38 protein-coding genes and 2 pseudogenes are annotated in these 41,849 nt (G+C 50.6%); 21 read left to right on the top strand and 19 right to left on the bottom strand.

What is annotated here, in order from left to right:
• Positions 1-488, bottom strand: a pseudogene (locus JSQ97_RS08785) (hypothetical protein); the annotation flags it as partial.
• 104 nt (positions 489-592) lie between these two features.
• Here JSQ97_RS08785 and JSQ97_RS08780 point away from each other — a divergent pair.
• Entirely contained in the window at positions 593-832 is a 240-nt protein-coding gene (locus JSQ97_RS08780; RefSeq protein ID WP_205075707.1) for a hypothetical protein, read from the top strand.
• Between the two features lie 226 nt (positions 833-1,058).
• On the opposite strand, the gene JSQ97_RS08775 is transcribed toward JSQ97_RS08780, so the two are convergent.
• Together JSQ97_RS08775 and JSQ97_RS08770 are read right to left on the bottom strand one after the other, a co-directional pair.
• Positions 1,059-1,601 carry a hypothetical protein gene (locus JSQ97_RS08775; RefSeq protein ID WP_205075706.1) on the bottom strand — a complete coding sequence of 181 codons (543 nt, stop codon included), beginning with the start codon at positions 1,599-1,601 and terminating at the stop codon, positions 1,059-1,061.
• Positions 1,602-1,646: 45 nt separating this feature from the next.
• Positions 1,647-1,880 (bottom strand): hypothetical protein, encoded by a 234-nt coding sequence (locus JSQ97_RS08770; RefSeq protein WP_205075705.1) that lies wholly within the window; start codon positions 1,878-1,880, stop codon positions 1,647-1,649.
• A gap of 172 nt (positions 1,881-2,052) precedes the next feature.
• Here JSQ97_RS08770 and queD point away from each other — a divergent pair, with 172 nt between their 5' ends.
• Positions 2,053-2,454 carry a 6-carboxytetrahydropterin synthase QueD gene (gene queD, locus JSQ97_RS08765; protein ID WP_205075704.1) on the top strand — a complete coding sequence of 134 codons (402 nt, stop codon included), beginning with the start codon at positions 2,053-2,055 and terminating at the stop codon, positions 2,452-2,454.
• 129 nt (positions 2,455-2,583) lie between these two features.
• Here queD and JSQ97_RS08760 read toward each other — a convergent pair whose 3' ends face one another.
• Genes JSQ97_RS08760 through hisH form a run of 3 tightly spaced genes read right to left on the bottom strand, consistent with a single transcriptional unit; the run spans position 2,584 to position 4,732 of the window.
• Positions 2,584-3,333: an acyl-[acyl-carrier-protein] thioesterase gene (locus JSQ97_RS08760; RefSeq protein ID WP_205075703.1), complete on the bottom strand. Its 750-nt coding sequence runs from the start codon at positions 3,331-3,333 to the stop codon at positions 2,584-2,586.
• Positions 3,333-4,097, bottom strand: coding sequence for an imidazole glycerol phosphate synthase subunit HisF (gene hisF, locus JSQ97_RS08755; RefSeq protein WP_205075702.1), 765 nt, complete (start codon positions 4,095-4,097; stop codon positions 3,333-3,335). The genes JSQ97_RS08760 and hisF overlap by 1 nt, the downstream gene beginning before the upstream one ends.
• Entirely contained in the window at positions 4,091-4,732 is a 642-nt protein-coding gene (hisH, locus tag JSQ97_RS08750) for an imidazole glycerol phosphate synthase subunit HisH (protein ID WP_205075701.1), read from the bottom strand. The genes hisF and hisH overlap by 7 nt, the downstream gene beginning before the upstream one ends.
• Before the next feature lie 140 nt (positions 4,733-4,872).
• Between hisH and JSQ97_RS08745 the strand changes: the two genes are divergently transcribed.
• Positions 4,873-5,475, top strand: a complete 603-nt coding sequence (locus JSQ97_RS08745) for a class I SAM-dependent methyltransferase (RefSeq protein WP_205075700.1) — start codon at positions 4,873-4,875, stop codon at positions 5,473-5,475.
• A gap of 93 nt (positions 5,476-5,568) precedes the next feature.
• On the opposite strand, the gene JSQ97_RS08740 is transcribed toward JSQ97_RS08745, so the two are convergent.
• Positions 5,569-6,465: a glycoside hydrolase family 113 protein gene (locus JSQ97_RS08740; protein ID WP_205075699.1), complete on the bottom strand. Its 897-nt coding sequence runs from the start codon at positions 6,463-6,465 to the stop codon at positions 5,569-5,571.
• 129 nt (positions 6,466-6,594) lie between these two features.
• On the opposite strand from JSQ97_RS08740, the gene JSQ97_RS08735 reads away from it, so the two are divergent.
• The 8 genes from JSQ97_RS08735 to JSQ97_RS08700 all read left to right on the top strand — a co-directional run bounded on the left by JSQ97_RS08735 (position 6,595) and on the right by JSQ97_RS08700 (position 14,348).
• A complete protein-coding gene (locus JSQ97_RS08735) occupies positions 6,595-7,377 on the top strand; it encodes a nucleotide-binding protein (protein ID WP_187385259.1) in 783 nt (260 codons plus the stop codon).
• Positions 7,377-8,663: a nitrogenase component 1 gene (locus tag JSQ97_RS08730; RefSeq protein ID WP_205075698.1), complete on the top strand. Its 1,287-nt coding sequence runs from the start codon at positions 7,377-7,379 to the stop codon at positions 8,661-8,663. Before JSQ97_RS08735 ends, JSQ97_RS08730 begins: the two co-directional genes overlap by 1 nt.
• Positions 8,660-9,850: a nitrogenase component 1 gene (locus tag JSQ97_RS08725; RefSeq protein ID WP_205075697.1), complete on the top strand. Its 1,191-nt coding sequence runs from the start codon at positions 8,660-8,662 to the stop codon at positions 9,848-9,850. Before JSQ97_RS08730 ends, JSQ97_RS08725 begins: the two co-directional genes overlap by 4 nt.
• Before the next feature lie 105 nt (positions 9,851-9,955).
• Positions 9,956-11,038 carry an ABC transporter substrate-binding protein gene (locus JSQ97_RS08720; RefSeq protein ID WP_205075696.1) on the top strand — a complete coding sequence of 361 codons (1,083 nt, stop codon included), beginning with the start codon at positions 9,956-9,958 and terminating at the stop codon, positions 11,036-11,038.
• A gap of 20 nt (positions 11,039-11,058) precedes the next feature.
• A complete protein-coding gene (locus tag JSQ97_RS08715; protein WP_205075695.1) occupies positions 11,059-12,072 on the top strand; it encodes a FecCD family ABC transporter permease in 1,014 nt (337 codons plus the stop codon).
• A complete protein-coding gene (locus JSQ97_RS08710; protein WP_205075694.1) occupies positions 12,069-12,854 on the top strand; it encodes an ABC transporter ATP-binding protein in 786 nt (261 codons plus the stop codon). Before JSQ97_RS08715 ends, JSQ97_RS08710 begins: the two co-directional genes overlap by 4 nt.
• An 87-nt stretch (positions 12,855-12,941) precedes the next feature.
• Positions 12,942-14,072: an ABC transporter substrate-binding protein gene (locus tag JSQ97_RS08705; protein ID WP_205075693.1), complete on the top strand. Its 1,131-nt coding sequence runs from the start codon at positions 12,942-12,944 to the stop codon at positions 14,070-14,072.
• Positions 14,073-14,114: 42 nt separating this feature from the next.
• Positions 14,115-14,348 (top strand): hypothetical protein, encoded by a 234-nt coding sequence (locus JSQ97_RS08700; RefSeq protein ID WP_187385266.1) that lies wholly within the window; start codon positions 14,115-14,117, stop codon positions 14,346-14,348.
• A 168-nt stretch (positions 14,349-14,516) separates the two neighbouring features.
• On the opposite strand, the gene JSQ97_RS08695 is transcribed toward JSQ97_RS08700, so the two are convergent.
• From JSQ97_RS08695 to JSQ97_RS08680, 4 genes are all read right to left on the bottom strand, one after another.
• Positions 14,517-14,717: a YbjQ family protein gene (locus JSQ97_RS08695; protein ID WP_205075692.1), complete on the bottom strand. Its 201-nt coding sequence runs from the start codon at positions 14,715-14,717 to the stop codon at positions 14,517-14,519.
• Positions 14,714-15,967, bottom strand: coding sequence for an aminopeptidase (locus tag JSQ97_RS08690; protein ID WP_205075691.1), 1,254 nt, complete (start codon positions 15,965-15,967; stop codon positions 14,714-14,716). The genes JSQ97_RS08695 and JSQ97_RS08690 overlap by 4 nt, the downstream gene beginning before the upstream one ends.
• A gap of 32 nt (positions 15,968-15,999) precedes the next feature.
• Positions 16,000-17,928 (bottom strand): AMP-dependent synthetase/ligase, encoded by a 1,929-nt coding sequence (locus JSQ97_RS08685; protein ID WP_205075690.1) that lies wholly within the window; start codon positions 17,926-17,928, stop codon positions 16,000-16,002.
• Between the two features lie 146 nt (positions 17,929-18,074).
• The gene (locus tag JSQ97_RS08680; RefSeq protein ID WP_205075689.1) at positions 18,075-18,920 is read right to left on the bottom strand and encodes a PHP domain-containing protein; all 846 of its coding nucleotides are present in this window, start codon (positions 18,918-18,920) and stop codon (positions 18,075-18,077) included.
• A 65-nt stretch (positions 18,921-18,985) separates the two neighbouring features.
• On the opposite strand from JSQ97_RS08680, the gene JSQ97_RS08675 reads away from it, so the two are divergent.
• Positions 18,986-20,233: a Crp/Fnr family transcriptional regulator gene (locus tag JSQ97_RS08675; protein ID WP_205075688.1), complete on the top strand. Its 1,248-nt coding sequence runs from the start codon at positions 18,986-18,988 to the stop codon at positions 20,231-20,233.
• A gap of 110 nt (positions 20,234-20,343) precedes the next feature.
• Here JSQ97_RS08675 and JSQ97_RS08670 read toward each other — a convergent pair whose 3' ends face one another.
• The 4 genes from JSQ97_RS08670 to JSQ97_RS08655 form a co-directional block, all read right to left on the bottom strand.
• Positions 20,344-22,314, bottom strand: a complete 1,971-nt coding sequence (locus JSQ97_RS08670) for an FAD-dependent oxidoreductase (protein ID WP_205075687.1) — start codon at positions 22,312-22,314, stop codon at positions 20,344-20,346.
• 355 nt (positions 22,315-22,669) lie between these two features.
• Entirely contained in the window at positions 22,670-23,947 is a 1,278-nt protein-coding gene (locus JSQ97_RS08665) for an O-acetylhomoserine aminocarboxypropyltransferase/cysteine synthase family protein (protein ID WP_205075686.1), read from the bottom strand.
• A gap of 89 nt (positions 23,948-24,036) precedes the next feature.
• On the bottom strand, positions 24,037-25,953 hold the full coding sequence (locus tag JSQ97_RS08660; RefSeq protein WP_205075685.1) for a hypothetical protein: 1,917 nt from the start codon (positions 25,951-25,953) through the stop codon (positions 24,037-24,039).
• 17 nt (positions 25,954-25,970) lie between these two features.
• Positions 25,971-26,918 carry an alpha-hydroxy-acid oxidizing protein gene (locus tag JSQ97_RS08655; RefSeq protein ID WP_205075684.1) on the bottom strand — a complete coding sequence of 316 codons (948 nt, stop codon included), beginning with the start codon at positions 26,916-26,918 and terminating at the stop codon, positions 25,971-25,973.
• A 166-nt stretch (positions 26,919-27,084) separates the two neighbouring features.
• Between JSQ97_RS08655 and JSQ97_RS08650 the strand changes: the two genes are divergently transcribed.
• On the top strand, positions 27,085-30,087 hold the full coding sequence (locus JSQ97_RS08650) for a DNA translocase FtsK (RefSeq protein ID WP_205075683.1): 3,003 nt from the start codon (positions 27,085-27,087) through the stop codon (positions 30,085-30,087).
• Between the two features lie 23 nt (positions 30,088-30,110).
• Here the strand turns inward: JSQ97_RS08650 and JSQ97_RS08645 are convergent, their stop codons facing one another.
• The gene (locus JSQ97_RS08645) at positions 30,111-30,425 is read right to left on the bottom strand and encodes an isoamylase early set domain-containing protein (RefSeq protein WP_205075682.1); all 315 of its coding nucleotides are present in this window, start codon (positions 30,423-30,425) and stop codon (positions 30,111-30,113) included.
• 118 nt (positions 30,426-30,543) lie between these two features.
• Between JSQ97_RS08645 and metK the strand changes: the two genes are divergently transcribed.
• From metK to JSQ97_RS08630, 3 genes are read left to right on the top strand one after another with little or no spacing between them, the layout of a single operon-like run.
• The gene (metK, locus tag JSQ97_RS08640; protein WP_205075681.1) at positions 30,544-31,713 is read left to right on the top strand and encodes a methionine adenosyltransferase; all 1,170 of its coding nucleotides are present in this window, start codon (positions 30,544-30,546) and stop codon (positions 31,711-31,713) included.
• 4 nt (positions 31,714-31,717) lie between these two features.
• Complete coding sequence (nth, locus tag JSQ97_RS08635) at positions 31,718-32,362, top strand: endonuclease III (protein WP_205075680.1); 645 nt, start codon at positions 31,718-31,720, stop codon at positions 32,360-32,362.
• Positions 32,363-32,382: 20 nt separating this feature from the next.
• On the top strand, positions 32,383-33,303 hold the full coding sequence (locus JSQ97_RS08630; protein WP_205075679.1) for a mechanosensitive ion channel family protein: 921 nt from the start codon (positions 32,383-32,385) through the stop codon (positions 33,301-33,303).
• A gap of 6 nt (positions 33,304-33,309) precedes the next feature.
• Here JSQ97_RS08630 and JSQ97_RS08625 read toward each other — a convergent pair whose 3' ends face one another.
• The gene (locus tag JSQ97_RS08625; RefSeq protein ID WP_205075678.1) at positions 33,310-34,818 is read right to left on the bottom strand and encodes a phosphohexomutase domain-containing protein; all 1,509 of its coding nucleotides are present in this window, start codon (positions 34,816-34,818) and stop codon (positions 33,310-33,312) included.
• Between the two features lie 174 nt (positions 34,819-34,992).
• On the opposite strand from JSQ97_RS08625, the gene JSQ97_RS08620 reads away from it, so the two are divergent.
• A complete protein-coding gene (locus tag JSQ97_RS08620) occupies positions 34,993-35,838 on the top strand; it encodes a pyridoxamine kinase (protein WP_205075677.1) in 846 nt (281 codons plus the stop codon).
• Between the two features lie 3 nt (positions 35,839-35,841).
• On the top strand, positions 35,842-36,612 hold the full coding sequence (locus tag JSQ97_RS08615) for a histidine phosphatase family protein (protein ID WP_205075676.1): 771 nt from the start codon (positions 35,842-35,844) through the stop codon (positions 36,610-36,612).
• A 47-nt stretch (positions 36,613-36,659) separates the two neighbouring features.
• On the opposite strand, the gene JSQ97_RS08610 is transcribed toward JSQ97_RS08615, so the two are convergent.
• Both JSQ97_RS08610 and JSQ97_RS08605 read right to left on the bottom strand, forming a co-directional pair.
• Complete coding sequence (locus JSQ97_RS08610; protein WP_205075675.1) at positions 36,660-37,262, bottom strand: IMPACT family protein; 603 nt, start codon at positions 37,260-37,262, stop codon at positions 36,660-36,662.
• A 15-nt stretch (positions 37,263-37,277) separates the two neighbouring features.
• Positions 37,278-39,200 carry a DNA topoisomerase IV subunit A gene (locus JSQ97_RS08605; RefSeq protein WP_205075674.1) on the bottom strand — a complete coding sequence of 641 codons (1,923 nt, stop codon included), beginning with the start codon at positions 39,198-39,200 and terminating at the stop codon, positions 37,278-37,280.
• Between the two features lie 240 nt (positions 39,201-39,440).
• Here JSQ97_RS08605 and JSQ97_RS08600 point away from each other — a divergent pair, with 240 nt between their 5' ends.
• The 3 genes and pseudogenes from JSQ97_RS08600 to JSQ97_RS08590 all read left to right on the top strand — a co-directional run.
• Positions 39,441-39,833: a transposase gene (locus JSQ97_RS08600; RefSeq protein ID WP_205075673.1), complete on the top strand. Its 393-nt coding sequence runs from the start codon at positions 39,441-39,443 to the stop codon at positions 39,831-39,833.
• A 339-nt stretch (positions 39,834-40,172) separates the two neighbouring features.
• Positions 40,173-40,901 (top strand): annotated as a pseudogene (locus JSQ97_RS08595) (transposase); the annotation flags it as partial.
• Positions 40,902-41,329: 428 nt separating this feature from the next.
• A partial coding sequence (locus JSQ97_RS08590) for a leucine-rich repeat domain-containing protein (RefSeq protein WP_205075709.1) occupies positions 41,330-41,849 on the top strand: 520 nt, incomplete at its 3' end.

The following is a 41,849-nucleotide window of genomic DNA, read 5'->3' as shown; positions in this document are numbered from 1 at the left end:
ATATCATATAACTCAATTGTTCCTAGTACCTTAGATACTTTAGAATTATTTCCCGTGTAGTACTTACTCGCGATATTACCGTTTGAATAAATTCTGATTTCCTCGTACGAATAACTATCAGGAAGAGATTCTACCGGCAGATAGTATATTTTATTATTACAGCGAATAGCCAATCTGGAATCTGTATTAATTATAAGATAGCCATATCTGGTATAAAATATTTTTCCCTTTTCATCTAAAACCTTAAAAAAGCCTTTCCCGTCTACAGCAAAATCCGTATTCAGGGATGTTTGATAAACACACCCCTGAGTTAAAATAGGAGTCCCGTCAGATTTTCCTGTATTATAATCAAGTGTACCTTTATATCCAAAAGTGCTCAAATTTCTTAAATCTTTATAAAGACAATCATATTCTTCTTCCGGACTAAGTGCAAAAGCGGAAACTATGGAAAATATAATTATGTAAAAAATAAAAAGAATTCTTTTCATTTTCCTTAAACGCTCCGGCGCGGGCGCCCGTATAACATATATCAGCCCTCTTTTTATTATACCCGTATTCTTCATTTCTTCAATCAGCCAATCATATTGCAAGGTTGCACGGGGAACTTCGCGCTCCGTGCCGTTTGCAAGCGATGTGCCATACGGCGCGGAGGATCAAAGACTGCGCGGCCGTCATCGGTTTTGCGCTCCCCGATGCACTGACGGAAAGCGAAGCGACAGCCTTTATCGATGCGATGAGCGCAAAGCACGCGCACTACGTCTATTTTTCAAACCGGCATGCGCTCTCGTCTTTCGTTACGTATACCGTCGAAAGCGGACGCGGGCAATCGTAAGCTTTCACCGCAGGCGGAAATGTGGCCGCATGCAGACGTAAGCTTTCGCCGTAAACACATCGAATATTTCGCTCACTGTACTTTTATTCTTCCTTAAAATTGCACAGCGAGTAAATCTTCGGATTTAGGAGCTGGGCAATTCGTGCGCGCAAGCGCACAGTTAATAAGCGATGTTTCGGCTTCGTCCGAAACTCGAAGTTAAATTGAACGGCGCTATTTCAGACGTTCAATTTAAACCTTCGGTATATGTATATAAAACTTTTTTATGATTTCGAAACGTATACACAATCCCGTTATCGGTATCGATTTTTATCTTTTTGATTTTTATCGAGCTTCGTTTTTTTGAAATCAAATTTTCATACACGCATAAAAAACCGCTTTCATCTATGAGCCAATATTCGACGGGTGCACTTGCATACGCACCTTTCTTTCCGTATGTACACAGTACATAGTTATTTCCGTCGGAATCTTTTTTAAATACAAACAGTTCCGTATCTTTTTTCGAGATACGTTCAAATCTGTGATTAACGATTTCATCTTCGTTCCACGCAGAAACCGCATCGGAGTTTTTATGCAATTGAATAAAATCCCGTATCTTCCGAACGATCGCGCTTCTGTTTTTCGCAGACAAATCTTCACAAGATTTTTCTTTGCAGGAAATAGAAATCGGCAATAACAAAAACAATACAAACAGTAATTTCGCCGTCATATCGTTTACATCGTGCAGCTTAGCTTTTCCGTCCGTCGGCAAGGAGTTTAAACTTCGCAAATATGCGTCGCCTCATGTTTGAAAATCGCGTGCGGCAAAGTACACTTACAAATCTTTCGCATCTTGAAAATATTCCGCGTAGATTTGCAGATGAACGTCTTCGTTGTCTTCAGTCGTTACAAAAATATCGTACACCTGCACATTCCTCAGCCGGGAAAACATTTCAGGATTCGGAGCTTCCTGCGTTCCGTGCATTTGGGCATCAAGATCTTTTTCATCGATGGCAAACACACCGCTGAATCCCATTACCAATAAAATCAACAAGAAAAGATTTTTCATTTTTCCTCCGAATTGCTTCCTGCCGCAAGTGTATAATCGTTCTGCATCGTTTTCAAGTCTTCTTACCGATTCAAAAATCTCACGCGATTTATAGTTGAAAACAAATCAATACACATTGTGAGCACGTCTCCATATCTTGGTTTTTGTCCTGCTTTGTGCTATAGTCACGGCTATGTTTGAAGTACGTGTCGAAGCGAATTTTTCCGCAGCGCATTTTCTCCGCGATTACAACGGAAAGTGCGAAAGCATGCACGGCCACAATTATACCGTACGCGCTCATGTAAAAGGAAGCACGCTCGGAAGCGGCGGTATGCTCATCGACTTCGGAAAATTAAAAGCGGCGCTCAGAGCAGTATGCGCAGAGCTCGATCATACGAACTTAAACGATCATGCCGTCTTTTTGCAAAATCCGAGCGCCGAGCGCATTGCAAAATACATCTACGATGCGCTCATCGACAAAATGCGCCATACAGGCATCGATCTGTCGTACGCGAACGGAAAGGTGACCGCTTTTTTGGCAGCCGTCGACGTATTTGAAACCGATACGAGCCGCGCCCGCTACAGTCCGGAATGAAGTACGTGACTTTTTATTCGTGCGGAGGGTTTAATACCCCGACGCTTGCGTCGTAACAAAGGGTATTAAAGCCGACTGCAACCACCTTATGAGAACAACATACCCCGACGCTTGCGTCGGGAGTGTTGATTAATAATACAGTTCGCTTTCAAAGCACGTCGCGTTTTTTTGTTTTCCGACAACGGTTATCTTTTTCGCCTCATCGTCAAAGGCTGCAAACATCGTTATCGTGTCGCCTTTTTTCGCTTCGTGCGAATAATTTATGCGGAAATCGGTAAAGGTTTTTCGCTGATACTCTTCCGGTAAACAGTCGATCGCGAATGCACCGTAACGGGAATTGTTCATGTGGCCGTTCGCGTCTATGTCCGACCAGCAAATGGGACGGCTCGCGCATTCGACGAGGTTTTCGGGGATCGCGATTTTTCCCGGCGCCATGCAGTCGTGCTCTTCTTTTCGTACCGGTTCGGGACGCAGCGTAAAATCTTTTGTGCGGATGATGCGGTGCGATGCGTAATCGGCGACGAACCACGAACTCGAACCGCTTACGAGGGGCGTGCCGTCTCGGTCTGTTATTTCGTATGCTCTCATGAGCTGCAGCGCTTCGGGTTTTTCTTCCCACGTGGCGATCGTGACGACGTCGTTTGCTTTCGGCATTTTATGAAAACGGAAAGCGATGCGCGAAAGCAAAATTGCATAATTTCGTTCGGCGAGAAACGTAAACGAAATGCCGCGCTCGTAGTAATCTTCGATAGCCGTATCGGTCGTGAGCCGCAGCAGTTCTGAAAAATTGAGATTCGAAAGCATATTGCATTGACAAAAATGCAGCTTCATTTCGCTGTAAAAAGTTCCCTTATCGTCATAGCGTTGATGGTAATCCATTACAACCTCACCGGAATATGCTGTGCGTTGAGTTCCTGTTTGATGCGGGCGATCGTATAGTTTCCCGAATGCACCATCGTTGCGATGAGCGCCGCGTCTGCTTTGCCTTTCGTAAACGCATCGGCGATGTGCTGCACGCATCCCGCTCCTCCCGAAGCGATGACCGGAACGGAAACACTTTCGGAAATCATGCGCGTGAGAGAAAGTTCGTAGCCGTTTTGCACACCGTCGGTATCGATCGCGTTTAAAACGATTTCGCCCGCTCCGAGTGAAACCGCTTTTTGAGCCCATTCTTTCGCATCCAAATCCGTCTGCGTCCTTCCGCCGTTGATGAATACGCGGTAGCCGCTCGGCATCGCTTCATCGCGCGAAGCATCCATGCCGAGGACGATACATTGATTTCCGAAAACGCGGGCGCCCTCTCGGATAAGGTCGGGATTTTTTACCGCTTGCGAATTGAGGCTCACTTTTTCCGCGCCTGCAAGGATTGTCGAGCGTATGTCATCGATCGTCGCGATACCGCCTCCGACGCAAAAGGGAATAAACACTTGGTGCGCGACGCGAGCGACGAGGTCGAGTATGGGGCCTCTCCCGTTTGCCGACGCCATGATATCGTAAAAGACGAGTTCGTCCACGCCTTGCCGCCAGTATTCTGCGGCCATCGCAACGGGATCTCCGATATCGCGGTTGTTTTGAAATCTGATGCCCTTTGTCGTGCGTCCGTCTTTGACGTCGAGGCAGACGATGATCCTTTTTTTCAGCATACCGCTTCTCCGCGGCAGTAATTTGCAAGGAGTCTGAGGCCGTTCGCGCCCGATTTTTCCGGATGAAATTGAAAAGCCGCGACGCTGCCGCTTTCGATGACTGCCGGAACGATGCCTCCGTAGTTCGTGTAAGCTTTGACGACGGAAGCATCCTCAGGCTGCATGACGTAAGAGTGCACGAAGTAAAAATCGGAATGCTCCGCGACACCGTCAAAGAGGGGAGAAGAGCCGTTCGCATACGTCAAATCGTTCCATCCCATGTGCGGCACTTTGAGGCGAAGCGTTTCGTCGTGCGAGGCTTGCCACAGCGATGAAAATTTAATAATTTTTCCTTTGACGAGACCGAGACAGGCGGTATCCCCTTCTTCGGAATAATCGAAGATGATCTGCGAGCCGAGACAGATGCCGAGAAGCGGTTTTTTCGCACCACTCCAATCTTTTAAAAACGAATCGAAACCCGTGCGCGAAAGCTCGTGCATCGCATAAGCGGCTTCTCCTACTCCCGGAACGATGAGACGGCTGCAGTGCGCGAGTTCGCTCGGACGTTTGGAAACCGTAAACGGAAATCCCAGCGATTCGAGGGCGTGCTCGACGCTTTTGATATTGCCCGCATTGTAATCGACGATCCCGATCATAGGAGCATAGTAGTATGAACGGCGGATTTTGTAAATTACCTCGTCACCGATCAAAAGCAGCACGCGAAGCGGTCGGAAGTTTTGACATTGCCTTGACAAAAACGCCCACGGAGAAATAGTATATCAAGCGAGGTTGTAGTATGTTTTGGGATCGTGTAGCGGGAGTGTATGATATTTTTGTAAACGTTATCAACGCAAAGGTACACCGCGAGCTGTGCGAAAAAGTCGCCGCCCTTATCACTGCCGATGACGAAGTGTTGGAATGCGCCTGCGGTACGGGCATGTTGAGCGCGCACATCGCACCCGAGTGCAAATCGCTCGTTGCGACGGATTTTTCTTCCGGTATGCTGAAAAGGGCGCGCGCAAAGTGCCGGAAGTATGCGAACGTCGAATTCAAGCTTGCAAATATTTCAGCGCTCGATTTCGCGGACAATACTTTCGACGTTGTCGTTGCGGGAAATGTCATACATCTTTTGGATGAACCGGAGGCGGCGCTGGGCGAGCTGAACCGAGTCTGCAAAATCGGCGGGAAGTTGATAATTCCGACATATATGAATAAGCGTGCGCGCGACGGCACGAGCGGATTTATAAAAGCGCTCGGAAAAGCGGGCGCGGATTTTAAAAAGCAGTTTACGTTTTCATCTTATAAACGTTTTTTCGCCGACGCGGGTTATACCGATGCGGCATACACTATGATCGAAGGGCGAGTTCCGTGTGCGATTGCGGTACTCATAAAGCGCTAGGCAAAGCGTCGCCGGTATAAAACAGTAAGCGCGGCGGATATTGAGAGACGCGATTTCGGACGCGATATTTTCGGTTTTGCTTTTATAAGATTTTTAATACAGTTCTTTCATCAGGCAAAAATTGTCGTACATCTTTTGCCAGCGCGGATTGTTTTCATGCGGAACGCAGTCTTCCTGCCAGCACCACCAAAAATATCCGCCGACATAGCGGTCGTTATACGGGGTCATGAGGTAATATGTATCGGCTTGTTTGTTAAAATCGGTTCCCGCCTTGTGCGCAGATGCAAAGCCGCATTCGCCGAAGGCGAGCAGCGAATTGGGAAAAAGCCGGTACAGGTTTTCGAATACGGCGTTCCAGTCTTCGTGTTCGCCGTCGTTGTCTTCATCGTAATAGCTGACAAGCACGTAATCGAGCGCGGCTTTCATATCCGCGGGAACGTACTTTGCAAGCCACGCTTCCATCGTCATGCTCTGATCGCCCGGCTTGAACATATATGCCGTAAGCGCCGTCTTATATCCGCGCGAATGCAAATATGCCCACGCCGCGTAGACTTTTTGCGCATTCAATGCGTTCGTACCGCCGAGCCATCCTTCACCGTTGATTTCGTTGCCGACTTCCCAAATGTCGACATACGGAGCGAGGTGCAAAGCGCAGTCGGCAAAACGCGCTGTATACGCTTTGACGGTTTTATAGCGTTTCATATCTTCGGAATCGCAGGGACACAGCATGATGTATGCGACTTCGTGCAGTCGGGAAAGCAGCGGAATAAAATCTGCCGGCTTTATATCGGCATCGATGACGACGCGCGCGGCGGGTTTTACGGGAAGCGCCCGTACGGCATCCGTAACGGCATCAATTGAAGAGGATGAAAGCGCATCGAGCGTTATACCGTACAGCGGCGCGGATTTTTTTTGCAGCCCCTCTGCGGCAGTCGGATAAGCGCAAAGGCTTAGCGCCGCGATAATCGAAAACAGCGTATGTCGCATCATAATTTTCCGCCCTAATTAAAAAAAAAATAGTACAGATAAAAGATACAAGGGTAATTATCGGCTTGACAGGATCGGCGGAAAAGAATATCGTTAGCAACTGCTAATTATTTACACTGGTGGAGTATGTTCATGAGAAGAATTGCAATTTACGGAAAAGGCGGTATCGGAAAATCGACGACAACGTCGAATCTGTCTGCCGCGCTGAGTACGATGGGATATAAAGTGATGCAGATCGGCTGCGATCCGAAATCCGATTCCGTAAAAAACCTTATGGGCGGAAAAAAGATCGTGACGGTACTCGATCGGCTGCGCGAAGACGAAGAAGCCGAACTGCACCTTGACGATATCGTGTTTAAGGGCTTTAACGGCATTCTGTGTGTGGAAGCGGGAGGACCCACTCCGGGCATCGGCTGCGCGGGTCGCGGCATCATCACCGCATTCGATAAATTGGAAGAACTCGGAGCGTATACGACATACCGACCGGATATCGTATTTTACGACGTTCTCGGAGATGTCGTATGCGGCGGCTTTGCAATGCCGATCCGAAACGGCTATGCGCGCGACGTGTTTATCGTTACCTCAGGCGAGATGATGTCGCTGTATGCGGCTTCGAACATCGCACACGCTATTTCGAATTTCGGCTCTCGCGGTTATGCGCGGTATTCCGGCGTCATCCTCAATTCGCGCAACGTTGAAAACGAACTCGAAACCGTAAATGAAGCGCTGAAAGAAATCGGCGGCAGTGTCGTTTCCGTCATTCCGCGCGACGGCGTCGTACAGCAAGCCGAAGATCAGGGCAAGACGGTGATCGAAGCCTTTCCGGAATCGCATCAGGCCGATTGTTATCGAAAGCTCGCCGAAGAGATCCTTGCGCGAAGCGAAGACGTCGCTCTTGAAAACGGAGTTGCGTAATGGAGTGCCGTTCAGCCTGTTTTACGACGACGCTGCACTACGAATCCCCCGCTCACGGCGGCTGGGGCGTCATCCGCGTCGCCGCCCTCGTACCGGAAGTGTATATGCTTTTCGTTTCTCCCTTCGCCTGCGGCAGACACGGCGCGCTCGGAGGAATCATCAACGGTGTAAAGGATAAAGTATCCTATCTTTTTATCGGCGAAAAAGAGATCGTCTCCGGCGATTACGAAGCGCAGGTTTTCCGTGCAATCGAAGAACTCTTTGCGTTTTTGAAAAAAAAGCCGCGCGTGTTGTTTTTATTCGTGTCCTGCCTTGACGATATGCTCGGCACCGATCATGCGGCGCTCGATGAAAAACTTGGGCAAACATATCCGGACGTCCTTTTCCGTTCCTGCCACATGAATCCGATTCAATCGGATACGCCGCTTCCGCCGCTCGTGTCGCTGAATCGAAATATGTACAGTCTGCTCTCTTCTCCCGACGGAAAAGAAGCCGAACACTTTAAAAACTATGTAAATCTCATCGGAAACAATGTGCTTCCGGTAGCCGGTTCCGAACTCTACCGCATCATGGGCGACAACGGTATCCGCGTACGCCATATAAGCGAATGCAAAACATTCGACGAATACTATGCGATGCGGACGAGCGGTATGAATATCGTACTCTCTCCCGCCGCGGCTTTTGCCGCCCGCGATATGGAAAAAAATCCGGGCATTCCGTATTTTTTGTCGTACGTCACCTACGATCCCGACGGCATAAAAGATATGTACGGAGAGCTCGCGAAAAAACTTTCCGATGCGGGTATGAACGTATCGTTTGACATCGAGCGCGATTATGAAAATGCAAAAGCATCTCTCCGTGAAACCGCGGCTTTTTTAGACGGTACGCCCGTCGCGATCGATTTTCAGTCGGTAAAGCAGCCGTGCGCGCTCGCGAAGACGCTCATCTCTTACGGGTTTACGGTAAAGCTGCTCGCCGTCGATAAAATTCTTCCGTTTGAAAAAGAAAGTTTCGAGTGGCTTAAAACGCACGCTCCTCATTTGGAAATTGCAAGTCCGCTGCATCACGACTCTCCGAAATTTGCGTACCGATCGTACTCCGACTGTTTGTGTATCGGTTTCGACTGCGGCTATATGACCGGATCGGAAAAGGTCGTCAACATCATGGACGACGAGGGCAATTTCGGTTTTTCAGGCGTCGTCCGCCTTATGGAAATGATGCGGAGTGCAAATGCCCGCCGAGCCGATGTCGCCGAAATGATCAGGGAGGCAAAGCTTATTATATGAATAATTTGTGTTTGGTCTTGCCGCCCTTCGCGCCCGATTATTCGGGAGTCGCTTCTTCGCTCTTTGAGCTCGGAGGTATGATCGTTATCCACGATGCGTCCGGCTGTACGGGAAATTATTTGGGATACGATGAACCTCGCTGGATGAATTCGAAATCGATCGTGTTTTGCTCGGGGCTGCGCCACATGGACGCGGTGCTCGGAAACGATAAAAAACTTGTCAAACGGATGATTGAAGCCGCCGAAAGTTTACAACCCGCTTTTATCGCGCTGCTCGGAAGTCCCGTTCCCATGGTCATCGGTACGGATTACGACGGCATCGCTTCGGAAGTGGAAGAAGCGACGGGGATCCCGTCGTTCGGCTTCGACACGAAGGGTACGGTGTTTTACGATAAAGGCGTTTCCATGGGGACGATTGCGCTTTTAAAGCGTTTCGCTCCGGCTTCAAAGCGCTGTGAAAAGCAAAACAATGCGATCAATCTCCTCGGCTTGACGCCGCTCGATTTCGGCAACAGCGGAAACGCAGAAGCTGTACGCGCCCTGTTTGAAAAAAGCGGTATTGAAATCATTGCAAGCCTTTCGATGGGTCTTTCGCTCGACGATTTGAAACGCAGCCCCTCTGCGGCCTTGAACGTCGCGCTTTCGTATGCGGGGATCGAAATCGCAAAATATATGGAAAGGGTGTATCACATTCCCTACATTGCAGGTGTTCCGCTCGGAGACGGAAAGGCGATGCTTACGGCCGTACGGCGCTTTCTTTCCGGCGAAAAAAGCGATTCGGGGAGCGTATGGGAAATCGCTTCGAAAGCGAATGCGGCGCAAACCTCGCACAAACGGATTTTGATTGCGGGAGAGCAGGTTACGGCATGTTCGATTCGAAACGAACTCAGGCGTATTTCTCGAACGGCGGACATAGAAGCGGCATACCTTTTCAATTCGTTTCCGGAATACGCCGAAACATGCGATCATAAAGCCGTGTGCGAACGGGAACTCATGGATCTTGTAAACGGCGGTTCATATACCGATATCGTAGCCGATCCGCTTGTCGGAGAATTGATAAAAAATTCTTCCGTCAGGTTTCACGGTTTGCCGCACGTAGCCGTTTCGAGCAAAGTGTGCTGGGACGACACGAAGTGCGTCATAGGCGATGACATGACGCGCTTTCTTTTTGGAATCGCGGAAGAATAATTATTAATTGTTAATGGGTAATTGATAATTTTACGATAGAGAGCATTATCGGTTTTTATTTTTGAGTAAACTGAGAATTGATACATAAAATCAATAGGAGGATATATGAAAAAGATGATCATAAAAGTCTGTGCCGTACTCTGTCTCTTTACGGCATCGCGTGCTTTTGCCGCGCCGAAAACGCATACCGTTGTCGACCACGCGGGCAATACCGTTGAAGTGCCGAATAAAATCGACAGGATCGTTATCGCAAGTCTCTACCCGCTGCCTTCGGTCTATTGTCTGTATGCGGATTCCGCAAAAAAACTCGTCGGAATTCCTGCCAGTTCCATGGCGGCTGCAAAAGCATCGTTTCTTGTAAAAGCGTATCCCGAAATTGCAAATGCGAAGACGGGATTCGAAAAGGGCGGCGTCATCAACGCGGAAGAATTAATGGCGCTCAAACCCGATGTCATTTTTTACAATGCCGGAGCGAAATCGTCAAAGGCGGTATTCGATAAAACGGGGATCCCCGCCGTCGGGTTTTCAACGTCGATTGCGAAGTTCAATACGATCGAAACCTATGCGGCGTGGATCGATCTTTTGGCAAAAGTGCTCGGCGAAACGGATCGTTCGAAAAAGCTTATCGAGTACGGAAGAAAAATCGAGCAAGACGTAAAAGCGCGCATCGCATCGATCCCCGAAGGGAAAAAGCCGAGTGCGATGATCATCTATTCGTACGATAACGGAAAGATCACGACCTACGGAAAAAAGATGTTCCCCGAATATTGGATCACGACGGCAGGTGGGATCAATGCTGCGAAGTCGGAAGGCGGAGTCGTGGAACTCAATATGGAACAGATTTACGCATGGAATCCCGATATCGTGATTTTAACAAATTTCAATACCAAACTTCCCGAAGATTTCGACGACGGCATTGTCGACGGCAACGACTGGTCGAGCGTGAGCGCTGTACAAAAAAAACAAGTGTATAAATTTCCGCTCGGCATGTACCGCTGGTGTCCGCCGTCGTCCGATTCGCCGCTTTCGCTCGTATTCCTTGCAAAGACGATTCAGCCGAAATTATTTGAAGACTACGACCTCGATAAAATCATCGTCGATTATTATAAAGAATTCTACGGAATAACGCTCACTTCCGGCGACCTCCATACGATTTATCATCCGTCGAGATCCGCCGCAGGTTTGTAAACGAAAAGGAAAACGCAATTATGAATTATACTGCAGGGCAGCGCAAAATCATCTTTGCAGCTCTCGCCGTGCTGCCGCTTTTTACCGCGCTCATCTGTCTCGGATTCGGACGCTATGCGCTCGGCGTTTTCGATACGGTGCGCATCCTCTTTTCCGGCGTGACGAAGGCGGAGATAACTGCGGTTGAACGCTCCGTCATCTTCAGCGTCCGCTTACCGCGCATTATTTTAGCGGCTTTTGTCGGAGCGGGTTTAAGCTGCGCGGGTGCCGCGTTTCAGGGTTTATTTACGAATCCGCTCGCGACGCCCGATACGCTCGGAGTGGCAAGCGGCGCATCCTTCGGCGCGGTATCGGCACTTCTTTTTCGAAGCAATTTGATCGTCGTGCAGCTTTCAGCTCTTGTATTCGGACTCGCCGCCTGCGCCGTCACGTATTCGGTGGGACGATTTCGCGGACGCAGTTCGGTCGTCATGATCGTGCTTTCGGGCATGGTCGTCTCGGCACTCTTCCAAGCCTTTGTGTCGCTCGTCAAATACGCCGCCGATCCGCAGGATATTTTGCCGTCGATCACGTATTGGCTTATGGGCAGTATGTCGGGCGCAAGCTATAAAACGCTTTTGCTCGGCCTTCCGTTTATCGTCACGGGAACGCTCATCATCTTTTTGCTGCGCTGGCGGCTCAATATTTTATCGCTGAACGAAGACGAAGCTCGTTCGATGGGTATGAATATCCGCGTGATGCGCCTGCTCGTCATCGTCGCCTCATCTCTTATCACCGCGTCCGCCGTGTCGATGTGCGGTTCGATCGGCTGGGTGGGCTTGCTCGTTCCGCACATGGCGCGTATGCTCATGGGCAGCAACAATCGCACCGTCATTCCCATAAGCATCAGTTTGGGTTCGGTCTTCGTTATCGTAATCGATACATTTGCAAGAAGCATGAGTGCGGCCGAAATTCCGATTTCGATTTTGACGGCGGTTATCGGCGCGCCGTTCTTTATCGCGCTATTACGAAAAACGGGAGGTTCGTGGACATGACTTTTTCCGTACGGGGCGGCTCGTTCGCCTACGGTACCGAGCGCGTGCTCGATCGCATTTCGTTTTCCGTCGAAAGCGGAGAAGTGTTGTGCATACTCGGTCCGAACGGTGTCGGTAAAACGACGCTGCTCAAATGCATGATGGGATTATTAAAATGGGATGAGGGCGAAACCCTTATCGACGGGAGAGCGCTTGAAAGTTGGAGACAAAAAGATCTGTGGCGGCGTATCGCATACGTTCCGCAGGCGAAAGGTGTCGCGTTCGGTTTTACCGCCTTCGACATGGTGCTGCTCGGCCGCAGCGCTCACTTGGGTACTTTCGAACAGCCGGATGAAAAAGACAAACGCATCGCCCTTCGCGCGATGGAAGACACGGGTATCGCTTTTCTCCGCGATAAGCTCTGCACCGAAATGAGCGGCGGGGAACTGCAGATGGTGCTCATCGCGCGCGCTCTTGCGGTAGAACCCGAAATGCTCGTATTCGACGAGCCTGAATCGAATTTGGATTTTAAAAATCAATTGATAATTTTAAATACGATTTACCGTCTTGCAAAAGAGCGGCATATTTCGGCTGTCGTCAACACGCACTATCCCGCTCATGCAATGAAGATCGCCGACAAAGCGCTCATCCTGAACAGGGACGGTGAAAGCACGAGCGGCGCGATCGAAAAAGTCATCACCGAAGATTCGATGAAAAAGACGTTCAGCGTGCAAGTACACATCAACGAGTTCGAATATCAAAACACAAAATACAAGGACGTCGTCCCGCTGTATTTAGTGTGAATTATGGAAAAACGCGTGCGCTTTCGCGCACGGCTAAAAACTTTTTCGAAAGTTGTAACTTTCCGCAAAAGTTTTTTTGGAGGAATTATGAAAAAGAATATTGTCCGTATCGGAACGCTTTTCGCGTGCCTGGCGCTTTCGACCTTCGCCGTTTCCTGCTCGAAGTCGGGAGTTGCGAAAGAGGCGGCAACGCGTACCGTTATCGATCACGACGACGAAAGCGTCGTCATCCCCGCAAAGGTCAATCGCGCAGTCGTTGTCGGCGTGTGGCCGCTTCCGTCCGTCATCACGGTATTTTTGGGAAGCCCCGACCGCCTCGTCGGCATTCCGCCCGCATCGATAGGGGCTGCAAAAGCGGGACTGCTCGGAGAGCTTTTTCCGTCGTATTTGAATATCGATTCGCACTTTCTTGCAAACGATACGCTGAACGTCGAAGAAGTGCTCGCGCTCAAACCCGACGTCGTCTTTACAACGGCGCACCGTTCGCAGCAAAAAGAGGAAATCAAAAAGGCGGGACTCGCCGCCGTCGCCGTCAGTGTCAACAAATGGGATTACAATATCCTCGACACGTATGACGGATGGATCGACGTACTCAGCCAGGTTTTTCCGGAAAACGATAAAAAAGACGCGGTGAGCGCATACAGCCGAAAAGTCTACGAAACGATTCAGTCCCGCGTTTCGTCCATCCCCGAAAACGACCGCAAAAAAGTGCTGTTTTTGTTTATGTGTAATGAAAAAACTATCGTGACGAGCGGCAAACACTTTTTCGGACAATTTTGGTGCGACGCCGTCGGTGCGAAAAACGTTGCGGAAGAAGTAGGCGCTGAAAACAGCAACGCCGTCATCAATATGGAACAGATATACAAGTGGAATCCCGATATCATTTTAATAACCAATTTCACTTCTCAGACGGCCGACGATCTGTACAATAACAGGACGGCGAATTACGATTGGTCGCCGATCAAAGCGGTACAAAACCGAACCGTGTACAAAATGCCGCTCGGAACTTACCGCAGTTATACGCCGAGTGCGGATACGCCGGTAACGCTGTACTGGATCGCAAAAAAAGTCTACCCCGAACTCTTCGGCGATATCGACGTCGAAAAGGAAGTGAAGTCGTATTTTAAAGATATGTATAATATCGATTTGACCGACGAGCAGATAAACCGTATGTACAATCAGGATTCGAAGGGTGCGGCAGGAACGAGAGGCGCCTAAGGATCGTTCATCATGCACACGGAAAGCGCCGATAATTGCGGTATGAGAGATATTTTTTCGACGCTTTCACTCGCTAAATCCGTGCTCACCGACGCGCGCGTCATAGGCACGGCGATCGCCGTATTTTTGGTGATGGACTTCGCAGTCTTTGTCGCAAATTATACGAAAAAGCCTAAGCGGAAAAAGAAGCGGCGAGTCGAAGCGGCACCGGTAAATCAAAACGCGGAAGCGGCTCCTGCTCCCGAATCGGGCGAAGCGGAAACCGAAACCGCATAATACCGGTTGCGGCGCGTAAAAATGCTGCAGCGTTTGCCGGATTGCAATCGCTTGAACGAAAGCGTACGTTGCCGGATTGCGTCCGCATCGCGCAAAAGGGTTTCGGCTGTGAAAGCGTTGTCGCATGAACGAAGGGTAAGTTGTCGGATGCGCGGTTATCTAAAGCGCTTATTTGAACTTTACAGCCGTTCCGTACGCGATAACTTCGGCGGCATTTTGCATAACCGATGCGGACGAATAGCGGATATTCACGACGGCGTCGGCGCCCAGATGTTCTGCTTCCTGTACCATACGTTTGGTCGTCAACGCGCTCGCTTCGTTCATCATTTCGGTGTAGCCCTTCAATTCGCCCCCGATGATAGGGATCACAGCACGAGTTCGCCGTTTTGCAAAATCGTCCGCTTCGAGCCGTCTTCGTAAGTTATTTCGATCGTCGGCTCACGTACAACGCCGTCGAGATGGATCAAAGCCGGCGCATCGTTGTCGTAATTTTCTCCGATCGCAAAGTGACAGGTGCGGAACGCTTTTTCGTCTTCGAGCATATTCCCCGTGATGACGGCGGCCGGATTCAAGCCGATGCCGAGTTCTCCGATATTGCGCGCGTTTCTGCGATACACGCTCCCCTCCCCTTCGGGCAATTTGCCTTCTTTTTCCATCGCAAGCGACTTCGCTTCCGCATCGGCGATCGTTTTTTTCAAGCGTGCGGCTTCTTCTCCGCCGTCTATATCGGACACAAAACCGTCTTTAACCTGCACGACTATCGGCGTTTCAAGGATGGCGTCTCCGTCACCGAATGTCATCGAACCGTCGAACACGATTTTCCCGTTTGTGCCGGATGCAGCGGGTACGTTTTTTTCTTCGGCCTTGCTGCCGTCCGCTTGCGCGCCCTTCCCTTCGGCACCGCTTCGAACGCCGCCCTCGCTTTCGTCATCGCCCTGACCGCCGATTTTTTGCTTGATTTTATCGAGGATGTTTCCTTCGTCCTGCACATTCCCCGTACCGACGACGGGACTGATAAACACTTCACCCGCCGGAATATTTCCGCCCGAACCGGGCTTTGAAAAATCTCCGTCGTCTTCGAGTGCCTTGCGCCCCGCAACCGGAACGACGACATCCGTTCCGCCGGAAGAGGTAACGTGAACGGAAACGGCTTTTTCATACGCTTTTTTCAAAGCCGCACAGCGAGAGGCGAGTTCTTTGTAATCGATCTGCACCGCACGTTCGTACATCTCCTGCGTTATACCCGGCATCCACACCGCGCGCATCGATTTTTTCCCGTTCAATAAAAAGTCGAAGATGTGCATGAATTTCGTACCCTTTTCGTCGACATAGGGGTGCGCCGCAGCTCCGGGGTCTTTCCCGAGCTTGGACGACGAAACGGAAAAACACAGATCGGGATTCGTCGCGATCGACGCGAGTACCTCCGGCGATGCGTTGTCGAACGAATTTTTTGCAGTTTGGAACACGAGTACCGGCTCTCCGCCCGCCTTTTTTACGGATTCAAACAAATCCTGTGCGATCATATTCGTTTCGGGATTCGCAACGATGAGCACCCTCTCGCCTTTTTTTACGCGGCACACATCGCGTACGATGATTTCCGCAGGCAGTACGTCTTTCATATTCGATTTCCTCTGTAAATGTATGGTATTCGTTATATATCCGCTTTCGTATCCTGAACGAACAACGAAGCGATCTCTTTAGCATAGATTTCGCCGATCCTGAAACGCATGATTTCCTGCTTTGCCGAAAGTTCGACGCCGACTTCAAAGGGCTTTGTGATAAGAACGAATTTATTGATCCGCTCGAACATCTTAAATCCGTTTTTCGAATTGATGAGGCCGTTGATTTCTCCCGCGTACAGCGTTTGTACGTATTCGGAAGCGAGCAGATTTTCGTACGTATCGTATTGGATGCCGTTTTCCGCAGCATAACCTTTCACTTCGTCTTCGTCGACGAGGATGAGCGCGCCGAGGTAGCGTTCGTCCTGCCCGACGACGACCGCCGCTTTGATAAAGCGCGACTCCTGCAGCTTTTGTTCGATCGGAAGCGGTTCGATATTTTCGCCGCCGCGGAGTACGATCGTATCTTTCATGCGGCCTTTTAAAACGATTTCGTCGTGAATGGAAAGGATGCCGATATCACCCGTGTCGAACCAGCCGTCGACGGTCATCACTTTTGCCGTCAAATCGGGCCTCTTGTAGTAGCCCTTCATCACCGTGCCGCCCCTTACCTGCACGACTCCCTGTTTGCAGCGGCCGAGCACGTAGCCGTCCTGATCGACGATGCGCACTTTTACGCCGCGGATGGGAGAGCCGACGTTGCCGAATACGGGATCGGCTATCGGCCGCACGGAGATGACGGGCGCGGTTTCCGTTAAGCCGTAGCCTTCGACGACCTTTACACCGATCGCCCAAAAGAATTCGTCGATATTGCGCGGATAGGCGCCGCCGCCCGAAACGCCCGCACGGAAATTTTTACCGAGCATCGATTTGATTTTTCGAAACACGAGCGCTTCTCCGAGCAATTTGGGCGGATAGAGCAAAAGCCACGGGATGACGAGCAGCGCCCACAGTGCACCGATATAGTCCGGTCCGAAGCGCACGTTTTTTCGAAAGAGGAGCCTGTCGATCCGCGAATGCAAAATCGCGACGCCGACAAAAAATCGGAACAGCATATAAACGAAGCCGCCCGTTTTGCGCATCTTACGGTTGATGCCGTCATAGATCGCTTCGTACACGCGCGGAACGGCGGGCATAAGATGAGGATTGACCTTTTGAAAATCGGCGAGAAGGATGCTTCCGACCGGCTTCGAATAGCAGAGAGCCGCTCCTTGGATCATGATGACGTATTCGCACAGGCGCTGGAACACGTGCCACACCGGAAGCACGCACAACGCGCGGTCGCCCGGATTCAAATAGATGCGTTCCTGCAGTTCGTCGAGCTGAGTCAAAAAATTGCCGTGTGAAAGTTCGACACCCTTGGGCATACCCGTCGTACCCGACGTAAAGATGATGCATGCCGTATCGTTCCACTCTCCCTTTTCGAGTTCGGCTTCGATCTCCGCCCTGTGTTCGATATTGTATTTTTTCCCTTCGTTCAATAAATTATTAAAAAACAATAAATCGATTTTCGCTTTTTTTACGTCGGCTTTTATGTCGTCTGCGACGTCTTCAAAAGAAATGAGCGTTTTCAGATGCGGCAGTTCGCTCTTTACGGAAACGATTTTTTTTACCTGCGCAGCGTTTTCCGCAATGACGACGGCGCATTCCGTAAACGACAAAATCTGCTGCAAGTCGATAAGCGTCGCATCGCATCCGCGCGGAACATCTACGGCGCCGAGCGCCATGATCCCCATGTCGGCCTGTTCCCATTCTTTGCGGTTATCGGAGATGAGACCGATCGCTTCGCCGCGCACGACGCCGAGCTGCTTTAAGGCGGCGGCAAAATCGAGAGATGTTTCATACAGTTCCCGGTACGATACCGGCTCGAATACGCCTTCGGCGTTTTTCGAATATTGCGCCGCGATTTCGGGAAAGTCGGCGGCGGTTTTTTTCAGCATTTTCGGGAGCGTTTGTTCCATAATGGGAAGTATAACGGTAAAAAACGAAATGCGTCAATCTGAACGGTGAGCATCTGAACGGCGTGTAACGGACGCTGCGCACTTGCCGACAATCATACAACCGTACGGAGAATCGATCCGTGAACGGTAGAGCATAGAAAACGCCCCTACGTTCCCAAGTGCGGAAGCAGTTCTTCGTAATAAAATCGATCATCTATTTTTTTGCCGTCGGCGGTGTGACCGAGTTTCCGATCGGCGCGGATTCTTTCACCGTGAAAATCGCTTCCTGCCGTAACAAACATGCCGTGCTCGCGTGCAAGCGATTCGAGGCGTTTGCAGTCATGCCCGCTCGCCCCCGGATGATAGGCTTCAAGCCCTTCGACGCCGCGGCCGTGTATGTCCTCCAAAATCGTATCGAGATGTCCCCACGACACGTAAAGCGACAGCGGATGCGCGATGACCGGCACTCCTCCCGAATCGACGATCGCCTGTATCGCTTCGTCGAGATTTACGCCTGAACGCTCGACATAAAAAGGCTTGCCTTTTCCGAGATATTTTTCAAACGCTTCCCGATTATCCTTTACGATTTTTTTGTACTTGAGGTATTCTGCAAAGTGCGGTCTGCCTATGGAGCTGTCCGGAAAAAGCGAACAAAGCTCATCGTACGACGCATCGATGTCCGCTTCACGCATTTCAGCGATTATCCGAAGATTCCGTTCGGTACGCTTTTTTTGCAAAAAATCGACCAGCTCTCTCAAGGACGGCGAAATATGCGTAAAACCGAGTCCGAGCAAGTGAAATTCGCCGGTCGGCCATTCCACGAAAATCTCGATACCCCGTATAAAGGTAATATGCCGCTTTTCGGCTTCGGCGGCAGCTTCCGGAAGCCCCGCTATCGTATCGTGATCCGTCAGCGCAAGGACGGAAATACCGCTTTCACAAGCCTTTTCGACAAGCTCGGCAGGGCGGTATTGACCGTCGGATGCGTTGGAGTGAATATGTAAATCAATCATCCTAAAGAGCATAGCATAAATAGACGATTTATGATATAATAGTGTAATGTACCAGGGGATCTTGTATGCCTAAAGCGATGCAATATACAAAAGGATCGATCGTTTACTTTGAAGGGGATAAAGACGAGCGAATTTTTATCCTGCAAAAAGGTATTCTCGTCCTTACGACGACAGATGTGGAAACTCATCAGCCTGTTACCGAGCAGGTAAAAAACGGCGAGTTTTTCGGCGTCAAATCCGCACTCGGTCGTTTCCCTCGAGAAGAGACGGCAACCGCGCTTACCGACTGCGTTACGATCGCCCTGACTATTCAAGAATTCGAACAGATATTCAGCAGCAACAAACAGATCATCATGAAAATGCTGCGCGTCTTTTCGAACCAGCTGCGCCTCATACACAAAAAAACCGAAGCGATTCTTAACAATGTTCCGGAAGACCAGCAGACAGGTATGATCGCGGTCGCAAAAAGTTTTTACAACGACGAAGAGTATCTTTCGTGCTGCGATATCTGCGTCAAATTTTTATCGCTCTATCCGAACACCGCAAAAAAAGACGAAGTCGCAAAATTATACGCCGATGCAAAACTGCGCAACACGAAGATAAAAGAAAAAACAAAAAGTACCGATGCGCCCGAAGAAGACGAAGAAGCTTCCGGCGCTCTGAAACAATTTGCGCTTCCCGCTTTCAAGCGTTTTGCAAAGCAGTATAAACCGGGCAACGTCATCATCAGCGAGTTCGAACCGGGCAACAGTTTTTACCTCATTCAGTCGGGGCGCGTGCAGCTCGTCAAATGCGTAAACGGCGCAAAGAAAAATCTCGATATCATGAAGCCCGGAGAATTTTTCGGAGAAATGGCCATCCTCGACAATTCCCCGCGTTCGGCAACCTGCGTCGCGATCGGCAACGTCGAATGTCTCGAATTCAACAAAGAAAATTTCGAACTGCTCATCATGGGCAATCCGCAAATCGCGATCATCTTATTAAAACTTTTTTGCAAGCGCATCTACGACCAACGGCGCCGCCTGCGCACGCTCGCGATCAAAGACGTGCAGGCCCGTATCGCAGACGTATTCCTCATGTTCGACGAAATGAATCCTTCGGCAAACGTGAACGACCGGCAGCGGAAGTTCAACGTGTCGGCAGGCGACGTTGCTCATTGGGCGGGACTGTCACCGGAAGCGACGCGCGATGAAATCAACAAATTCGTCGAAAAGCGGAAAATCGAAGTGTACGATAACTACATCATCGTAGACAATATCGCCGATATGAAGCGCATCGTCGATACGCGAAGCGGTCTTTCGGAACAAAAATAATTAATAAATTGAAAAAGGGGCTGTCCCGGAAGTTGTAAAAAACTTCACAAAGGACAACCCTTTTTATTTACGGATCCTGATCTTACTTACCGCAAGCTTTTTTATGTTCGTTACCGCGCGTCCGCGACAACCGTATCGCCTGCGAGTTTACCGAACACAACGACTTCCGTGATCGCATTACCGCCGACTCTGTTGCCGCCGTGGATACCGCCCACGACTTCTCCTGCTGCATACAAACCGGGGATTGCTTTTCCGTTCGTGCCGATGACTCGGCAGTTCGTATCGATCGTAACGCCGCCCATCGTGTGGTGAATACACGCTTGTCTCGGAGTTGCGACCCAAGGCCCCTTTGTGAACTGCACCGAGTAGATCGTTCTGCCAAACTCTTTGTCCAGGCCTGTCACCACGTCCGCGTTGAACGTGTCAACCGTTGCCTGAAGCGTTGCTGCATCCATACCGAGCTTTCCCGCGAGGCCTGCAAGGGTATCGTCCCAAATCATATAGCCGTTATCGGTAAGGTAGTCAAAAGTAAAGCCGTCAGCGCTCCTCCAGTTCGGGTCATGAATATCCTTATATCCGGTACCGTCGGCAGACTCGAGCATGTAATACATTCTATCGGTTTGAGCAAGGATCGCAAGACAGATTTCATCGCGCCTCCCTCCTTCGTTCACAAAACGCTTGCCTTCTTTGTTGATAAAGATCATCTGGTCAAGTTCGCGCGCGGCGCGCGGCGGCCACTTCGTAAGTTGCCCGTCCTTAGTGTTGCCGAGAAAGAGAAGTTGAATCTGCTCCATATCGCGAAGCCCGGCGCCTGCGTCTGTCGCCATTATGATGCCGTCTCCTTGTGAGCACGAAAAGCGATTCGTCGTCCCTGTCTGTGAGAGATCGGGCCATTTGCCGGTCGTGTTGTACCGCTGCACCATTTGTGAATTCGCGCCGAAACCTCCGGTCGCGAGGATAACGCCGTCCTTTGCCGAAAGGGTAAATTGATTGCCGTTTCTGTCGGCGCACACGACGCCGGTAACTCTGTCGCCGTCTTTCACGAGCGATTTACCCGTCGTCTCAACCATGATGGTGACGTTGTTCATTTTGGCAAGATTTTGTACGTAAGTGGAGATAAAGCCCGTGCCCATCAACATGGTACTCTCGTGCGTTCTTTGCCAAAGTCCGCCTGCAGCTTGTAAAATTACATCGTTGAAGCCCATGCCCAAAGCTTTTATCCATACAAGACCATCGTAGGCATTATCCGCAAGTTCTTTGACAAGATTGAGGTCAGCAACTTTGTCACCGCCGTTCCATGTCTGGAGCGCGAACCACTCTTTCGAATCGAAGAGGTCGGTTCTGCCGCTCGCTTTGTACGCGTTCCACTGTGAGCGCACCTGCGCTTGGAGCGCGGCGTGTTCGCCGCTTTTCGGAGCTTCGGCGAGAGCCGCTTCGATCGTGCGTTTTACAGGTTCGGACATAACGACTCGACGCTGCATAGCATCAGCGGGTGCGTTGTAACTGGCGCCGCATACGAGCGTATCGCCTCCGACTTCGCCGTTCTTTTCCACGATGATGACCGATTTATTCTGCTGACCCGTCGCGATAGCCGCCGCAAGTCCCGCACCGCCGCCGCCGACAACGACGACATCGGCGCTCGCATTCGAAGGAGCGGGTGCCGCTTCCGGCTTCGCATTCCAATCGGCGGGATCCGCTTTCGCTTCTTTCAGACAGTTCGATACCGCCGCTTTGATTGCAGCCGACGTGATCGTCGCACCGGTTACAACATCGACGTTGACCGACTGATGCTTTACGATTTCGGCGGGGATCAATTCGGTAGGAGCCATTCCTCCGGCCGTCAAAACCGTGCCGTTCGCATCCATCAAGGGGCTGCCGATTCCCGGCGTTTCCGAGTTTTTCGTGACCCGTACATCTGCGATCTTTTTGTTTGCAATCGTAACGGATACTTCGATCGCATCGTTCATACCCTGTACGGACGAAGTGTAGGTTCCGTTTTTGATCGATTTACCGCTACAGGAAATAAGGCTCGCAACGGCAAACGCGATCAACGAGGATAAAAGGATTGTTCTCTTTTGCATTATCCATACCTCCAAATAATAAGTAATCAAGCGTCATTTTATGTACCGTCTTCTTTATTTATAGTATGGCCTCAAAGATCGTTTGTCAAGAAAAATTCGGATATTCTCCGTAAATTTATTAAAAATTTGCGCTTAGTTTTTTACAATTTTATTTATTTTTTTACGTCGACATTCACATTATTAATTAATTATACGTTTTATACGCTCCGGATTTTTCCGCAGCGTATTTTTATTCGGCATATTTTTGCCTCGGCCGATGAAAAAATCGATTTTCCGACAGCTTACGCGCGGCATGCAATACGTCTCCCTTTATCCGCTTGCGCATAGCGCAAGCCTGCCGCGCGTATTTTCTGTTTTACACCGCCTGAAGCGCGCGGTCGACATCGGCGATGATGTCTTCGACGCTTTCAAGTCCGCAGCTGAATCTCACCAAACCGCCGTCGATTCCCGCCGCCGCAAGCTGTTCGTCCGTGAGCTGCCGGTGCGTCGAAGAAGCGGGATGGAGTACGCAGGTACGGATGTCGGCAACGTGGACTTCATCGGTTGCAAGCGAAAGAGAATCCATAAAGCGCACCGCAGCCGCTCGGCCGCCTTTGATGCTGAGCGCGATGACGCCGCTCGCCCCTTCGGGCAAATACTTTTTTGCCAGCGCATGATTCGCATCTTCCGCGAGCGCGGGGTACGTTACCGATGCGATCTTATCGCTTTTTTTGAAATGCTCGGCGAGCGCGAGCGCATTTTTGCAATATTGCCTCATCCGAAGCGGCAACGTTTCAAGCCCCAAATTCAGCAAAAAGGCCGAATGCGCCGAAGGATAGCAGCCGAAATCGCGCATGAGCTGCGTCCGCGCTTTGACGATATACGCCGCTTTTCCGAATTCTTTCGTATAAGTGAGTCCGTGATAACTCGGATCGGGTTCGCAAAAATCCGCAAAAAAACCGCTCACTTTGTACGCCGCTTCCCAATCGAAATTGCCGCCGTCTACGATGACACCGCCGCACTGAACTGCATGTCCGTCCATATATTTTGTCGTCGAATGAACGACGATGTCCGCTCCCCATTCGAGCGGGCGGCACAGTATCGGCGTCGCAAAAGTATTGTCGATGATGAGCGGTACGTTTCGCGCATGAGCGGCTTTCGCCCAGGTTTCGAAATCGAATACCGCAAGCGAAGGATTTGCAAGCGTTTCTCCGAACACCGCTTTCGTATTCGGTTTGAACGCTTTGAGAATCGTATCGTAATCGGCAGCGGCGGGAACTTGGATGCATTCAATGCCGAGCTTTTTGAGCGTAAAGCAAAAGAGATTTGTCGAACCGCCGTAAATCGCCGAACTTGCGATAAAGCTGTCGCCCGCCGAGCACAGGTTCAGAATCGAAAGGAGGGAAGCCGCCTGTCCGCTCGACGTCAGCATAGCCCCGACGCCGCCTTCAAGATCCGCGATCTTTTTTTCAACGGCATCGCAGGTCGGATTCGCCATCCGGGAATATATATATTCCGTCGGCTTGTCGAAGAGCGCGGCGATGTGATCGCACGAATCGAATTTATACGTCGTACTCTGTACGATCGGCATAACGCAGGGCTCTCCGTTTTTCGGTTCATAACCCGAATGCAGACATTTCGTTTCGATATTCATAATTTGCTCCCGTGAAAATAATATAAAAAAACGTACGTCCGCGCGGTACGCGATCAAATCGATTGCATGCCGACGGCAGCACACGCATTTTAAAAATACAGGCGCACTCCGCCGGAAACGATCGCACCGAACTCCGTCGGATAGTCGCTCGAATCCGAAACGTGATAATCGTGTTTTTTATCGTCATTCGGAGTTCCGTCGATCACGGTAAAATAGCTGTAGACAAAGCCGACGTCGCCGTATACCGTCAGCGGCACTTTAAATTTGCGAAGCGAATATTCCCCGCCGATTTTTACGATGTGAAACCACTGGTACGCGCCGTCGTGCAAAAAATATTTGCGCATACTTTCGCGCTCACCGGGATCGAGCTCCGAATACAGGGAGCCGCCGCGCACCGCCTGACTGCCGTACTCCGCACCGTGCCTGATAAATTGATACTCTATATGCGCTTTGAGCACGGAAAGCGGCGAAGCTTCGACGCGGACATTCAGTTCGTCCGAATTCGGCGGAAGATAATAGCCGATGTTTTCGCCTGCGGTCATATAGGCTTCCGAAATATAGTGCGAATACCACGGCGTGTAGTTGATGGCGTGGTGCGTGTAGCAGTAGGGTTCGATCTTCGTGTATCGGCATGCGACCGTCATAAACGGCAGCAGCGGCACATTCGCTTTTACGCCGACCTGCGTCGCGTACATATCGCGCGTCGCGTGGATAAAATCGCCGAGCAAACCGGTCGAACGGCTCAAGCCGTTGAATTCGTCGAGGAAGAGCGACGCCCACACTTTGCCGATTTTCGGATACGTAAACGCGATATTTCCGAACAGCGCGATATTGTCCAAGTCGCCGATATTGTTTTGGTAAAAGACTTTATCCATGAGCGGATACAGGTAACCCAATTCGAAACGCTTCGGCCAGATGACCGTCGTGCCGAAGTCTGCGTGCACGTATTTGAAATTGCATTCGATCATCGCGATCGAATAGGCGTTTTGAAAAATCGATTCGGTATCATATTTCGTATGATGCGCCTTACTCTTGTAGATGTCGCCGACGATATATTTACTGTTCGGAAATTCGAGGATGCCGGTAAGCGTCGAAAGCGAAAACCATTTGAACGGCGAAAGTTCTGCTTCAAAAGCGAGAAAGGGATGCGCATAATTGCTGAACACGAGGCTTGAGCCTTTGTCCATCGCCGCCCATTCGCGGTAGATGCGTCCGAAGCGCAAAAAAATTTTATCGTCGAGAAAAGCCGCCGCCATCTCCGAATTGATCCCGAAACCGAGGGCGCCGTCGTCGCACCAGCCTTCAAGACCGCTTGCCGAAAGATTGGCGATCTTATACATGGAGCCGTCCCATGTTTTATGATGCGAAAACGGAAAAAACGCTTTATTCGTATACGTGTTGATATCTCGCGGGTTGGTACCGTCCTTGTCTTCCGTATACCACCACTTTCCGATGCTGTACGATTGGCGATTTTGCAGCACGGCGCGCGACGCATCTCCGAACAAACTGAAATCGTAGGAAAGATGCTCTCCGAAATCGCCGCGGAGCGAAACGGTCGGACGGATCGTAAAGCCCCACTGATCGTCGTTCTTATCGGTATAGATGCCGCCGGAAGCGAATACGTCCGCTTTAAATGTAACATCGACCGTCGTCCGAATCTTTCCCTTTCCTTCATAATAATACGCACCGCGCATATTGTCCCTGCCGGGCTTCCGCTTAAACGATTCGAGCGTATCGTAGAGGATTTCCTTTTCCGTTTTCGTCAGGAGCGGAGAATCGGCTGCATCGGAAGCTGCGATGATTTCATTGATCGCGTTTATGACCGTCTTTTCCGAATAGGGTTTTACTTTCGGAAGCGGACGGCACAAGCCGCGCAGTTCCGCCTGTGCGATGATCGCATAGATCGGATGTTCAACGGGAATGGCCGCATAGGTCTGCGCGAAAAGCGTCGTTTCCGAAGCCGCAAACAATACGGCACAAAAGGCAATACACAACAATCGCTTCATAAAAACCCCTATAAAACTCAATCGCACATCTCGCCGATGACGATTTCATCGATTTTTTTTACCATGCCGCCGATGCCGTCAGAAACGAGAGCGGCGATAAACGGGCGCGCTATGATGACTTGCGACGCTCCGTAAAAAAGCGCGGTCTGTATATCATGACGCGTTCTGACGCCTCCGTCAACCCAAAGCGAACCGCAGTATTTTTTCAATTCCGCCCCGTACGCGGCCAGAAATTCCGCCGTGCTCCCTTCACGCGTATCGATACGGCCGCCGTGATTCGAAATAAACGCGATGTCGGGCTTTACGGCTTTTACGAGCTCGATGTCTTCTTTACAAAAAATTCCTTTTATCGCGTACGGCACGCCGACTCTCTTTCTGATTTCCGCGATCTGCTCGGGCGTTTTCTTTTCCAAATGCACGAGATCCCGCATCGTTGCGATATTGTACGAATCGATATCGTTTCCGATAATGTCCGCGACGTCTTCGGCTGCCGCAATGCGCTCAAAAAGTTTTTCGTTCGGATAAGGTTTTAAAAATACGGCCGCTTTCAACTCAGGTTCGATTTTTTGCAATTTCCGCACCGCATCGAGCCCGTAGTGCAGCTTATAATCGGGGTACCCGTCCCCGACGCACACGGCGATCCCCGCATTTCTCGCTCCGGAAAAATACGGCAGATAAAAATATTCCTCTTTTTCAAAGCCGATATTCTGCACGGCACCGGTAACCGGACCTGCGCGCACGGCGGAAGCGTCGACCGGTGTCGATAAAATCGCGCCGAGCGTTCCGTCCGCCGCCGCCTGTCGGCGGAGTTTTTTCCAACCTTCGAAATTAAGTTTGAAATTTTTATTATTATTAACGCCGCCCATACCGGGCATCTGTCCGATGCAGCCCCTTCCGTCACACACGGCGCACACGGCACATTTGAATTCAAATCGACTTGCCACAATACCCACCTGTTCCGGCATTATATACGAAACGGCCGAAGTTTTCCACTAAAACGGAGCGAAAAATCTGCCGATACTTTAGAACGAATAACGATACGCCGCGATCTTTCACTGCCTCGCCGTATCGCAAAAGTGAAGGAGGCTGCCTTTTGCTGCGGCTTCCCGCACACGGTTTACGGGAGTATCGATGGAACGTTTGAATAAGCCGAAATACGCTGCCGGTATGCTTTTGCTGCTGCTTGCAGCTTTTTTTTCCGTTTCGCTCATGCTGCAACCTTTCGATTTTATCGCATATGATGCAGGTTTCGGCACCGTTTTGTTTTTGCTCGGCGCCATGCTCTTTTCGGTATACGGATTTTCAAGCGTACTCGTTCCCGTTTTTTTATTTTGTGCGGCGATGGCGTGCTTTTCGGGAAAATGGACAAGGCGTAAAACGATGCGGCTTTTGACAGCCGTCGTTCCGTTTTTTACCGCCGTGATTACCGAAAATATCTGCAAATCGATCGCGGAGTTCAGTTCCGATTTTACCGGCATAAAGATCGGCGTTACGATTGCGCTCGGTGCCGTGCTCATCATCATAGAATGGCTCGGGGCGGGCATCATTGCGGATAAAATCGCGGACGCGGCAAGGGGCGCCGGTTTCAAAAAAATCCCGCAAAAGAAAATACCGTCGGAAAGGGATATCGACGGGCGCGATGATTTCCACGATGTAAACGATACCGGCGCGGCAAAGGGTGCGGCAGGTAGCGAAGTTGTCGCAAGGGAAGCCGCAGCAAGCGAAACTCTTCATGCAAACGAAACTGCCCGCGAAGACGACGCGTATACGGCAGGCCGAGAGATCAATAAACTCGCCGAAGAGACCGCCGGCGCAGACAATACCGCCCGGACAAACGACGGACACGAGCGCATGAGCCGGGATCTCGCCTCTCCGTTTGAAAGCATCTTCGACGAAGATGAAGATAAAAAAGCCGCCGACGCGGCATCGGTCATTTCGGAAGCGGAATTCACCGCGCTCACCGCACGAGACGAGGCGCCGCTCGACGACATCGAAGAGATCGCATGGTCGGATACGTTTCCGGGAAACGATTCCGGCGCTCGGCAAGCGGATGATGGAGACGACGCATTTTCAGAAACGGGCGACGTACCCTTTTGGGAAAGAGAAAATGCAGAGCGTACAAAAAAAATCGACGCGCCGACGGACTTGAAAGCAACGGAGATCCCGCCGACAGAAGATGCCGAAGAAATGAGTGAAAACCGTTCCGATGATTTTCTCGATGCGGAAACGAAAGCGACGGACATTGCGCCGACAGATGTTGAAGATGTGCCGGAAGAAATGGAGGAGTCGGAAAACCGCTTGGATGATTTTTCCGATTCCGAAGCGAAAAACCTTTCCGACGATTTTTCCGATTCGGAAACGGCATTGCATTCCGCATACGATTCCGCACAGACGGAAGAAAGCGGCGCTTCCCTCGATCCCGATTTTTTCGACATCGATATGAATGCGGAAAGCGACGAAGAGACTGACAATGCCCTCGAACGGGAAATGCCCCGTAATCTTGCAGGCAGCGTGTTCAGCGATATGGATGAAGACGTGCGCAAAAACGTATCGCATTTTAACGATGCGCTTACCGTCGATACTCCGGTTATTCAAGACGCGGTCGTCGTGTCGGCGGTAGAACCGAAAAATACAAAAAAAGAGCTCGAAGACTTTTTCAGCAGCGACAACAATGCTGAAAAATCGCCTCCGCCGAAGCCGGAACCGGTAAAAAAGCCGAAGCCGAAAGGACCGTATAAAGTTCCTGCGGATTTATTAACGGAATATAAAAACGATCAATATTGGATCATCGACGACGAAACGAAAGCCGCGTCCTCAGAGCTCAAAGAAACGCTCAACGAATTCAATATCGAAGCTGATATCATCGGCATAAAAAAAGGACCGGTCGTCACGATGTTCGAATTGCTTCCGGCGCCGGGTGTCAAGCTGAGCAAGATCGCGGCCTTACAGGACAACATCGCGCTGCGCCTTGCGGCAAGCAGCGTCCGCATCGTAGCTCCTATTCCGGGGAAAAAAGCGGTCGGCATCGAAATACCGAACAAAGAACGCAGCATCGTCAGCTTTCGCGAAATCATCGAAAAGGATATGAGCGAATATAAAAAGATGGCGGTACCCGTCATCCTCGGAAAGGACATTCTCGGAAAGCCGCAGATCATCGACCTCGTTAAAACTCCGCACCTTTTGATTGCGGGAGCTACAGGTTCCGGAAAATCGGTGTGCGTCAACAGCATGATCCTCTCGATTTTATACAAGCGGTCGCCGCAGGAAGTAAAGCTCATTTTGATCGATCCGAAAATCGTCGAACTGAAACTCTACAACGACATTCCGCACTTGCTCGTTCCGGTCATCACCGAATCGAAAAAAGCGTTTCAAGCGCTGCAGTGGGCGCTGTGCGAAATGGAGCGGCGCTATGCGCTTTTGGACGGCATGGGCTGCCGCGATGTGGCGAGCTACAACAAAAAGATCGAAGAAAAACACATCGCAACGGAAAAGATTCCGTACATCGTGCTAATCATCGACGAGTTTGCGGACTTGATGGCGACGACGGGCAAAGAACTCGAATCGACGGTCGCCCGGCTTGCGGCGATGAGCCGCGCGATCGGCATCCACTTGGTACTCGCGACGCAGCGTCCTTCGATCGACGTCATCACCGGATTGATAAAGGCGAACATCCCTGCGCGCATCGCATTTATGGTCGCGTCGAAGATGGACAGCCGCATCATCATCGATCAAGTCGGAGCGGAAAAATTATTGGGCAGAGGCGATATGCTCTATTCGAGCGCCGTCAACCCGTTTCCCGTGCGCATTCAAGGGACCTTCGTAAGCGATCAGGAAGTCGAAGACGTCGTTGAACACGTAAAAAAATACGGAGAACCTGAATACATCGATGAAGAGATTTTCGTGCCGGATGACGAAGAAGGCGCGGAACCGAGTTTATTCGACGGCGAAGACCCGCTGTACAACCAAGCGCTTGACATCGTCGTACAGTCGGGAAAAGCGTCCGCGTCATACATCCAGCGCAGGCTTAAAATCGGCTACAACCGCGCGGCGCGCCTCGTCGAAGAGATGGAAGCTCGGGGCATTGTGGGGCCTGCGAACGGCAGCAAACCGCGCGAAATCATTCACGTACCGTAATACGCAATCCTTCCGCCGCGTTTTTATTTTTTTGTGATGACGACGGAATTGTCAGCGTTGGAATACGGGGCGGGAATGTATTTGTCCGCCTGCCAATCGTTTTCCCAGCGCTGCCCGTCGATGAGATAGCGGAATTGATATTCCCTGTCCGCTTCAAGATCCAGCTTGACGGAAAACGATCCGTCTTTATTTTTTTTCAACGGCGTTTCGGTACTGCTCCAGCTGTTAAAATCGCCGGCGATATTGATCGTCTTCGCGACACCCGCCGCATCGGGGAGCACGATAAACGTGACCGTACATTTTTTTCCGTCTTTCGAAAATGATTTTTTTAACGCCATGGAAACACCTCCACATCTGTATACTTTTATAATGGCCGCCGCACGACTGTTGTCAATCCGCCGCAAATAGTATACTATACTTTCATTAATAAGTAAATAAATATTTAGGAGTTCTGCGATGAACGATAAACGCTACCTCTTTACGTCCGAATCGGTAAGTGAAGGACATCCCGATAAAATTTGCGACCGCATTTCCGATGCCGTACTCGACGCCTGCCTCGCCAAAGATGCGGAAAGCCATGTCGCATGCGAAACTTTTACAACAACGGGCATGGTACTCGTCGGCGGCGAAATTACAACAGAAGCATCGCTCGACATCGAGCGGATCGCGCGCGATGCGGTAGAAAAAATCGGCTACACCGATGCCGCCTACGGTCTCGACTGCAACTCTATGGCCGTTCTCAACGTCATCCACAAACAATCACCCGATATCAATCAGGGCGTCGTCGGCAAGGGACTCAAAGAATACACCGGCCGGCAGGGAGCGGGCGACCAGGGGATGATGTTCGGCTTTGCGTGCAGCGAAACGCCCGAACTCATGCCGGCTCCCGTCACGTATGCGCACAAACTGCTTTTAAAAGCGGCCGAAGTCCGCAAAGACAGGACGATCTCCTGGCTGCGCCCCGACGCGAAAAGCCAAGTGACGATCGAATACGAAGGACACGTTCCTCTGCGGATCGATACCGTCGTCGTCTCTCATCAGCACGATCCCTCCGTCGAATACGGCGAAATCAAAGAGACGATAATCGAGCGGATCGTAAAACCCGTACTCGATGCGACGGGTCTGCTCGACAAAGATACGAAATATTTTATCAATCCGACGGGGCGTTTCGTCACCGGCGGCCCGCAGGGAGATTCGGGGCTGACCGGACGCAAAATCATCGTAGACACATACGGCGGCATGGGGCGACACGGAGGCGGCGCGTTCAGCGGCAAAGACCCGTCGAAAGTCGACCGGTCGGCAGCTTATATGGCGCGCTATATCGCAAAAAACATCGTCGCCGCAGGTCTCGCCGACAGAGCGGAAATCGAACTCGCGTATGCGATCGGCGTTCCCTTTCCCGTGTCGATTATGGTCGAAACTTTCGGCACGGAAAAAGCGCCGGTCGAAAAAATTACGAAAGCCGTAAAAGAAATCTTCGACTGTACACCTGCAGGCATCGTCAAAACGCTCGATCTCAAACGCCCGATCTACGAATCGACGGCGTCGTACGGTCATTTCGGACGCAGCGAATTTGCCTGGGAAAAAATCGATAAAGCGGATGCTCTGAAACGCGCTGCGACATAATCTCATGACACTGCTGACAGAGCGGGAGATATGCACGGTATTCGACCGTTTTAAAAAGCAAAACCCCGATCCGAAATCGGAACTCCGATGGAAAAACGCGTATACGCTGCTCGTGTCGGTCGTGCTTTCCGCTCAGGCGACCGACAAAAGCGTCAACGCCGCAACCGAAGCGCTCTACAAAATTGCCGACACGCCGGAAAAAATCATCGCGCTCGGACAAAAAAAACTCGAAACTTACATTAAGTCGATCGGACTCTACCATACGAAAGCAGCGCACATCATCGCTCTCAGCAAAATCCTCATCAACGATTTCGACGGAAAAGTGCCTTCGACGCGCGAAGAGCTTATGAAGCTTCCCGGCGTCGGCAGAAAGACGGCGAACGTCGTGCTCAATGTCGTCTTCGACAAACCGACGATGCCCGTCGACACGCACTTGCTGCGCATCTGCCCGAAAATAGGACTCGCCGAAGGCACAACTCCGCTTGCCGTCGAAGAGAGCCTCGTTTCCCGTATTCCCAAGCGATATATGCGTCACGCGCACCACTGGCTCATCCTGCACGGACGCTACGTGTGTACCGCGCGAAACCCGAAATGCGATACCTGTCTCCTAAACGACATCTGCAAACACAATGACGTTTCAAATAATTAATAATCGGCAAGAGGTTGAAAATGGACGAATCGACAAGCGCCGTAACGATCGGCGTACAGCAGGCGCAGGAACAGCTTTCCAAACACACGGAAACGCTCTTTTCGTGGATAAAATCGTTTTTTACGTGGACGAATCTCTTTCGCGCTGCGGGAGCGCTCTTCGTCATCGGCATCATTTGGTTTTTGTATAAGCTCGCCTTCCATGCGCTCAATCGCGTAAGCGAACAAAAGATAAACAAAGAGAACAATCTCGCCCTGCATAAATTATTAAAATACGTCTTTTACTCGGTGATCGTCATGTACATACTCAGCTGCTTCGGCATAAAGCTCACCGCTCTGCTCGGAGCTGCCGGTATTGCGGGGCTTGCCGTCGGTTTTGCGGCGCAGACGACCGTCAGCAACGTTATCAGCGGACTTTTCGTCATAACCGAAGGCGTCGTCAAAGTCGGCGACCTTATCGTCGTCAGCGGAGTTACCGGAAACGTCGATTCGATCGATTTGCTTTCGACGAAAGTGCATACGCTCGACAATCAGCTCGTGCGCATTCCGAATTCGTTAATCATCAATACGACCTTTCAAAACAATTCGTACTATTCGACGCGGCGTATAACATTTGCGTTCGGTCTAAAATACGGCACCGATATCCGCTCTGCGCTCGACGTGCTTTTAAAAGCGCCCGATCTGTGCGAAACGGTTATCAAAAAGCCTGCGCCAGTCGCGTGGGTGGACGGGTTCGGCGACAGCAATATAAATATGACCGTCGCAGTGTGGTGCAAGAGTTCCGATTTTCTAAAAACGAAAAACGATATGTTCATCGCGCTGATGCGCGTTATGAACGAAAACGGTCTCGTCATGTCGTACAACTGCGTCGAAATCCTGGCACACGACGATTCGATCCCTGTCCCGCCGCCTGTGAAAAAATCCGGCGCGCGGCGAAACTAGCGCTTTTTACGGCAAGCACGACATATCGAGTTTGTCGAAGCCTGCGAGCAGGTTTTTTGCGATCTTAATAATTTTTTCCGCATCGCCCTTGCGTTCTCCTTCGATGTTGAGCGGCATGACCGGATCGTGGAGACTCAATCGGAGAAGCATCCAACCCCGCGCGTCTTCTCCTTTAAACGAAACGCGGATCCCTTCGTAAGATTCCGGGAGTTCGTAACAAGCAGCTTCGGCGCGCTTTTTAAATTCGGCGAGTACGGTTTTGCCGTAGGTTTTAAAATCGTCCGTGCCGATTTTAAAGCGGTATTCGCACTCTTCAACGAGCGGCGGAAGACGCGCGATGAGGCTGTCTATCGTTTTTCCTTCCGCTTTCGCTTTTGCGAGCGCGATGATGAGCTTTACCGCGAGAAAAGCGCCGTCGTCGAGATAGTAATTGTCTTTGAGCGCGCCGTGTCCCGACGTTTCCATCGCAAGCGGCGAAACGATGCCCTTTGCGTTGAGCTCTTTGCATTTGTTGATGACGTTTTTGTAGCCGCGCATATAGCGCAGATGGCGCAAGCCGAGCACCTTTTCCAAAAAATACGTAAGCCTGTCCGACGTTACCGAATCGGTGACGATCGTTCCGCCCGGATACGAAGGCGCTAAAATCGCGGCAATCATCGCGATAATCGCATCGCGGTTCACTTCTGCTCCCGTGTGCAGCACGGCGGACATACGGTCGACGTCGGTGTCGAAAATCAATCCCAAATCGGCGCCCGCTTCGACGGTCGCGCTTCGGGCGGCTTCCATCGCAGCTTTATTTTCGGGATTCGGGATGTGGTTCGGAAACATGCCGTCCGCTTCCAAAAAGCGGCTGCCTGCAGTATCGGCTCCGAGCGGCTGCAAAATCGATGAAACGAAAAAGCCCGCGCATCCGTTTCCCGCATCGACTGCGATCCGTAAACCTGCAAGCGGTTTGTCGCTTTCGGATTTTGCAAGCTCCGCGCAGATAGTTTTCCGCAAGTGCGCGGCATACAGCGACAGCAGATCGAAAGAGGCAAACGGCGAATCGGAAAAAGCTTCATCGAGGGACGACGCGCTTTTCAATATCGATTCGATATCGTCGTGTTCGAGGCCTCCGTCACGGTCGAAAAATTTTGCGCCGTTTCTGTTGTACGGAAGATGGCTTGCCGTCATCATCACAGCTCCGTCGTATTTCGTTTCGGGAAATACGGTCGACATAAACATAGCAGGAGTCGTCGAAAGGCCGCAGTCGACCACGCGAGCGCCTTGAAAGGCCATGCCTTTTGCAAGGGCGGCTGAAAGAGACTGGCCTGAAATGCGTGAGTCGCGCCCGATCCCGATCGTGAGTGCGGAAAGGGGTTTATCGATTTTTTTTGAAAGCCACAGCGCAAACGCCTGCCCGATGCGGCTGCACGCCGCTTCCGTAAAGTTGACGCTTTCGCCTTCGACGCCGCTTACGGCTATGCCGCGGATATCGCTGCCGTTTTGCAATCTCATCATATCACAGTCTGCCATACGACCACTATACAATAAAATAAAAAATTATATAAGGCGAATGTCCGTATTCGAATTCGAAATCGTACCGTTGACAGCAAAACACAATATCACTACCATCGTATGCAACAAAATCACAAGCGACGGCGTATGGAATTCCTGCGCCGCGCAATCGTTTTTCAGAAGGAAAATATTATGAAACGAATCATCACCGTACAGGATATTTCATGCGTCGGAAAGTGCTCGCTCACCGTAGCGCTTCCCGTCATTTCCGCAATGGGAGTCGAAGCCGCCATCCTGCCGACGGCAGTGCTTTCGACGCACACCGCATTCAAAGGCTTTACGTTCCGCGATCTCACGGAAGACATCACGCCGATATGCGATCATTGGAAAAAGGAAAAAATTTCGTTCGACGCGATCTACACCGGCTACCTCGGCTCTTTCGAACAGCTCGATTTGATGAAAAAGATGTTCGCCGACTTCGGCGGAAAAGACGTGCTCGTCTTCGTGGATCCGTGCATGGCCGACAACGGAAAACTTTATCCGGGCTTTACGCAGGAGTTCGCATTCGCGATGGCAAAGCTCGCAGGCCTCGCCGACGTCATCGCACCGAATATGACCGAAGCATCGTTTATGCTCGGCGTTCCGTACAAAGCTGCGGGCTCATACGATGAAGCGTACATCAAAGACATACTCAAAAAACTCGCAGCCCTCGGTGCAAAGCGCATCGTTTTGAAAGGCGTTGAGTTCGCTTCCGAACCCGGAAAGATCGGCATCATGTCCTACGATTCGGCAAGCGGCGCTTATACGAGTTACTTTCACGAAAAATGCGCGACGAGTTTTCACGGTACCGGAGACATCTTCGCAAGCGTCTGTGTCGGCGCTCTCATGCGCGGTCTTTCGCTCGAACAATCCTATGCGCTCGCTGCGGACTTCGTCGTCGAATCGATTAAAGCGACCGTTTCACACAAAGATTACAACTGGTACGGCGTCGATTTCGAAAGCGCTATCCCTTACCTCGTAAAGCGGCTCGGAGCGTAACCGATGCGTTTACTGTTTATCCGGCACGGCGACCCGAATTACGATTTGGACATATTGACCGAAAAGGGAAAGCGCGAAGCCACTCTGCTTGCAAGCCGCGTTTCAAAATGGCAGGTTACCGATTTTTTCGCCTCGCCCTTGGGACGCGCACAGGAGACGGCTCGAATCGCAATGAAGGACACCGGACGCAAAGCCGAAACCTGCGATTGGCTGCAGGAATTTCATTATAAAGTGCGCGATCCCGAAACGGGTAAAAACAAAATCGCGTGGGACTGGCTTCCGTCTTTTTATACCGACCCCGCAAACAAAGCGCTCCTCGAGGCCGACAAGTGGATGCATACTCCCGTTATGGAATCGGGCAATATCGCACAGCGCTTCGAAGAAGTGTGCGCAGGATTTGACGGCATCCTCGCGCGCTACGGCTTCATGCGCGAAGGCGGCACCTACCGGACGGACGGCACGCACTGCCAAAAAGGCGTATTCAACGATTCGATCGCACCCGTTAAACAATCCTACGACGACCGAACGCTCGTCTTTTTTTGCCACTTGGGCGTCATGTTCGCGATCATCGGTCACCTCGTAAAAATATCGCCCGTACAGTTGTGGCAGGGCTTTTACGTCGCGCCGACATCGGTGACCGTCCTCGCATCCGAAGAGCGTGTTCCCGGCACCGCATTTTTCCGCGTACAGACTTTCGGCGACACGAATCACTTGCACGACGGAAATGAAGCACCTTCGGCTGCAGGATATTTTACCGACGTGTTTTCCGATTAATAAAATTTTACAATTGTACAGCGCTCATACGCTGCGCGAACGTTTATTCACCGGCGCAGCAAAACGGCGCCGCCGCTCGCATCACGGAGCGCGTCGGAAAATTTTTGCAATTCGCCGCTTTCGATTTCCCCGCTTACGCTTACCGCCGATTCGAAGCGTTCTGCAACATCGAAAAGCCGGAATTCTTTCATAATGTACCGCAGCTTTTCATAGGCGGCATACGAAGCGGTAAACGAAAAGCGCGTTTTTTCGATAAGCTCCGCAAAGGCACCAAGCCTCTCGGCTTTTTCGATAACGGCCTTTGCCGCATCCGTGTACGCTTTAACAAGGCCGCCCGTACCGAGCAGTGTTCCGCCAAACCAGCGCGTGACGGTCAAAAGCGCATTCGTGCAGTTTTTCCCGCACAGCACATCGAGCACCGGACGAGCGGCCGTTCCCGAAGGTTCGCCGTCGTCGCTCATGCCGCGTATCTGTGCCGAAGGCCCGATGACGAAAGCGTGGACGACGTGAGAGGCGTCGGAGTATTTCGCTTTTTGAGATTTTAATAATTCGCGCGCTTCGCTCTGCGACGTACAGGGCAAAAGTTCGGCAATAAAGCGCGAATGCTTTACGAGCGTTTCAGAAACCGCATAGCCTGTAAGCTCATCCAAAAAACTTTTCTCCGCTCAGGCTTCTTTCGGAGGCTCGACATCGATCGATTCGACTTCTTTCGGAGCTGCGCGCGTACCCTGTGCTTTCAATCCCTTTATAGGGAAAGCGGACGCTTTAAAACTTTCGTCGAGTTTTTTTAAGCGCGCTTTTTTCGCGTAGTGCAGCGTAAACGTAAAATTTTTCCGCGTATCGACGTGGAGCACTTCTTTGCCGTCGGGCGCAAAAAAATAATCGCGGTTCATGATATAGCCTTCGACACGGCATCGTTTAACAAAAACGTATTTCGTTTCGGGGTCGCGGTAGATGACCGTAAAGAGCACTTTCGAAAGACTTTCTTTGTCCGCAAGCCCGCACCAAAACATACCCGGCCCGACGAACACTTTTTGCGGAGAATCGGTTACGCTGAATATGCCGCTCCGCCGGACAAAGAGCACCCTGTCGTAGGGCGTAATTTTAAGCACTTCGACGCCGCCCGAAACGCCCGTTCCGAGATAGCCCGACGTGCCGTCGTATTTGAGCGGGATGTCGCGCTTGACGATTTCTTTGACGTCGACTTTTTCGATGTCGGCGATCGTCGTAAGGCGCTGCGTCTTTTCCGCGTCGAGCTTTGCAAGCAAGCCGTCCAGCCAACTTATCGCATAAGCGGCAAGATGTTTTAAAAGCTTGTCGATTTCTTTGATGCGGTTTTTCGCAGCTTCCACTTCCTGACGGTTTTTGTTGATATCGTAAAGCGAAATGCGGCGGATCGGAATCTTCAGCAAGTGATCGACATCGTCGTCGGTTATGGGACGCAGAAGTTCTTTTTTAAACGGCACAAAACCTTTTTTTACCGCATCGACGACTGCCTCTTGCGTTTTCATCTGTTCGATATTTTTATAGATGCGCTCTTCGATAAAGATGCGCTCAAGCGTCCGCAAATGCAGCTTTTCGAATTGTTCGGCACGCTCGACGGTGAGTTCGTCTTTCAGCACGCCGACGAGCTGCTTTGCGTGAAATTTAATAACGTCGGTTACGGTAATCTGCACCGGCATATTGTTGCGGATGACGAGCAGATTGCAGTATATCGTCTGTTCGCATTCGGTGTATGCATAGAGCGCATCGACGATATCGGCGGCATACACGCCGCGCGGAAGTTTTATTTCGATGTTGACGCTTTCGGCCGTGTAATCGTTGATCGAAGCGATGCGCACTTTATTGTTTTTTGCGGCTTTTTCGATCGAATCCATGAGCGACTCGGTCGTCGAACCGAAGGGCAGCTCGGTGATCGTAATCTTTTTTTCGTCGCTTAAATCCATCTTCGCTCTCGTAACGATTTTGCCCAAGCCGTCCTGATAGTCCGACACGTCGATGAGACCGCCCGTTTGAAAGTCGGGATAGAGCGTAAACTTTTCGTCGCGCAGACATTTTTTTTCGGCTTCGATGACTTCGCGGATATTGTGAGGAAGGATTTTCGTACTCATGCCGACGGCGATCCCTTCCGCGCCCAAAATCAGTACAAGAGGCAGCTTTGCGCGGAACATAACGGGCTCTTTATTGCGCCCGTCGTAGCTCGGAACGTAATCGGTGATCTTCGGATTGTAGAGGATATCGCGTGCAATGGGGCGCAGACGGCATTCGATGTAACGCGCGGCGGATGCCGAATCCCCGGTGTAGAGGTTTCCGAAGTTTCCCTGCCGATCGACGAGCAAATCCTTATTGGCAAGAACGACGAGCGCCGAATAAATGGATGCATCCCCGTGCGGATGATATTTCATACACTGACCGACGACGTTTGCGACTTTGTGAAATTTGCCGTCGTCCGCTTCGAGGAGCGTGTGGAGGATCCTCCGCTGTACCGGCTTCAGTCCGTCGACGAGTTCGGGGATCGCACGGTCGCGGATAACGTAGCTTGCATATTGAATGAAATTGCTGTCGAAAAGATTTTTCACGTATGCCATATCGTTTCAGTATACAGCAAATGCGGACTTCTGTCTTGCAACACGATACGGAATGAGCCATTTCGTATGTAAATAAATCCATATAAGATAAAGAAATACGAGTAGTAGAAAAAAAATTTTCTCCCACCATAAAATGAAAAGCTGTGATAAAATTCTAATAAACAGCAAAGAAAGGGGGAAAAGGAGGGCGTTTTTCCCAAAAGAATCAAATAGCTGAGAAAAACGCCCCCAAAAAACACTATGGCAATTATAGCACAAAAAGCACTGTTCGGGTGGGAACAGTACGGAAATTTTGACGGATTGCGTCGACTGAAAATCCTGTTGCCGGTACTAAAAGATGAACCGTTTATGAAAGTCCTGGAAGAAGAGCGTGGGCATGGACGGGATGATTATCCGGTGAGGGCAGTCTGGAATTCAATTATTGCAGGAATTGTGTTCGAACATGAAACGATAGCAAGCCTGCGTCGTGAACTAAAACGGAACCCTGCCCTGTGCGACATCTGCGGCTTTGAAGTACTCAAAGGAGAAGGGTGCATACCGAAAGCGGGAGTCTACAGCCGCTTCATTGAGAATATCTTGAAACAGGTGGATGTGCTGAAAGAACTGTTTATACATCTGAGGGAAGAATGCTAGGCGGTTTTGCCGGATTTCGGAAAGTACCTTGGGATAGACGGAAAAGCGATTCGAAGCTTTGCAAGAGGAAAATCTGACAAACACACAAAGGATGGAAGTAATGACCGCAGGGGTGACAGCGATGCCAACTGGGGAAATCACAGCCACTACAATAAACTGAAAGCAATCGTAAAAACCTGGTTCGGCTATACCGTTCCTTAAAAAACGACATGCGAGGAAATTTCAATTTCCGAGAATGCCGTTTTCGTGCGCTTTTTGCGCACTGTTGATAAACGAGTTTTCGAAGAAAACTCGAAGTTAAAAGATGCCGCGCTTATTTAGCGGCGGCTTTTAAACCTTCATCTGATTGCCGACACACAGTATGAACTGCCGGTATGGTTTGAGGTGACGAAGGCATCAGAAAGCGAAATAGTAAAAGCGCACGAAATGATTGATACAATCGGGCAAGATACGCCTGAAATCCTTACGAGATGCGAGTATTTTACCGGCGACAGGGGGTATGATGACACCGGATTGATTAAGAAGTTTGAAGAACACGAAATAGCTGCGGTAATTGACATACGGAACTGCTGGCAAACGCCGCCGAAAACGACACGAGCGCTTGAGGCAGATATGCGCATCACACATACGTTCGACGGAAAGGTGTTCTGTTCCTGCGGGCATGATGGAAAGGAAAAGAAGATGGTGTGCCGCGGATATGAAAAGGGCAGGAAAGCAATTAAATACGGCTGTCCTGCAAAATATTACGGGATAACCTGTGGGTACAGCAACAGCTGTTCAATTCCGAAGGAAATCAGGATTCCTCTTGCAACGGACAGGATGATTTTTACAGCGGTACCTCGTGACAGTCTCAAATGGAAAAAGATGTATGCTATGAGGAGCGCTTTGGAACGAGTAAACAGTCGTCTGGATACTATGTTCGGCTTTGAAAGGCATACTATCCGTGGTCAGAAGAAAATGACATTCAGAATAACGCTTGCGTATATCCTAATGATTGCCTTTGCATTAGCCATGTATAAAGCAAAGGAGAAAGATAAAATCAGGTCTTTTTTGTCTGCTACCGGATAAATATGCGACAAACGAAAAAGCTCATTATACCGCCGCGTTGCAATCCGCATAAAAACGGGTTATAATAATTACAGAGGACATCTTACGTCAGTCCGATTGCCTACGACGAGAGGGAGCCATGTACGCCGACGCCTGCACAACGTATATACCTGTAACGCAAAACTACGATCCGGTACTTGACAAAGCCGCCGAATTGTGGATCATCGTTCGTTCGTTCGTTCGTTCGTTCGTTCGTTCGTTCGTTCGTTCGTTCGTTCGTTCGTTCGTTCGTTCGTTCGTTCGTTCGTTCGCAGCGTAAACCCTACCCGCCCGTCCCCGAAACGCTTACATAATACGCTCTCCGCATACAGCATTTTCTCACCGCATACCGCACGCACGGGACAAAGTCTCCGTGCGTTTTTTATCTTCTCACCCAAAAGGAGTCATCTATGACAAAACGTAAAGACACGAAGGCAAAAGCTTTTACGTGCAGAGGAGCGGCGGCGCTCATCACGGCCGCACTGTTGACAGCGGCACTGCTGTTTACGGGCTGCCCGCAAAGTATCGAAAATAAGCCGAACATACCGAGCGGCCCCGATCCGAACTTGCGTATCGAAGGCGGCGTGCTTAAAGGGTATAATGAAACGCCTTCGGGCGCCCTCGTCATACCCGCAGGCGTTACCGAGATAGCGTCCAATGCGTTTTCGGGTTGTACGAGCTTAACGCAAGCGGACTTTTCACAGTGTACCACTCTTACAAAAATCGGCGAGTATGCTTTTTTCGGCTGTACGGGCTTAACAAGTTTGGCTTTGCCTGCAAGCCTTGAAACGTTGGGAAGCAATGCCTTTGAAAATTGTACGGAAATAACAGGCACGGTAGTTTTACCTGCAAATCTTAAGATAATCAACAGTTATGCGTTTGAAAACTGCAATAAAGTCGACGCTTTCGATTTTACACAGTGTACCCAGC

It is taken from the genome of Treponema sp. Marseille-Q4523 (genome assembly GCF_016901105.1).
Taxonomy (GTDB): Bacteria; Spirochaetota; Spirochaetia; order Treponematales; family Treponemataceae; genus Treponema_D.
Note: the sequence above shows the minus strand (reverse complement) of the source record. Positions and strands in the feature narration are given on the sequence as shown.

Excerpts from the sequence above, each read along its gene's own strand:
- JSQ97_RS08770 (WP_205075705.1), bottom strand. The coding sequence starts at position 1,880 with ATGAAAAATCTTTTCTTGTTGATTTTATTGGTAATGGGATTCAGCGGT.
- queD (WP_205075704.1), top strand. The coding sequence starts at position 2,053 with ATGTTTGAAGTACGTGTCGAAGCGAATTTTTCCGCAGCGCATTTTCTC.
- JSQ97_RS08760 (WP_205075703.1), bottom strand. The coding sequence starts at position 3,333 with ATGGATTACCATCAACGCTATGACGATAAGGGAACTTTTTACAGCGAA.
- hisF (WP_205075702.1), bottom strand. The coding sequence starts at position 4,097 with ATGCTGAAAAAAAGGATCATCGTCTGCCTCGACGTCAAAGACGGACGC.
- hisH (WP_205075701.1), bottom strand. The coding sequence starts at position 4,732 with ATGATCGGGATCGTCGATTACAATGCGGGCAATATCAAAAGCGTCGAG.
- JSQ97_RS08745 (WP_205075700.1), top strand. The coding sequence starts at position 4,873 with ATGTTTTGGGATCGTGTAGCGGGAGTGTATGATATTTTTGTAAACGTT.
- JSQ97_RS08740 (WP_205075699.1), bottom strand. The coding sequence starts at position 6,465 with ATGATGCGACATACGCTGTTTTCGATTATCGCGGCGCTAAGCCTTTGC.
- JSQ97_RS08735 (WP_187385259.1), top strand. The coding sequence starts at position 6,595 with ATGAGAAGAATTGCAATTTACGGAAAAGGCGGTATCGGAAAATCGACG.
- JSQ97_RS08730 (WP_205075698.1), top strand. The coding sequence starts at position 7,377 with ATGGAGTGCCGTTCAGCCTGTTTTACGACGACGCTGCACTACGAATCC.
- JSQ97_RS08725 (WP_205075697.1), top strand. The coding sequence starts at position 8,660 with ATGAATAATTTGTGTTTGGTCTTGCCGCCCTTCGCGCCCGATTATTCG.
- JSQ97_RS08720 (WP_205075696.1), top strand. The coding sequence starts at position 9,956 with ATGAAAAAGATGATCATAAAAGTCTGTGCCGTACTCTGTCTCTTTACG.
- JSQ97_RS08715 (WP_205075695.1), top strand. The coding sequence starts at position 11,059 with ATGAATTATACTGCAGGGCAGCGCAAAATCATCTTTGCAGCTCTCGCC.
- JSQ97_RS08710 (WP_205075694.1), top strand. The coding sequence starts at position 12,069 with ATGACTTTTTCCGTACGGGGCGGCTCGTTCGCCTACGGTACCGAGCGC.
- JSQ97_RS08705 (WP_205075693.1), top strand. The coding sequence starts at position 12,942 with ATGAAAAAGAATATTGTCCGTATCGGAACGCTTTTCGCGTGCCTGGCG.
- JSQ97_RS08700 (WP_187385266.1), top strand. The coding sequence starts at position 14,115 with ATGAGAGATATTTTTTCGACGCTTTCACTCGCTAAATCCGTGCTCACC.
- JSQ97_RS08690 (WP_205075691.1), bottom strand. The coding sequence starts at position 15,967 with ATGAAAGACGTACTGCCTGCGGAAATCATCGTACGCGATGTGTGCCGC.
- JSQ97_RS08685 (WP_205075690.1), bottom strand. The coding sequence starts at position 17,928 with ATGGAACAAACGCTCCCGAAAATGCTGAAAAAAACCGCCGCCGACTTT.
- JSQ97_RS08680 (WP_205075689.1), bottom strand. The coding sequence starts at position 18,920 with ATGATTGATTTACATATTCACTCCAACGCATCCGACGGTCAATACCGC.
- JSQ97_RS08675 (WP_205075688.1), top strand. The coding sequence starts at position 18,986 with ATGCCTAAAGCGATGCAATATACAAAAGGATCGATCGTTTACTTTGAA.
- JSQ97_RS08670 (WP_205075687.1), bottom strand. The coding sequence starts at position 22,314 with ATGCAAAAGAGAACAATCCTTTTATCCTCGTTGATCGCGTTTGCCGTT.
- JSQ97_RS08665 (WP_205075686.1), bottom strand. The coding sequence starts at position 23,947 with ATGAATATCGAAACGAAATGTCTGCATTCGGGTTATGAACCGAAAAAC.
- JSQ97_RS08660 (WP_205075685.1), bottom strand. The coding sequence starts at position 25,953 with ATGAAGCGATTGTTGTGTATTGCCTTTTGTGCCGTATTGTTTGCGGCT.
- JSQ97_RS08655 (WP_205075684.1), bottom strand. The coding sequence starts at position 26,918 with ATGCCGGAACAGGTGGGTATTGTGGCAAGTCGATTTGAATTCAAATGT.
- JSQ97_RS08650 (WP_205075683.1), top strand. The coding sequence starts at position 27,085 with ATGGAACGTTTGAATAAGCCGAAATACGCTGCCGGTATGCTTTTGCTG.
- JSQ97_RS08645 (WP_205075682.1), bottom strand. The coding sequence starts at position 30,425 with ATGGCGTTAAAAAAATCATTTTCGAAAGACGGAAAAAAATGTACGGTC.
- metK (WP_205075681.1), top strand. The coding sequence starts at position 30,544 with ATGAACGATAAACGCTACCTCTTTACGTCCGAATCGGTAAGTGAAGGA.
- nth (WP_205075680.1), top strand. The coding sequence starts at position 31,718 with ATGACACTGCTGACAGAGCGGGAGATATGCACGGTATTCGACCGTTTT.
- JSQ97_RS08630 (WP_205075679.1), top strand. The coding sequence starts at position 32,383 with ATGGACGAATCGACAAGCGCCGTAACGATCGGCGTACAGCAGGCGCAG.
- JSQ97_RS08625 (WP_205075678.1), bottom strand. The coding sequence starts at position 34,818 with ATGGCAGACTGTGATATGATGAGATTGCAAAACGGCAGCGATATCCGC.
- JSQ97_RS08620 (WP_205075677.1), top strand. The coding sequence starts at position 34,993 with ATGAAACGAATCATCACCGTACAGGATATTTCATGCGTCGGAAAGTGC.
- JSQ97_RS08615 (WP_205075676.1), top strand. The coding sequence starts at position 35,842 with ATGCGTTTACTGTTTATCCGGCACGGCGACCCGAATTACGATTTGGAC.
- JSQ97_RS08605 (WP_205075674.1), bottom strand. The coding sequence starts at position 39,200 with ATGGCATACGTGAAAAATCTTTTCGACAGCAATTTCATTCAATATGCA.
- JSQ97_RS08600 (WP_205075673.1), top strand. The coding sequence starts at position 39,441 with ATGGCAATTATAGCACAAAAAGCACTGTTCGGGTGGGAACAGTACGGA.